This is a genomic window from Haloarcula pelagica, assembly GCF_030127105.1.
Taxonomy (GTDB): domain Archaea; phylum Halobacteriota; class Halobacteria; order Halobacteriales; family Haloarculaceae; genus Haloarcula; species Haloarcula pelagica.
This window is the reverse complement of the sequence record NZ_CP126162.1, coordinates 343,177-399,489: the sequence shown is the minus strand read 5'-3', so window position 1 is coordinate 399,489 and position 56,313 is coordinate 343,177. Positions and strand designations below refer to the sequence as shown.

The window sequence follows — 56,313 nt, the reverse complement described above, 5'->3', positions numbered from 1 at the left end:
GCACCACGCAGATGGCGATGGGCGGGACCCTGGGGAACTGGGAGCTGATCCCCGAACGGGCGGTGACCCTGGGGATGTACGAACTGCTCCTCTCCGATCGTGTCCACCTCACGTTCATGCGCAACTGGCACGCGGGCACGCTCCGACGGGCGTTGCTCGGCCCGGTAACCGAGCAGTGTCCGGGATCGCTGCTCCAGCTCCACCCCGACTTGCGGGTGACGATGACGGAACTGGCCGCCCGACGGCCCGACCCCGACATCACCCAGGCGACCGGTGCCGAGGAGGGCTGAGCGTCTCAGTCGAGACCGGGAACGGCGGTTCCGGTGACCGTCTCGGAGACGCCGACGACGACCAGCGCGGTCCCGGCGAACGAGAAGCCAGACAGCAGGACGAACGCGATGTCGTAGGTCAGCAGTGTCACGAGCCCGCCGACGAGCAGCGGGCCGATCACGCCACCGACGCCCATCGCCGTCGACCGGACCCCCATCAGTTCGGACTCCCGGTCGACCGCCGCCACGTCCCCGATGAAAGTCTGGCTGCCGATGACCGCGGCCGAGAAGGAGACGGCGATGATCCCGAAGCCGACGCCGACGACCACGAGCCGGAGGACGCCCGGAGGCGGGACCGTCGCTGCGGCCAGGACCACCGCGAACACGCCGGTCCCCAGGAGACCGAGCGCCAGGATCAGTTTCCGGCCGTACCGCTCGACGGCCGCCCCGAAGACCAGCATCAGCGCGATTCGGCTGAGCGGGTTGAGCCCCAGAAAGAACCCCATCAGCGTCTCTGAGACACCGACCTCGTCCGTGAGATACACCGGGAGCAGGCTCAGCAGGCCGAAGAAGGTCACCCCCTGGAGGCCGACGGCGACGTAGACCCAGTGGAGGCCGCTGGTGGTCAGATGTGAGCGGTCCCCCCGCACCGGGAGCAAGCGGTGGCGGACCTGCTCGCGGACGGTGGTCCACCGGAGCGTCGTCTCCCGGGCCGGGACCGGGTTCGCGACGAACCAGGTCACGGCCGTCGCAGCGAGGGTGACCACGGCCAGCGCGAAGTAGATCTCGAAGTACGTCAGCAACGCCAGCGAGAGCCCGGCGAAGAACTGTCCGAGCGCGAAACCGACCGACCGCCAGCTGTTGAACGTGCCCAGCGCCTGTCCCCGCCGGCTGGCGCCGCCACGTTCGCTCACGATCGTCAACATCAGCGGCGGAAACGCCGCAAAGAAGGTCGCGTACAGCCCCCGCAGGAGGATCGGGTACCAGACGCCCTCGGTCAGCCCCAGGACGACCAGTACCAGTGACCCGGCGATCCCGGCGCCAGCGAGGAGCCGCCGGTGTTCGCCCGTGAGATCGGCGACGACTCCCCACACCGGCGCGAACAGCAAGAGCGCGAGAAAGTGCGACATCGTCACGAGACTGACCTGGAACGCGGTCCCCTGGCGGCCGACGAAGACGGCCAGGGTCGTCGTCGCGAGATTGGTCGGCAGCGACCACAGCAACGCCGAGACACCGATGATCGGTCGCTGGTAGTCCTGGCCGAGCGGTGGTGACGTGTCGCCCATTGGTCGAACTCCGGTCGTCTCACTCGAACAGTCGGCGGTCCGATATTTATAGCTACGGCCGTCGCTGGCAAGCACATAAGTAGCAGGGCGGCGACAGTTCTCGTATGCCGTTCCGCCCAGCAATCGGGTTCGTCGCCGCAGGCAAGCGAGCCCGGACACTGATGGACCACCTGTACACGATCCGCGACCAGGAGTACTTCCTGTGTAACCGCGACGACGGCTGGCCACACGGGTTCTACGACGAGTTCGCCACCGAGACCCCCGACTGGGTCGACGACGTGAGCGACCTCCAGCCCTCGATCACCGCGATCATGAACCCGGGGGACGAGTCCCGCGAGACGGCGGCCGAACGCTGTCGGGAACACGGCGACGACCCGGCACTGTACGCCGATCTGGAGCCGTTCCTCGACGAGGGGGCGTTCGACGCCGTCGTCGTCGCCTCGCCCAACGACAGACACGTCGAGAGCGCCGTGCCGCTGCTGGAGCGGGACATCGACACGTTCTGTGAGAAGCCACTGGCGACGACACTGCCGGCCCACGACGAGCTGATCGGAGCCGCCGAGGCCACCGACGCCCTGTTTTACGTCGGGTTCCAGCGACGGGTCGCGCCGTACTACCGAAAGATAAAGGAGCTACTGACGGCGGGAACCGTCGGCGACCTCGGGATGGTGAGCCACGTCGAGGTACGGGATCCGTTCCAGTCGTCCTCGGGCGGGTTTCGGTTCAGCGAGGCGCGCAGCGGCGGCGCCCTCCTGGAGAAGAACTCCCACGACTTCGACCTGTTCAACTGGTACACCGAAGCCGAGCCGGTTCGGGTGTCGGCGTTCGGCGGGCAGCACGTCTTCACGCGGGACACCGACATCGTCGACCAGGCCACCGTCAACGTCCAGTACGACGACGGGACGGTGGGCTCGCTAGAGCTGTGTCTGTACAACGGTGTCGGCCACGCCGATGTCTACGATGTCCACACGCGCAAGACATCCGAGTATCGCGGGACCGACGGCGTCGTCATCGCGCCCGACAGTCCCGAGGACCTTCTCGTCCAGCGGCGGGGGGAAACCGAGGAGATCACCGTCGGCGCAGCGGGCTCCCACGGCGGCGACATCTACCAGATGCGACGGTTCCTGCGGTGTCTCCAGGGAAAGGCGGCGCCCCCGGCGACGGCGGTCGACGCGAAGAAGGCGGCCGCGGTGTCGCTGGCCGCCGAGCGGTCGATCGACCGGGACGGCGCCGTCGTCGAAATCGACGGAAACTACGACATCGTGTGAGGAGGAACGGCGTCACCAGGTCTGTGAGCACACCCCAAGGTATATGACAATGTGGATGGAAATTCAAGAATATGGGATCGGTAGAGCTGGATAACGTCTCGAAGGTGTTCTCCGGCCCGGAGGGTGACATCGCCGCGGTCGAGGATGTCACGATGACGATACAGGACGGCGAGTTCGTCGTACTGGTCGGGCCGTCTGGCAGCGGGAAGTCGACTCTGCTACGGCTGGTCGCCGGCCTGGAGTCGATCACGGACGGGGAGATCAGACTGGACGGCGAGTCACTGACCGGCGTGAAACCCAAGAACCGGGATGTCGCGATGGTGTTCCAGAACTACGCGCTGTACCCACACCTGACCGCCCGGAAGAACATGTCGTTCGGTCTCAAGATGCAGGGGGACCTGCCGAAGGACGACATCGACAGCCAGGTCGAGAAGGCCGCTCGCATCATGGGGATCACCGACCTGCTGGAGAAGATGCCCAACGAACTGTCGGGCGGGCAGAAACAGCGTGTCGCGCTGGGGCGAGCGATCGTTCGAGAGCCCGCGGTGTTCCTGATGGACGAACCGCTCTCGAACCTCGACGCGAAGCTGCGGACCACGATGCGCACGGAGATCCAGGAGCTCCAGCAGGAACTGGGCGTGACGACGATCTACGTCACCCACGACCAGACCGAGGCGATGACGATGGGCGACCGCATCGCGATCATGAACGACGGAGCGGTCCAGCAGGTCGGGAGGCCGATGGACACCTACCACCGGCCGGCGAACCAGTTCGTCGCCGGCTTCATCGGCTCGCCGTCGATGAACTTCATCCCCTGTGAGGCCGCCTGGGGCACGGACGCACTCACGCTGACCCACCCGGCGTTCGAACTGACCTTCTCGGAGACGCTCGACACGATCGACAGGCGCGAGGAGACCGACGTGATCCTCGGGATCAGACCCGAAGACGCGCGTCTCGCACGGGGGTCGGACGGAGGGGACACCGTCGACGTGGAGATCGAGGTCGTCGAACCGCTGGGCAAGGAGCAACTGTTCTACTACGAACTCGACGGCGAGCGCTACACCGCGAGTGTCAGCGGCCACCAACAGCTCTCGGTCGGGAGCACCGTCACACTCCAGTTCCCCGAGGCGAACAGCTACCTCTTCGACGCCGAGACTGGCGAGACGATCAAACACCAGACCGTGCCCGAGGAGGCCGAACCGACCAGCGAGATGTACCAGTGACTCCGACGAACACGACCGACCGACAGCGACGGATCGGGAGGACAGCCCGATGACCGGCCCGGCCGATTACCAGGTGTACTGGGGGGACTTCCACAAGCACGCGACCGAACCGGTCGCGACGCTGGACCGCATCGACGAGGCGCTGATCGACGCCAGTCACAACGTCGACATCTACCCGGTGCTGTGCTACCCGTTCACGTGGTTCGCGGCCGGCGACATCGGCTTCGAGTACCGCGTCACCGACCGTGACCGGTGGGGGATGCGCGAGGAGACGGTACAGAACAGGCCACAGTTTCTGGAGTGGTGGGACCGGATCCAGCGGGCGGTGGCCGATCACAACGACCCCGGCGAGTTCGTCACCTTCCCGGGCTACGAGTGGAACGGGAACCGGCGCGCGTGGGGCGACCACAACGTGATCCACTTCGCCGAGGGCGGGCCGCTGGACGACGCCTGGAAACTGCCGCGGCTGTTCGACCACCTCAACGACCTGGAGATGCCGGCGCTCGCCATCCCCCATCACACGGCCTACAAGGCCGGCGAGCGGGCGAAAGACTGGGAGTTGCACGACCCGGCGCTGTCGCCGGTGACGGAAGTGTACTCGACTCATGGATCGAGCGAGGGCGTCGGCACGCCGGTCCCGATGGACGCGAACCCCAGCATGGGGCCGCGGGCGTCGGGCGGGAGCTTCCAGGACGCGCTCGAACAGGGCCACCGCGTCGGCGTCATCGCCTCGAACGACGGCGGCGGCCTGCCTGGCTCGTGGGGCGACGGTGTGGCCGGCCTCTGGGCGACAGACCTGACCCGCGAGGCGGTCTGGGACGCACTCACCGCTCGGCGGACCTACGGGACCACCGGCGATCGGATCACGCTGTGGTACGAGCTCGCCGGCGAACCGATGGGCGGCGTCGTCGAGACCGACGAACCGGTGACCGCGACCGTCGAGGTCGACTGCGCCCGGCCGCTCGACCGGGTCGAACTCGTCGCCGAAGGGCGCGTCCGGGAGACGTACACCCACGCGAGTCGCTGGGAGTACCCCGCCGAGGACGAGCGAGCGACCTATTCGGTGCTCGTGGAGATGGGGTGGGGTCCCACGCCGGAGTACGGTGACTGGCACGGGGCCGAAAACGAGTTCGACGGCGACCTGACCGTCACGGACGGCGACCTTGCGGCGGTCCAGCCGCGTTTCAACGGCTGGGGGCAGCGGTACGACCACGACGGCGACAGCTGTTCGTTTTCGGTGACCACCGAACGTGACAGCCCGGTGTACGAGGTCACGCAGGGGTTCGTCTGTACGGTTTCGGGAACGGCGGCGACGACGCTGTCGCTCGCGCTCGACCGCCACGAGGACGTGACCGTCGCGCTCGGGGACCTCCTAGGCGACACACACGTCGTCGCGTTCACAGAGGACTGTTACGACCGCATCGCCGCGGAGTTCGGTCGGGCCCGCGAGGACATCGACAACCCCGACGTGGCCTATCACAACGCGCGGAAGGTGAAGTTCCACCCCGCCGCGCCCGCCTCGGCCTGCCGAGCGACCGTCGAGTTCGCCGACCTCCCCGCCGACCGTGACCACTACTACGTCCGACTCGCCCAGCGGGACGGGCAGTACGCCTGGGCCTCGCCGGTCTGGATCGAGTGAACCTGTCGTCCGTGGAGGGCCGGAGTGTCGGCAATACCGATGTGATATAAAGTGCCGTGCGAAACGTTTACATATGTTGGTCATCGATAATTTCTTATGGGTGAAGAGAGCGATCCCACAGGACTCCCGAGTAGACTCCAGCGGCGCAAGTACCTCCGTGCGTTGGCGGCGGGCGCGGCGCTGCCAGCACTGGCCGGCTGTGGCGGCGACGGCGGCGATGGCGGGTCGGACGGCGGGACAGGCGGTAACGGCGGTGACGGTGGGTCGGGCGGGGACGGTGGCTCGGGCGGCAGCGGTGACGGCGGGAGCGGCGACGGCAGCAGCGGGGACACCCCGGCTGCGCCGGAGTTCGAGCTATCCTTCCTGACCTGGAACATCGGTTACCACGAGAACGCGATCAACGGCTGGATGGACGACTTCACGGCCATCGACCGCTACTCAGGCGTGGAGATGAACTGGGTCGACAGGCCGGGCAGCGACTTCCCGTCGTACCTCCAGACGCGAATTCAGGGGGGGAACCCGCCACACGCGGTCGACACTCAGGCGGGGATCTTCTCCCGGTACGCGAGCGCCGGCGTGTTCGCGCCCCTCGATCCGATCATCGAGGAGGAGGTCGAAGGCGGGATGGACGCGATCCAGGAGAAGTTCGGCGAGCAGATCCTGAACTTCAGTTCCGTCGACGGGACGCTGTACCGGCTTCCGTTCTACCACTCGACGACCTGGACCGGCTACCGGAAGTCCTTCTTCGAGGAGGCCGGCGTCGAGCCGCCCACCGTGGAGAACCCCTACACGACCTTCGACTACTTCGACGTGGCCGAGGAAGTGGTCGCGAACTCCAGCGCCGAGATGGGACTGATGATGCTGACCTTCGGGTTCCACTTCTGGCCGCTGTTCCAGACGGAAGGCGTCGACCTGTTGAACGACGACAACACCGCAGCGGCGCTCAACACCGAGACGACCGTCGAGATCCTCTCGCGGATCCAGGAACTCACCCAGGACGGCATCATCGCCGAGACCTCCTTCACCGGCCGGTGGACGGCCCCGAACCAGACGTTCGCGGCCGGCAACACGGCGATGAACTTCGCGCACTTCAACAACCTCCGGACAATCAAAGCCAACGGCGACTGGATCAACGTCGACACGCTCGGTGTCGGCCCGGGACCGCGCAACTCCGGTGTCTACGCGGCTCACGGCTGGGGGATCACGAGCGAAGAGTACCACCCCACCGAGCAGGTCCGGACCGCCTTCCACTTCATCAACGACGTAGTGTTGAGCGAGAAGTGGCAAAAGGAGAACGCGACCGCCGGCCCGACCCGGCCCGTCGCGAACCTCAACGCCCACCGCGACCTGGCCGACAGCGAGGAGTTCCGGTCGAACAACCCGATCCTCGCCAAACAGTACGACCTCTGGAGCCAGAACCGAAGCAACGCCTGGGCGCCCCCGACGATCCCCGCGTCGGCCGAGATCGAGGTCATCATCGACAAGGACATGGTCTCGGCCTGCGCGCTCGGCGAGAAGTCGCCCGAACAGGCCGCAGCGGACGCCGAGCAAGCGATCAACCAGGCGATCGAGAACTGAGTTCCCAGGTAGAGGACTCCATCACCGAACGATGTCATCCGGGATGCTCACGGAAGTCAGCCGGCGTATCGGCGAGGCGGATCTAGCGACGCTGTTCTCCGAACAGCGGCGTCGATCGATCGTCGCGTGGCTCGTCCTCGTCCCGACGATCGCCGTGCTCCTGCTCTATCGGACGATCCCGCTGTTGTGGACGGTCCTCCTCTCCTTCCAGGAGATGTCCTGGACCGGGGAGACCTCCTTCGCCGGCCTCCAGAACTACCAGCGGTTGCTGACCGACGACGTGTTCGTGACCGCGCTCGTCAACAACGTCCTGTTTCTGTTGACGATCCCGGTCGGCATCGCGCTCGCGCTGGGGATCGCCCTCCTCTTGAACCAGCAGTTCGTCGGCAGCGACGGGTTCCGGTCGCTGTTTTTCGTCCCGTACATCCTGATGATGGTCGGGATCGCCGTCATCTGGAACTACATCTTCAAGACCAGCGGAGGAGTGGCGAACCACGTCCTGCTCCAACTGGGGCTCATCGAATCGAACATCTCCTGGCTCGGCGACGGCACCTGGGCGAAGGTGTCGGTGTTCGTCGTCCACATCTGGAAGAGCATCGGGCTGTATCTGGTCATCATCCTGGCGGGCCTCCAGACGATCCCCCAGCAGGTGTACGAGGTCGCGCGTATCGACGGCGCGAACCGCCGCCAGCGGTTCCGCTACATCACGCTGCCCCTGCTCAAACCGACGATGGGGGTCTGTATCCTCGTCGGGATGATCCTCTCGTTCAAACTGTTCGACCTGATCCGGGTGCTGACCGGCGGCGGCCCCGCCGACGCGACGGAGATCCTCATCACCTACCTGTACAGACAGGCGTTCACGAACGGGAACTTCGGCTACGCCGCCGTGTTGACGGTCGTGTTGTTCCTGCTGATGCTCTCACTGATCGCCGTCGGCCGGTTCGTCCAACGGGAGTCGTACCGATGAGCCGTGACAACGAGGTCCTGAACCGACGGGACATCGGCCTGCTCCGCGAACGGGTGTCGTTCTGGCGGGCCGCCGACCGGACGGAACTGCTGACTCGGACCGGCTACTTCCTGCTGGCGGCGATCATGGGCGTGGCCTTCGTGTTCCCGCTGTACTGGCTGGTCAAGATCTCAGTGATGTGGCCGTCGGCGAACCTCTACGGCGGCGTCCCGACGCTCGGGATCGAGAACCCCTCGCTGGCGAACTTCTCGAAGGTGCTGTTCGAGGTCGACTTCCTGACCTTCCTCTTCAACACCGCCTTCATCGCGGTGACCGTCGTCGGCGCGAACCTGATCCTGAACTCGCTTGCGGCCTACGGCCTGACGCTGGATTTCCGCGGCCGACGACTCGTCCAGGGCTTCCTGGTCGCCAACATGATGATCCCGGCTCAGACGGTCATCATCCCGGCCTTCCTCGTCTCACAGCGACTCGGCCTGCTGAACAACCGCTTCGGTGTCGTCCTGCCGCTGGCGATCATCATCATCAACATCTTCGTCCTGTACACGAGTTTCGACGCCGTCCCGGAGTCGATGATTGAGTCCGCGCGGCTGGACGGCGCCTCCGAACTGTACATCATCTTCGGCATCTACTGGCCGCTGTCGAAGGCGGCGCTGGCCGCGAACGTCATCCTGGCGTTCGTCTTCGCCTGGAACACCTACATCTGGCCGCTGTTGATCCTCAACGAGCAGGAACTGATGACGCTGACGCAGGCGCTTGCCTCCTTCCAGGGCAACAACCAGGGCCGGTACGGGCTGATGTACGCGTTCACTCTCATGGCCGTCGTCCCGATGGTCGTGCTGTTCCTGTTGCTACAAAAACAGTTCATCGAGAGCGCCGTGATGGGGAGCATCAAGGAGTAACCATGCAGGATCGTCCACTCCGCCGACTCGTCGCGTACGTCGTCGAACCGGTCGCCCAGTTGGCGCTGCTCGTCCGCGAGGGACTCAGTCTCCGGACGCTGCTGCTCAACCGCTTTACCGTCGTCGTCCTGGTCATCCTCGCCGCCTCGGCCGGTGCGACGGCCTACATGGCAGAAAACGACGGGAACCGGCTCACGGGGACCGTCGTCACCGCCGACGGGACGCCGGTCGCGAACGCCACCGTCCTCGTCAACGTCGTCGGCATCGAGAACGTCATCAACCGGAACGAGACGGTCACCGACGGGGACGGGCAGTTCGGGATCGAAGAGTACTCCGGCAGCGGGAGCGCGGCCGGCATGGAACTGCGGATCCGCGTCACCACCGAGGACGGCACGCAGTCGCCGACCTACTTCCGGCACGCGTACTTCCCCGATCAGACGATGCACGTCCGCCTGGTCCTCGACCGATAACCATGCCTGCCGATACCTACGCCGTCCCGGATCGGCTGGACGGCCACACGGCGATCGTCACGGGCGGGGGCGGGACGATCGGAACGGGGACGGCGGTCCGGTTCGCCCGGGAAGGCGCGAACGTCGTCGTCGCACAGCGGTCGAAGCCGTCGGCACGGCGAGTCGTCGACCGGATCGAGGAGATCGGTGGTGCGGCGGTGTTCGTCCGGACCGATCTGACCGACGCCGACGACATCGAGACGCTGGTCGAGCGGACCGTCGCGGAGTTCGGGAGCGTCGACATCGTCGTCAACAACGCGGCCGACCTGACCGTCGAGTGGGCCGCGGAGATGGAGCGGGCGACCTTCGAATCCGTCCTCGCGACGAACCTCACCGGTCCGTTCCAGCTCGCCCGTGACGCGTACCCACACATGCGCGAGAGCGGCTACGGGCGGGTGCTCAACGTCGGTGCGATCCAGAGCCGCTCGCCCCTCCCGGGAGCGGCCGCCTACGCCGCCTCCAAGGCGGGGCTGGACGGGCTCACGCGGAGTCTGGCCAGCGAGTGGTCGGCCGCGCCCGGCGCCGACATCACGGTCAACACCGCGATGGTCGGCCCGATCCACCAGGCCGCCGTCGACGCCCACCCCGACCTCCCGATCGAGGAAGCAGTCGACCAGGTCCCACCGGAGGTCGACGACCGCGCCGCGACGCTCGTCGGTCGCTGGGGACGGGCCAGCGACGTAGCTGCGTTGCTCGCCTTCCTCGCGTCCCCCGAGGCCGGGTTCGTCACCGGTGCGGTGATCCCGTGTGACGGCGGTCGGCTGGTGAGCCGGAAAGGAAAGGCCGTCGACCAGGCCGACCGCATCGAGGACGATTGATCGCCGCAGACCGAACCAACACGACCGATGCAACACAGAATATGACAGACGGAGACGACAACAGCGAAGACGGCGCGCCCGGGACAGACAGCGCCGAACGGGAGAGCGGACGGCCACGGCTCCGCGGCGGGAGTCGGGCAGTCGAGCAACGCCGGGACACCAATCGGATGCTCGCTCGCCGGTCCCCGGTCGAACACAGCGATTCGGCGCTCGTCTCCCGGGACTACCAGCCCCGCGTCGGCGGGCCGGAACTGCTCGCGTCGTGGCCGCTGGGTCCACCGCCCGCACAGGCCGCTCCCGACGACGACGCATGGCGGATCACGGAATCAGAGCCCATCACCCTCCAGCGGAACTACCTCCCAGTGGCCTACGTCGCCCCGATCGGCTGTAGCATCGCCTATCTGAACGTCTGTGGGCGAGCGTGGACTGGCTCGGCGGGCGCCGAGTTGACACTGGAACTGACGACCGACCACGTCCAGCGCAGCGGAGAGCCCTACGAGACGAGCGTCGAGATTTCCGGCGAAGACGCTGACTACGTCCTCGCGCCGATGGTCGAGTTCGCGCCCGACACCGGCGACTACGAGCCCGACGGGTGCGTCGTCGCGGGCTACGAACTCCGGGCGAGCGTCTCGGGCGGCATCGGGTTCGTCGACCAGGGGACGGCCGTCCACCTCTGGAGCGAGTGACGATGCGCCGGACCATCGGCCTGCTGTACGACCCACACATCGTCGCCGGCGGCCGCGACGGCTACGACGGCGTGCCGACCGTCGAGGCGGCCATCGACAGGCTGAACGAGGTCCCCGTCGACTGGACGGTCGTGGGCGGGGACCTCCGGCATCTGCTGGGGGCCGCAAACGAGCACAACGACGGCCGGACCGACTGGGGCGGGTGGCACGGCGATCCGGACAACTACTTCTATCGCCGGGACTTCGGGAGAGCGAAGCGGCTGTTCGACGAGCGCCTCGACGGCGACTACGTCGTCGCCCGCGGGAACAACGACCGACCGCTGGACGTGTACCGGGAGTACTTCCCGGCCGAGGCGTTCCCGCAGTGGGGGTGGTTCGTCGAGGACGGCGCACGCTACGTCGTCCTCGATACGAACCCACACCCCGGCCATCACGCGCTGCGGGACCAGCAGAACTTCGTCTCCGCCCCGCAGATCTCGATGCTCGAACGGCTGATGGACACCGATCCGGAGATCCCGACGTTCGTCTTCCTCCACGCACCGGTCGCGAAACACCAGGGGATCGACGACTGGGAGACGGGTCACACCGCCGCGTACAAACTCACGCTCAACTACCCGACTGTCCAGCGGGTGCTCGCCCGGGGGAACACGGTGTTCGTCAACAGCGGTCACTACTGGCCGGACAACGGCCGTAGCGTCGAGGTCGTCGACGGCGTCCGCTACGTCCTCGCGCGCCACCTCGTCCACAACCGCGACCCGGACTACGGCGGTGACGTGCGGTGGCTGCGAGTCGACACCGACCGGAACGTCGCGACGGTCCACTACCACGACGTGGGGACGGGAACGGACGGCCGACTCGCCAGAACGGAGTGGTAAGCACCGTATACTCATACCTATCGACCCATGCCCGACCCGAACGACATCTACGAGACCCACGACGTACCGACCGTGATCAACGCCGTCGGTAACCACACCCGCGTGGGCGGCAGCCTGATCCGGCCGGCCGCCCGCGAAGCAATGGTCAAGGCCGCCGACGAGTTCGTCGAGATCGCCGACCTCCAGGCACGGGCCGCCGAGGTGATCGCCGACGTGACCGGCGCCGAGGCCGGCTACGTCACCAGCGGCGCCGCCTCGGGCCTCGCGCTGGCGACGGCGGCCTGCATCGCCGGCGACGACTTCGGCGTCATGGACCGACTTCCTGACACCAGGGGCGTCCCCAGCGAGGTCCTCGTTCCGGCCGCCCACCGGATCGAGTACGGCTTCGCGTTCCGGGTACCGGGCGCGACACTGCGATCTGTCGGCCTGATCGACAACCACACCGGAACCGAGCAACTCCAGCCGTGGGAACTGGCCGACGCAATCTCCGCCGACACCGCCGCGGTCGCGTACGTCGACCGCCCGCGAAACGACCTCTCGCTGTCGACCGTCGTCGGCGTCGCGTCCAGCCACGACGTGCCGGTGATCGTCGACGCGGCGGCGGAACTCCCGCCCCGGAGTAACCTGACGAAGTACGTCGACCAGGGCGCGACCGCCGTCGTCTTCAGCGGCGGGAAAGCGGTGCGTGGTCCGCAGTCGACGGGGATCGTCGCCGGCCGCGAGTGGCTGGTCCGCTCGGTCGCACTCCAGCACCTCCCCGTCGACACGCCCGCCCCGTTCTGGGACCCGCCCGAGGAACTGCTCTCGACCGAGTCACTTCCCGACGGGACGCCCAACCACGGGCTCGGCCGGGCGATGAAAGTCGGCAAGGAGGAACTGGCGGGGCTGATTCGGGCGCTGGAACTGTACTGCGACGAGGACGAGGCCGCGCTCGTCGCCGGCTGGCACGACCGGGCGACCCGACTGGCGACCGCGCTGTCAGCGGTCGGCGGGCTTGCCGTCACTGTCACCGACGACGACCGGTCGGACTGTCGCTCCCCCCCGACGGTCGTCGTCGAACCCGATCCGGACGGATCGACCAGTGCCACGCAACTCGTTCGACGGCTCCGGGACGAGCGACCGAAGGTGATCGTCGGCGAACGACACGTCGACGAGGGCCGGATCACCCTCGACCCCAGGTGTCTCCGGGACGAGCAGGTACCGGTCGTGGTCGAACGGATCCGTGAGGGTGTCGGCTGACGAGCGAGGCGCGGCCCGCGACACAGCTATTTGCCGCTGGCGGACGAACGCTGCGGACATGAGCGTCCGGATCGGGCTGACAGGGGACGTGATGCTGGGACGACTCGTCGACGAGCGCCAGCGCCAGCGGCCGGTGACGGCGGTCTGGGGCGACCTACTGGGCCGGTTGGCGTCGCTCGACGGACTGTTCGTCAACCTCGAATGCTGCCTCTCGACCCGTGGTCGCCCGTGGCGTCGGACCCCCCACGCGTTCCACTTCCGCGCCGATCCGGCGTGGGCGCTCCCCGCGCTCGAACGCGCCGGTGTCGACTGTTGTGCGCTGGCGAACAACCACGTGTTGGACTTCGAGGAGCCGGCGCTGCTGGACACGCTGGATTGGCTCACCGACAGCGGGATCGCCTACGCCGGCGCGGGCCGGACCCGGCACGCGGCCTTCCGGCCGACGACGGTCGCCGTGGACGGGGTGACCGTCGCGTTCGTCTCGCTGACCGACAACACGCCCGAATACGCCGCGACGGCGACGACGCCGGGGACCGCGCACGTCGAGATCGACACGGCCAGTGACCAGACGCGAGCGGCCGTGGCCGAGACCCTCGCCCGGGCGCAGGCCACCGATCCCGACCTGCTGATCGCCTCGCTGCACTGGGGGCCGAACATGGTCGAGAAGCCACCCCCGGCCCACCGGGCGTTCGCGCGCTGGCTCGTCGACGCCGGCGTCGACATCGTCCACGGCCACAGCGCGCACGTCTTCCAGGGAATCGAGGTGTACGATGGGCGGCCGATCCTCTACGACACCGGCGACTTCGTCGACGACTACGCGGTCGATGGCCGACTCCGCAACGACCGAAGCTTCCTGTTCGAAGTCGGCGTCTCTGACGCGGGGACCCCCCGTGAACTCCGGCTCTCACCGACCGAGATCCGCGACTGCGCCGTCCACGCTGCCGATCCCGTGACGGTCCAGTGGTCCCGTGAGCGGATGGAATCGCTCTCGGCCCCGTTCGGGACGGCCTTCGAGCGGGACGGACCGGGACTCGTTGTCGGTCTCGGTCAGTGAGATGGCGAGCGAGCCCCGTTCAGGCCGGGACAGGCGTCCCTCGGCGGAACTGCCACTCGCCGAAAGAGCGATTAGGGACCGCCGAGAAGCACAGGTATGCACACGGCTCACTGGGAGAGCCTGGGCGGTACGCAACTGCGCTACCGCGACCAGACGTGGGAACTGACCGGCGATATCGAGGCGCGTGAAACCGGCGAGACGCTCGCGGTCGAAGCGAGACAGGTCGACGACGTGCGCCACGAGACCGCGACGCTGTACTTCGATCTCCAGGGGTCCACGGAGTCGCTCAATCCGGGCAACCTCGGGGCGCACTTCGATAGGTTCGAACGGGACGGTGACGACCACTACATCGTGGTCACGAAAGAACAGCGCCGGTATCGGTACAAGCTCCACCGGCTCGAACCGCACTAAGTGCGCTAAGCAGCGCTGAACCGACAGTGTGTCGAGCTTACTCGACAATAACGAATGTACTCTCGTTATTCGATTAGCACCCGCTTATCGGCCGTCGCGACGGGACCGGCCCGGATAACTGACGGTTACCGGTCTGGACTGGCTCGTCAGCGTCCGCTCCGTCGCTCAACTCCGTCCAGTCGGAACCCACCCCCGGGTTCAGGTGTGGATTCTATACGGCACGGCCCCCTATCCGCGTGTCGGGTCCCGACAGCGCGTGCCCGAAAGAACGGAGTGACACCGTATGGATCAATCGTCACAGACAGCGCAGTATCGACAGTTTCCACAGCAGTGGGCCGAGGAGGTCCACGGGAAGCACAACCTCGATTTCATCGACGACTACCACGCGCCGGATTGGGTCGGCCACATCGACGGCGAGGACCTGACCAACAGCGAGTACAAGCAGATGCAGCGACAGCTCGTCGAGGGGATTCCAGCCGCCGAGTTTACCTTCGAACCGGTCGTCGTCGAAGGCAACATGGTCGCCGGCCACTGGGTGATGGCTGGGGATCACACCGGGGAGTTCCTCGGTGTCAAACCGACCGGACGGACGCTGCGAGTCACCGGGACGTACGTCGTCCGCTACGGCGAGGACGGAACCGCAAAGGAGACGTGGGGGACAGTCGATCGATTCGGGATGCTCCAACAACTCGGGATCGCGCCGACGGAGTTTACCGGCCGCGAGCTCCTTCGGACGGCCGTCAACATCGTTCGCGCCGGCGTATAGCCGAGCGGCTACCGTCGCCGGCTCAATGTGGGATCTGACATCTCTTCAGTGGCCGGCGCGAATCGACACCGAGCGCCCTGTCGGTGGTTCGGACCGTATAATTATTTGTACTGGGAGGCGAACTGTCGTGTTGGAGGCCCAACCAATGAGTACGTCCACCAATCCCTTTCAGGAGTTGGAACAGTTGTTCGAACGGATGAACCGACAGTTCGAGGAGTCCTCGCGCTCGTGGGGAGCGGATAGTCCGCTCACCCGCTGGACACGGGGGTTCGAGGAGATGGCCGTCGATCTCATCGAACACGACGAGGAGTTCGTCGTGACCGTCGACCTGCCCGGGTACGAGCGCGACGAGGTGACCATCGAGGTGACGGACCACACCCTCCGGATCGAGGCCGAACACGAGGAGGAAGCGGCGGAGGAAGGAGAGAACTACCTCCGCCAGGAGCGTCACCACGAGTCGATGCACCGATCGATCCGGCTCCCCGACGAGGTCGACAAGGAGAACGTGAGCGCCCGGATGAAAAACGGCGTTCTGAGTGTCACACTCCCCAAACTCGAAGTCGAAGAGGCACGCCGAATCGAGATCGAATAGCTATCACCCCGCGCCCGATCCACGGACCACACCGGGGAATGGGACCGGTTCGGGCACCCGCTTGGGGTCCCTGCCGTCGGCGCCTCAGGAGAGGAACCGCTCGAACCAGTCGGCCGCGAGGCCGGCGACCGCCTCCAGTTCTCCCGGTCCCTCGAAGAGGTGCTGGGCGCCCTCGATCACCGCGAGGTCCTTCTGACACGTGAGGCGGGCGAAGGCCTCGCGGTTGCGTTCCAGGACACCGGTGTCCGCGCCGCCGACGACGAACAGCGTCGGCGCCGTCACCGCCGGGAGCTGCTCGGCCGCGAGATCGACCCGGCCGCCCCGCGAGACGACGGCGTCGATGTCGTCACCCCGACGGGCGGCAGCCCGGAGCGCGGCCGCGGCTCCGGTGCTCGACCCGAAGTATCCGAGCTGCAGCGACGCAGTCAGCTCGCGCTCGCGGAGCCAGTCGGTCGCCGCGAGCAGTCGCTCGGTCAGGAGGTCGACATCGAACCGCGTCTCGCGCGATCGGTCTTCCGCTTCGGTGAGCAGATCGAACAGCAACGTCCCGAGGTCGTGTTCGCCGAGCATCTCTGCCACGTACGTGTTTCGCGGGCTGTGTCGGCTGCTGCCGCTCCCGTGGGCGAACACGACGAGGCCACGCCCCGCCGCGGGCACGACGAGTTCGCCCTCGAGACGGGCGTCCCCGGCCGGGATCGAAACCGTACGGTCGGTCTGGTCGGCCATACACGGAGCTACGGGACGCCACGTATTAAACACTCCACAGGGACGCGCCGGCCCGGCGGTGCCTCGATCGGGGCCGGTTCACTCGATATCGACGCGTCTGGGTCGCTCTCGCTTCCGGAGCGTTACCTGCAGGACGCCGTCGACGTACGCGCCGGCGACGCGTGCCTCGTCGACCCGGTCGGGGAGGCGGATGACGCGCTGGTGTTCCCCCCGGCGGCGCTCTCGCCGTCGGTACGGCCCGGCATCGTCGTCGCCGAAATCCGCGACGATGCGGAGTCTGTCTTTGCGGACGCTGATGTCGATGTCCTGTTTCCGGAGTCCCGGGAGGTCCGCCGAGACGACGAACTCCCCGCCGTGATCCTCGACATCGACCGGGAACGGGACGGGTCGCCCCGCTGCTCGCTGGGTCCGGCCGTCGATACGTTCCGGTGTTGGACTGGGTTGTGCTGGCATACGCCGTCGTTCGAACCCACGCGACGAAGGGGGTTAAAACCGGGCGTCGCAGCGAGGGGCATACCTGGCCCCGCAGGATCGATCGCTACTCCGCCGGCGTCTCCCGTTGGGCTTCGTCTTCGACGGCGTCCTCTTCTGGAGCTTCCTCCTCTGCTTCCTCTTCTGGGGCCTCCTCTGCTTCCTCCTCTACTTCCTCTTCTGGGGCCTCCTCTTCCGGAGGTTCCTCGTCGGCCCCCTCGTGGGCGAGTTCCTCGGCGAGTTCCTGTTTCCGCTGGGCCTTCTCTTCGTCGAGCCCTTTCTTGTCACGGCCTTCTCTGGTATCGGCCATGCCTCCGGATAGGGCCGTCTCGCACATTACCGTTCGTATCGATTGGTTGCCAACTTGCGTCGGGTGGCCGGACGGCGCGACGGTGGGACCGAGCCAGGGACCACCTGTACTTACGGTTCGTGACAACGTAGCACACGATACGGCACTCATGACCGACCAGATCGAACTCACAGAGGTTGCACCGAACGTCTACGAGGTCCCGCGAGCGGGCGAGATGCGTGTCCCGCTGCGGGTGTACGGCTCGGAGTCGCTCATCGAGGAGATGCGAGCCGAGGGCGATCTGACCCTGAGCCAGGGCCGCAACGTCGCGACACTCCCCGGCATCCGGAAGTTCGCCATCGTCCTGCCCGACGGGCACCAGGGGTACGGGTTCCCCATCGGTGGCGTCGCGGCCGTCGACACGGAAACGGGGGTGGTCAGCCCGGGCGGCATCGGGTTTCGACATCAACTGCGGCGTCCGGCTGTTGCGAACCCCGCTGACCGTCGCCGACGTGCGGGGGCGTGAACAGGAACTCGTCGACGCGCTCTACCGGACGATCCCGTGCGGGCTCGGCAAGGGCGGCTACCTCGACACCGACGCCGACGACCTCCGTGGCATCCTCGATCGCGGGCTCGCGTGGATGCACGACAACGGCCACGCGACCGCAGCGGACATCGAGCACTGCGAGGAGGGCGGGCGACTCGACGGTACTCCGGCGGCGGTACCCGAGACGGCGCGGGAGCGCGGGCACAACCAGGTCGGCTCGCTGGGGTCGGGGAACCACTTCCTCGAAGTCCAGCGCGTCGCCGAGGTGTACGACAGCGAGCGGGCCGGAGCCTTCGGGCTCCGGGAGGACCAGGTCGTCGTGATGATCCACTCGGGCTCGCGCGGCCTGGGTCACCAGACCTGCACCGAGTACATCCGCCGCTTCGAGCGGGCCTTCCCCGACATCGCGGACTCGCTGCCGGACCGACAGCTCATCTACGCGCCCCTGTCCGACTCCGTCGCCCAGCGCTACCGGGGCGCGATGTACGCCGCCGCGAACTTCGCGTGGGCGAACCGACAGGCGATGACCCAGGGCGTCCGCGAGGTGTTCGCGGACCTGTTCGACTGTACCGCCGTGGAACTGGTCTACGACGTGTGTCACAACGTCGCCAAGGAGGAGCGCCACCGCGTCGACGGCGGGGACGAGACGGTGCTGGTCCACCGCAAGGGCGCGACGAGGGCCTTCCCGGCCGGTCGTCCCGAAGTCCCGGCCGCGTATCGGGACGTGGGCCAACCCGTCTTCATCCCGGGGAGCATGGGCACCTCGTCGTACGTCCTCTGTGGCGGCGAACGGTCGCTCGACCTGACGTTCGGCTCGACCGCTCACGGGGCCGGTCGAGTCATGTCACGCACCCAGGCCAAAAAAGAGTACACAGCGAACGAACTCCAGCGGACCCTCCGCGAGCAGGGAATCTACGTCCGGGCGCGGTCGGGCGGGACGCTCACCGAGGAGGCACCGGGCGCGTACAAGGACATCGACGAGGTGATCCGCGTCAGCGACGCGCTCGACATCGGGACGAGAGTCGCCCGGACGCGGCCGGTCGCCAACATCAAGGGCTGAGAGAGCACGGCGCCGACACGATGGTCCGGTCCGGGGACCGTCGTTTCAGATCGGTGGAGGGGGATTGTATCTGCCTCCATATCTTCCGTTTTTGTCTTCTTATTTCTTTTTCGAGTGTTATTTATCACTGCTTAAAATTTTTGAGGGCCAGAAAAGTCTTTTCACACTCATATTCCCACATACAGATATATGACAGTCGTTTCTATCGACATATCTGGACGTTTCATGCGGCCGAGTCGCCGGAATTTATATACCGCGCGGGACATCTCCGATCGAGTTCTAACGATGAACGGCCCTCCACACGACTGGTCCCGCCGAGGGGTACTTCGGGCGGTCGGAGCGACGAGCGTCGGTGCCGTCGCCGGCTGTGTGACCGACGAGTCTCGATCGGCCGGATGTACGTCCCGGGCGGAACTGTCCCTGCGCAGAGCGAGGTCTGCGCACATCTCGAACGAGTTCAGCACGCCGCTCGACGGGACTGGACACGCGACCCGGACAGCCGTCGCCGACGCGATCGCGGCCGACGACGGCGAGGCGACCGCCCGTGGATACTACTCCCCCGCGCCGCCGACGGAGTTCGTCGTCACGGGTCCGGAGCCACACTATTACCGGGTCGAGACGGCGACCGGCGAGGCGGTGTCGGTGCGTGCCCCGGCGTACCAGGTGACCATCGATGTCGACGAATCGGCAGTCGAAGACGGGACACCGATCCGGTCGTTCGAGAAGCTCCCGCCACAGGATCGGGCGTCGCTCCGGAGCGCGATCGGGAACCCGACGCTGCTCCACGCACCACACTACACCTCGTTTGCGGTCGTGTTCGCGTACGAGCGGGCGGAACAGCGCCGGCGGTCCGTGTTCGTCCCGGGAGAGAGCGACCGGTATCTGGAGTGGGACGGGGTCCTGCTCCGACTGTCGTTCGAGGCCCGACGGTCGGTCGACGTGACGAGTACCACCGTGTCTGCTGAGCGCGTCGCGACCTCGCGCGACGGGTTCGTCGAGGTCGTCGGGGCCGAGCGCGGCGTCGTTCTGGACTCGCTGACGGATCGGCAGCGGGAGATCGTCGCCGAAGCGACCGAGGGCACCTACGGCGAGTGTGAGCCGTATTCGGGCGCGTACAGCGACCTGCAGGGACGGCTCGCCCCGCTCGCTGCCGACAGGGTGGGACTGGCTCGGTACGATAGGGAGTGGTACTTCGTCGACTACACCGGGTGAGACCCAGGGTTGTCACGACGAGTACGCTGATAAGTCCCGGCGTGTTGTGCCCACGTGATGCAGCGTGAGACTGCACCGCCGTCACCGCCGTCGTTCCCGGTCGTCGGCCACGCGCCGTCGTTCGCCAGGGACCCGTTCGGGTTCGTCAGCGACGCGGTCGAGTCGGTCGGTGACCGGTTCGTCATGGACTTGTGCGGTCGTGACATCTACGTCCTCGCCGGCCCGTCGGACATCGAGACGGCGCTGCTGGATCGGGAGTCGTTCGCGAAACTGGACGACTTTCGGATCGCCTTCGGCGACGCCCTGCTGTCGGTAGAGGGCGAGCAGTGGCAGCGACAGCGGCACGCGATGGAGGAGTTTTTCAGCCCGCGGCGGATCCGCGACCACGCCGAGACGATCCGGACAGTGACCGAGCGCCAGGTCGAGGGCTGGGAAGCGGGCGAACGGCTCGAACTCGATCGGGAGATGCGCCAGCTAGCGCTGCGGAACCTCTTCGAGGTAGTCCTGGGACAGTCGCTGTCCGCCGAGGAGTTCGACGACCTCGCCGAGTCGGCCCACGCACTCAATCTCTGGTTCAAACCGACCTCGTGGGCGCTCCCGCAGTGGGTCCCGACGCCGGCCCGGTACCGGTTCCGGCGGGGGGCCGCGGAGCTTCGGGAGTGGGCCGAGTCGCTGCTCGCCGACGCCGGGTCCGATCCGGCCGAGGACAGCCTCCTCTCGGCACTGGTGAGTCTGCGCGACGATCCCTCGTCGGCGTTCGATCGCGAGGAGATCATAGATCAGGTCGTGGGCATGTTGTTCGCCGGCCACGAGACGACCGCGCTGGCGATGACCTACGCGCTCCACCAGCTCGGTCGCAACCCCGAGCCCGCCGAGCGGGTGGCAGCCGAGATCGACGCGATCGGGGCGGAGCCGTCGCTGGCGGAGATACGGGACCTGGCGTCGCTGGACGCCGTAGTCGACGAGACGCTCCGGCTGTTTCCCCCGGTCCATGGCATCCCGCGAGTGACGACCACAGACGTGACCGTGGGCGAGCACACGATTCCAGCGGACAGCGAGGTCCTGCTCGCGGTCTGGAACATGCACCGTGACGGCCGGTTCTACGACGACCCGGCGCAGTTCCGCCCGGACCGCTGGGCCGACACGACGCCCAGAGAGCGGGGCTACGAGTACGTCCCCTTCGGAGCCGGTCCGCGAATCTGTATCGGCCGCCACTTCGCACGCCTGGAGATGAAGCTCGCGCTGGTGACGGTCCTGGCCCGGTATCGGATCGAGGCGCCCGAGCCGGTGAGCGTCTCGCCACAGATGACAGCACAGCCCAGCGGTCCCGTTCCGGTCGTCCTCAGACGACGCGACGGATCGTAGCCACGGCCTGCCGGCGCCGGGTCGTGCCCTCAGTCCCCGCGCGTGACAGTCTCGCGCCGCGTTCGGACTTCGGAGACGACGATAGCCACGACGCCGATCCAGAGGAGACATTCGAGGAAGAACGACGGTGACCAGAGGTAGTAGAAGAAGAAATCGCCGGGCGGGATCGCCAGCGGATCCGGCGGGGTCACGAGCGGCCAGGCCAGAAACAGCGCGTCGCCGGGTCGGCCGTTGATCACGATGTGGAGGGCGTCGAGGAACAGGTGCGAGGCCCACCCGACGGCGACCGCCGTCCCTCGCAGTCCGGTGGCGGCGACGGCGACAGCGAGGGGAGCGAGCAGCGCGGTGTGGCCGACAGAGTGAAAGAGGTCGACGACGCCGACAGTCGCCAGGGGTTTGTCGACGAGGTCGGGCAGCGCCGCACCGGCGACCAGCCACAGCGGCGCCAGCCGTGACCACCGGCCGAGGAGGGCGGCTGCGGCGAGATGCGTCACGAACAGCACACGCTATCGGACGGTGCACGCGCACTTGAGTGTGCCCGTGGTAGCGGCCGGCATCACCGACGACGGCCGAGGGAGAGCAGGCCGGTCCCGTCGAGAGCGGGCCAGCCGTCTCGGTCGAGCGCCCGCGTCGCGGCCAGGAACGCGCCGACGCCGATCACGACGCCGACGACGGTGTCGCTCAGGTAGTGGGTTCCGAGATAGATCCGGGAGAACGCGACGAGCGCGGCGAGGCCGGCGACGACACCGCCCGGGAGCCGTGTCGACTCCCGAGCGACGAGCGCGTAGACCGTCACCGCGGCCGCGTGGCCGGAGGGAAACGAGTGTGGTGCGACGCCGGTTCCGTCGGTGAGACAGACCGGCTGGGGCGGGAACGGGCGCTGGACGAGCGCCATCAGAGACACGACCACGACCCCCGAGCAGAGCATCGCTATCGCCCCGACTCGCAGTTCTCGGCGCCAGCCCGCGACGTGACAGAGCCCGAGGAAGACGACGACCGCCGACGCCGATCCGAGCCCGGTGACGGAGGTCATGAGCTTCGTCACCACCGGATGACGGATCGCGAGCACCAGGTCGACCATCGCCGCGTCGAGCGCGAGGATCCGTGTGAGCAGCGTCGAGAGCGCGCTACTCATCGGCTCCACTGGACGACTCGTCGGGGATGGCTTCGGAACACGACGCGGTCACGGCTGCGGTGGACACCTCGGTCATCGGCCGCGGCTTAGGACTGCCCGCCTAAACCGGTTTGGCGCCGGAGGCGGGCGCTGTCGACGGCCGCGGGGCAGCCACACCCGTCCGGGTCCCGGCACGGCCGTATATGTGTATCGAGCCCGAACTGCCGGTATGGGACTCGCGACAGACCTCTTGAACGGAATCGTCTCACTGGTTATCAGCGTCGCCATCACCGTCGCGATGGCCGACGACGACGGCGGCCCGTACGAGCTGAGCGAGGTGGCACTGGCAGTCGCGATCACGGGCTTTCTCTCCGGGTTCTTCACAAGCTACTTCGCGAAGTGACCGCCGAGCGGGACGCCGTCGGGTCGCCGAACCGGCCCGATCGTCCGGTGCTCAGGGGGTCGCCGACTCCGCTTTCGGGAGTTCGACGGTGAAGACGCTCCCTTCGGGCTCGTTGTCGTCGATCCGGAGGTCGCCACCGTAGGTGTCGAGCAGCGTCTGGACGAGATACAGGCCGATCCCGGTACCGGTGCTGTCGAGCCCGGTTTCGCCCTCGTCGGTGATCGTGTCTTTCCGCGTCTCGTCGATCCCAGTGCCGTTGTCGGCGACTTCGACCACGACAGAGTCCGATCGTTCGGTCGCGGCGACATCGATCTCGACGGTCTCCTTGTCGTTGTGCTGGACCGCGTTCGTCAGGAGGTTCCGAAACACCGACGGGAGCATCTCGTTCGCCCGGACGTGGATGCCCGGAATCGACTCCTCGATCGACACTTCGACGTTGCTGTGGGCCCGCTGGACGTTGTCGAGTTGCCCCCGGAGCGTTCGCCTGAGCGGGATTGGGTCGGCGGTCGCATCGTCCTGTAACATCACTTCAGCCAGTTCCCGAGCGGATCGCGTCAGTTCGACCGCCGACTCCGTGTTCGCGAGGATACGGTCGAGCGTCTCCTGCGTGCCCTCGTCGACGCGGGGCTTGAGGGCGTCGGCGTAGCCAAACACCGCCTGGAGGTCGTTGCGGATGTCGTGGCGGACCATCTGGTCCAGCATTTCGAGGTCGTTGCGCTGGTCTTTGAGCGTCGCTTTGCGGTCGAGACTCTCTAGGACCGTCGTCGCGTTCTGCCCGAGCGTCTCGGCGAGATACCGCTGATCGTCGGTGATCGTGCGCTGTTCGAGCGCTGCACACGACAGAATCCCGTACGATCCAAGCGGGACGAAGATCGCCGATCCGAGCGGTCTGTTGGGCGCGATCTCGTCCCGTTGAAGAGTGTCCAGGATCTCGATTTCCTCCTGTTCGTAGAGCTCCCAGAGCCAGTCGCCGCGATCGTGTGTCACGGGGTCGTCGGGGAGGTGGGGTGCCAGTGTATCGGAGTGGGCCGCCAGTTCGAGACCGTCGTGACTCTCGGTCGGGACCCAGACGGTCGGGGCCTCGAACCCGAGCAGTTCGTTCGCCGCGTCGACGGTTCGCTCGGCGGCTTCGCGTCTGGAGTCGGCGTCGATGAGGTCCCGCGTGGCGTCGTGGAGCGCCTCGATCGCTCGCTGGTAGCTCTTTCGCTCTCTGATGTCTTCGAGGATCGCCAGATACTCCGTCCCCTCGCTTGTCTCGACAGTGGTCAGCGAGAGGCTGACATCGATCCGGTCGCCGTCGTTCGCTCGACAGACCGTCTCCGTCGAGTGGATCGTCCCCTGCTCGTCGACCGAATCGAGTATCCGCTCGAACTGTGGGCGGCGCTGCTCCGGGACGAACGGCGCGGGTTCACCGACGACCGCGTCCGCGGTCCAGCCGAACACCTGTGTCGCGCTCTCGTTCCACAGCGTCACGCGGTGGTCGCTGTCGAGCATGACGATCGGGTTCGGCGCCGACTCGACGACGGCCGCGAGCGTGTTCTTCGTCGCTTCGAGTTCCTGCTCGCGGTCCTTCCGCTCGGTGATGTCGCGGCTGACACCCATCAGTCCGACCACCTCGCCCGTCTCGTCCCGGTAGGGGAACTTGTTGTCGATGAAGACGTGTTTCTCGCCGTCGACGTACCGGACCACCTCCATCGTCGACGGCGTGCCGGCCGCCATCACCGCGCTGTCGTCCCGCCTGATGGCGGCGGCGCTTGGCGCCTCGAACAGCTCTTCGTCGGTCTTCCCGACGACCGCCTCCGGCTCTAACCCGAACACGTCCGCACCGACCTCGTTGATGAACCGGTACTCGCCCGTCGCCTCCTTGATGAAGATTGCCTCGGACGTGTTCTGGACGATCGCGTCGAGCCGTTGCTCTGCCTCTTCCAGTTGCACCTCCCGAGAGCGCCGTTCGGTGATGTCACGCGCCGAGACGATCAGCGACTCCACCTCGCCGGTGTCGTCGACGACCGGTCTGACGGTGCCGGTGACGACCACCTCGCCGTCGTCCTGTCCCGGATGGACCGCGTCGAACTCGACGTACTCCCCTTCGGCAGCCCGGTCGAGCCATTCGGTCACGTCCTCGACGAGGTCCTCGTCGTGGTTCCACCACGGCGTCTCGGGGAACGGTTCGCCCTCGACCGCCTCGCGGTCGGCGTCGACCCGCGCCAGCGCCGCCTCGTTGACGTGGTCGGTCGTCCCGTCGGGCTCGACGATCCCGACCAGCAACTGCGGGTCGTTCAACACCGCCTCGAACCGGCGCTGGTTCCGTTCGAGTCGCTGTTTCGTCCGATCCGTCTCCGTGTAACCGTGCTCGGCGTTCCCGTCCCCGGATGGTGCCGGTTCCACGTCGCTCTCGTCGGGAACGGCGGCCGAGGTTGGCGTGAAGACGACGGAGACGCCGTCGGGACCGGGGTGGACCCGAGCGGTGTACTCCGTCGCGGTCTCCTCGCGGTGCCACTGGAAGGTCTGAGGCTGCCCGGTCTCGGCGGCCGTTCTGACCGCCTCGACACCCGCGGGCGTGAGGAACAGCTCTCCGAGGGGCGTCCCCCGGAGATCGGTCTCGTCGACAGCCGCGACCGCCGACGCCCTGTTCACGTACGAACACCGTAGATCGGCGTCGAATCCGATCACCGGGTCCACCACTCGATCGAGCGTACGACGCGCTGGGTCCTCCGCACGCTCTGTCTCACCCATGCGCGGGATGTTTCTATGAAGCACAATGAATCCTCATGTTCCGTGACTGCCACGTGATAGAATAGGAGCCGATTCGATGCTGTTTCCCTCGTGTAACTCCCCCTATCATTACATTTTCGACATATCCCGCGTGCACCAGCGGCGCTCGCGGCCGACGGGCGGAGCGATCCCGGCCGACCATTTATTCTCGTCCGGTTCCATCACCGGATATGAGTACGGCGACGGAGTCCGGACTGGTCGATCTCGACACGCTGGAGCCGCTGCACTACCTGGGAATCGCCCTCGCGCTCGTCAGCGGACTCATCCACCTCCAACTCGGTGTCTCCTTCGCGCCGAGTCCGCTGGGGCTGTCCTTCCTGTTCGCCGGAGTGGTGTTCGTCCTCGCCAGCGTCGCGGTGGTCGCGAACGTCCGCCGCGGGCTCGTCTACCGGCTGGGGCTCCCGTTTACCGCCGGCCAGATCGTCCTCTGGTACTACGTGAACTTCGTCGCGGGGCCGAAGGCGTTCCCGGCGGACGTGGGGACGCTCGGTGCGATCGACAAGATCGCGCAGGTCCTCTTGCTGGGCGTGTTGGTCCTGCTCATCCGGCGCGAGTGAGGTGCCCGCGGCCCAAGCCGTGACTGCCCGGTTCTTCCTGTGCTACGGTGCGTACAGCAGGTCGTACTGGTGAGCGACGTACGTGAGCTTCCCGTCGGCGAGTTGCTGTCGGCGGCTCGAGAGCCAGTCTCCGGTTCCGTCGACGGAGCGCCCGTCGAGAGCGTCGGCGACGAAATCGAGGAGACAGCTCAGGAAGTACCGCTCGTCGGCCGGGTAGCCGTCGTCGCGGGGGCGAACGATCCAGTCCGAACCCCCGACGGCGAGTAACTCCCCCGTCGCCGTTCGGAACCGGTCCAGCAGGTGGCGACCGGTCCGTGGGTCCCGGCCCGGCCGCTCGGCGATACTGTCGTGATACGCCCGCTCGATCCGGTCGTCGGCGGGGTGGTCGGGCTGGAACAGCGTCCCGCCGTCGAAAGTGATCGGGAGATAGGCCAGCCCGTCGTCCCCGACGGCGCGGTCGAGCGCGTCCAGCAGGGTTCCGTGGTCGACAAGGTCGGCGAACGCCTGGGCGACCACGAGGTCGGCGTCCCCGTCCGCGACGGCGGTCGCGTCGCCGGCGACGAACCGCACGTCGACGGCTTCGTCGGCTCCGACCGAGAACCCCTCGTCGGTCCCTGTGACCGGATAGCCGCGCTCGTCGAGGTCCAGGGCGCGGGTCTCGCAGGCGTAGTCGACGAGGTCGGCGTCCTGCTCGATACCGACGTAGGAGGACGGCTCGACGCCCCACTCCAGCAGGCGCGGGACCGTCACGCCGGTCCCGGCAGCGAACTCCACGACCGACGGTGAAGGCGGGAGCCGGTCGAGCAGTTCGTCCCGGACCAGCCGGTCGAGCGCGCGCTCGTCGACGGTCCGCTTGGCTTCGAGATAGCGGGCCTGTGCGTGGTCCATCGTCACAGCGACCGTTCGTAGCTGGCCCAGGCCACGTCGTCCTCCCACATCCGGACCGTGAGCCGTTCCGGTGTCGTGGTGTCGAGGCGGGCGGCGACCTCGTCGGCGAACACGCGTGCGAACCGCTCGACGCTCGGGTTGCCTTCGAAGGCAGGGATATCGTTCAGCAGTTCGTCCCGGTACCGGTCGGCGAGGCCGTCGAGGACCGCCTCAACGTCGTCGATGTCGAGGAGGTAGCCGTACTGACCCAGTTCCGGGCCGGCGAAGCGCACGTCGGCCTCGTAGTGGTGGCTGTGGACTTCCCCCTCCGGCCCGGGGTCCGGCACCGTCAGGAAGTGCTGGGCCACGAAATCGCGGGAGACGGACAGTTCGTACATAGCCGTCGGGTAGGGAGGGACCGGCTTAATTCCCCTGTTCGCCGTAGGTGAAGACGGTACTCAACACGTCCCGTTCGGCGGCCAGCATCTCGTAGGCGATCGGTGCGTCCGCGAACGGGATCCGGTGGGAGATCAACCGATCGAGGTCGTGGTGTCGCACGGTCTCGACGGCCCGATCCATCCGGCGGGCTTTGCTCCAGCGGCCCCGCAGCTCCGGCGAGAGCGTGCTCACCTGGCTCGACAGCAGGTCGACGCGGCCGCGGTGGAAGTGACCGCCGAGGTCCAGTTCCGCCGGTTTCGTTCCGTACCAGGAGCCGACGACGACGCGGCCGTCGTACCCCACCTGTTCGATGGCCGCGTCGAGCGCCACGGGGTTGCCCGACGCCTCGACCGCGAGATCGAACCCCGCAGGACCCGGTCCCGCGGGACCGGTCGTCTCCTCGATCCCCTCCGGCGTGGCGGTCTCGGTCGCACCCAGCGCCGACGCGAGGTCGCGGCGCGCCTCCACGGGGTCGACGACGGTCAGGGAGGAAAGCGGGAACGACGACAGGACCGCAGTCGTCGCGAGCCCGATGGGGCCGGCACCGAAGACGACGGCGCGCTCGCCGACGCGTGGAGCACCGTCGAGGACGAAGTTCACGGCCGTCTCGGCCGTCGGGAACAGCGTCGCGGTCGCCGGCTCCATCCCCGCCGGGACCTCGTAGAGGGCGTCGGGCGGGGCACAGAAGTGGCTCTCGTGGGGGTTAAACGCGAAGACGGTCCGTCCCCGCCACGACGGGTCGATCTCGGCTCCGGTTTCGACGACACGTCCGACGGCAGCGTAGCCGTACGTGATCGGGTACTCGAAAGTACCTTCGAAGGTATCTATCGTCTCGTCGACGGCCATCTCCTCGGGGACCTCGCCGTTGTACACAAGGAGTTCGGTGCCGGGACTCACCCCAGAGACGGTCGTCTCGACCAGTACCTCGTCGGCGTCGGGGGCCGGTCGGCGCCGCTCGCGGACGCTGACGGAGCCGGGGCGGTCGAAGTAGAGTGTCCGGGCGGTGTCAGTCATCGGCGTTTGCGTCGGCCGCGGTCGTCACCCACTCGCCCGTCGCCCGGCCGCTTTCGAGCGCTTCCTTTGCCCCCTGACCGGCCACCTGTGCCGTCCCACCGGTCCCGACGCCGACGCGCATCTCGACGCCGGTCGCCTCCCGGACGGCCGCGAGCACGTCGTCGTAGGTGTCCATCGGGAGGGCCGGACAGACCGAGATAGCGTTGTCGCCGCCGACGAAGGCCGTGACGCCGCCGTGGGGACGGAGTTCGTCCCCGAGTGCGAGCGCCGCCCGGCGGATCCGGCGCTCGGTGTCGAAGGCGTGTTCGTCGTCCGTGTAGCGGCCGGTCGCGTCGACGACATCGAAGTGTGCGACGGTGATCGGACCGGTCGGCGTGCCCCCCCTGGCGACCGCCAGTTGCTCGGTCCGGTCGGCGTCCTGTGCGCTCCCGGTGTCCTGCAAGGCGTCGCTCGCGGCGCCGAGCGCGTCGATCGGCGTCTCCCCCGTCCCGATCCCGACGCTCGCCGTCACGGGGTAGCGGTTCCGCACACGTTCCTGGAACCGCCGGTGTTCATCGGGCGTGACGTGGTTGGTCACGGCGAGCAGGTTGTCGTACCTGCCCGGGAACACGTAGCCCTCGCGGCTGCCGACGAAGTCGGCGAGGTCGGCATAGAGGCGGGACTGCAACGCCTGCAACGCGGGCTCGGGGCGTGGCTCCGGTGTCACGGTCCACGGCCCGTAGTCGTCCAACTGCACGAGCGAGAACTGTACGACGGGGTCTGGACGCTCTGTCACATGGTACTGTTGGCTCCCAGCCGTTTCATTCTTCGGTTGCCAGGACGGTGACCGCGAGGAAGTCCCGGGCGAACACGGCCAGGGACGGGACGAGGACGAACGGCGCGGCGGCGGCGACGACCCCGGTCGGGACGACGGGGACGAGCGCGAGTGTGAGAAAGCCCATCTGGAGCCCCGACAGCGGCCGGCGGAGCCGGCTCGGCGGGAGCGAGCCGACCGTCCCGCCGCGAGCGCGATACAGCCGACAGCCCGCGCGGTAGCAGTACCGGGCGGCCGACAGCGAGAGGTACCAGACCGGCAGCCAGCCCCAGGCGACGGCGACGAGCGGGGCCACGAGGAAGCCGGTGGTGTCGACCGCCATGTCGAGTCGGGCGCCCAGGCGCGACTCGGTGCCCAGCGAGCGTGCGACCGCCCCGTCCACGCTGTCGAGGACGACCGCGACGCCGTACCCGACCGCAGGGAGCCAGACGTACGGCCCTCGCGGGTCGAGGAGGAGGAAGCCGGCGACACCGCCGATCAGGACGCCGCGAGCGACGGTGACGGCGTTTGCGACTCCGAACGACTCCATCGCCATCCCGTCGGCGGTCCGTGTTTCGTCGCGGTGGCGCCAGAGGAAGGCGGCGAGGAAGGCGACGACGACGGCCGTCGGCCCGAGCCACAGCCGCGCCGTCTCGGGCATCGTCGCGCCGGCGACCCACCGGTAACCCGATCCGACGGCGGCCAGCGCGACGGCGCCGAGTGCGAGCCCCTCGATAGCCCGCCGCCGTTCGCCGATCGCAGTTCCGCCGTCGTGACTCATTCCGATGTCGCCTCCCTCGCCCGCTCGTCGCCGGCCAGCAGCGTCGTCCCAGCACCGGCGAGCGCCGTCTCGAAGTCGGTCCCGACGACCGGGACGACGCCCCGCTCGACCGCCTGGGCGACCGCCGCTCGCAGCGGTGCGCAGTCGAGCCGATCCGCAAGCGCACGGGCGCGGTCGTCGACGAGGTCGGTCGGGTCGTCGAGCACCGCCATGACCCGGGTCCCGGATCGGTGGTGGGCCGACAGCGCCGTCGAATCCGGCGGCTCGGTCACTCCCACGAGGGATTCGTCGTCGGCGGTGTCGGACGGCGACGCCAGGACGGGGCCGACGGCACGGACCCGTCCGTCGTCACACAGCCTCGTCGCGGCTGCCAGCCGGTCGGCCGTCGGCTTCCGGACCAGCACGGAGTCGAGCGGGTCGCCGAGCGCAGTGGTGAGGCGGTCGATACTGCGGTCGACCGCTCGCTGGGCGGGGACGAGGCCGGCGAGATGGAGCGAGTCCCAGTCGGCCGTCCCGGGCGCGGTCAGTGCCGACCCGGCGGCCGCCGCACCCGACGGCTCGACGACGAGCAGTCGAGAGCCGCTGTCCAGTAGCGCGGCGGGGTCGGCCGCCGTCCGGTCGCGGACGAGTGCGCCGACGGGCGGCAGTCGGAGGCTGGCCCGCCCGGTCGGCGTGTCTGAGAGCCGAAACGTGGGTGGCGCCGGCCGGTCGCGGTCGACGCCACCGCCGTCGAGGTGGACCGCGTCCCCCGTCTCGGCGACGCGCTCGATGGCCTCACAGACGGCGACGACGTGGGCGCCGCGCCGGGCGGTACTCCGGTCGGCCTCGCCGCGGCGGATCGAGCCGGCGAGGTCGGCCGGACCGTCGGCGTACGTGCCGGACGGCGCCGGGGTCGTCGGCGGGACGGGTGTGTACTCCCGGCCGACGCGACCGAACTGGACCCGGTCGTCGCCGTCGGCCTGCGCGCCGGTGTCGTCGACGTACAGCGAGCCGTCGTCGCCGTGGAGTTCGAGGCCGTAGAACTCCCGCGCCCGGTGTGGCGCGTAGAGGCTCGCCGTCAACTGGACCCGCGGCCCGTCGCGGTGTTCGAGGACGGCCTCGACGTGGGTCGGCGCGTCCGGTCGCTGCCGCTCGCGGTCGGGCCATGGCCGGGACGTGTCGGCACTGACGATTGTCTCGAACGGGCCGAACCAGGCGACCAACAGGGTCAGCGGGTAGACCGCGCCGTCGTACAGCGGACCGACCGCGAGAAACGACGCTGGCCGGTCGTGCCACTCGGTGACGCGGCCGACGTGCGCCGTCGCGTCGGCGACCCGGACCCGACCCGCCCGACCGTCCGCGAGCAACTGTGCGGCCCGCCGTTGGCCCGGGTTCCCCGGATTCGTCGGCGCACACCCCAGCCCGAGGCCTCGCTCGGCCGCGAGCGCGACGAGCGCGTCGGCCGTCGCGGCGTCGAGCGCGAGGGCTTCTCCGTGAAGACGTGACGGCCCGCGTCGAGCGCCTGCCGCGTCACCGGCGCGTGTGCGGCGTGGCTGGTGAGGTTGACGACCAGCGGTGCCGCCTCCGCGGCCAGCGCCGTCTCGATGTCGGCGTAGGCTCGCCCCCCCACAGTCGCCGCGGCTTTCCGTGCGCGGTCCTCGTCGCGGTCACAGACGGCGGCGACGGCGAGTTCGGGTCGGTCGGTCAACTCGGGCAGGTAGTTCCCGGCGACCGATCCCGCGCCCACGACGAGACATTCCATACCTACTGCAGGGCCGTCGAGCAAAAAAGCGCAGTCCCTACAGTTTTAGGCCGGCTCGCTCCGAGACCGTAGTATGGCACGGGTGGCGGTCCTGCACAACACGCTCGACTTCAACGGCGGCGCGGACGCCGTCTGCCTCCACGTCTGTGAGGCGCTCCAGGCCGCTCACGACGTGACGCTGTTCACGATCTCGGAAACGTCGCTGTCGGCGTTGAACGAGCTGTTCGGGACCGACGCGGCCGTAACCGTCGAGACGCTGCCCGGCACCGGTCCGCTGGCACGGCTCCTCGCGCGGGTGGACGACTGGCGCGGCCCCCAACTGGCGTTCCGGAGCGTCCTGCTCGATCGGTGGTTCCGCCGGCGGGCCGCAGCGTTCGACCTCGCGGTCAGCACCGCAAACGAGTTCGCGCTCCCCGTCCCGTCGGTGCAGTACGTCCACTTCCCCCAGTTCAACGGTCACGTGGCCGGCCCCGACGGCGTCCACGGCGGCGGGGTGGCCGATCGGGTCTGGACACGGATGGCAGGCCTCGACGACCGGCGGCTCCCGGCGGACGCGACGCTGCTCGCGAACTCGACGTACACGGCAGACCACGTCGTCGCCAGGTACGGCCGCGGCGCGAGCGTCGTCCATCCACCGGTCGATCCGATCCCCGGCGAGCCCTGGGCCGACCGCGAGCGTGGCGTGGTGACCGTCGGCCGCATCGCGCCGGACAACCGCACGCTAGACGCGATCCGGGCCGTCGACGGCGTCAGGGAACGCGGGTACGACCTCCACCTCCACCTGGTCGGGTCGGCCGCCGAAGCCTACCGGTCATACGTCGACCGCGTCGAGGCCGCCGTCGCGGCCCGCGAGCACGTCACCCTGGAGCGATCCGTCCCGCGGACTCGACTGGAGGCGCTGCTGGGGAGCCACCGCTACGGGCTGAACCCGAAGCGCGGCGAACACTTCGGGATGGCGCTGGCGGAGTACGTCGCGGCGGGTATGGTACCGTTCGCCCACGACTCGGGCGGGCAACGCGACGTGGTCGACGGCGCCGAGGACCGCCTGTTCGGGACCGTCACAGAGGCCACAGAGCGACTCGTCGCGGCGATCGAAGCGGACGCCCGACCCCGGCTTCCCCCGGATCGGTTCGCCGTGGACCGGTTCCACGAGCGAATCCGCACCGCAGTCGACGACCGCCTGGCCGGTCGCTGAGCCGTCGCCGGGACTCGGGTCGGTCGACAGCGAGGACGTGTGATCCGCGCCGCGCTCGAACGCCCGCGGACGGCCCGCGGATGTGTCCCGAGTGTGGGGCCTCGGGATCGTCCAGCACGTATTCGGTCGGCCTAAAGTTCGAGAGGTTTTTATACCAATTAGGCTAGCCTAAACCCATGGAACGAGAGCCGGACGGATCGACCACTCCGACGCGCAGAGAGTACGTGAAATACGGCGGTGCACTCATCGGTGGGGGCCTGGTGGCGGGCTGTTCGAGTGGCAGTGGCTCGCCGGACGGCTCAGCGTCGACCGACGACGAGACGGCGGCTGCGACGGCGTCGGCCGCGTCGACGGAACAGGGCTACGCCGTAACGATGTCGCCGGTCGGGACCGTCGAGTTCGGATCGGTCCCCACGGACGTAGCGGTGTACAGTCTCCTCTACGCCGACGCAGCGGTCGCATACGGGCACAGCGGGGCCGTGAACTCGCTGGGGTTCGACGCCGAGACCGGGGGAAACACCCTCGATGCGTACTACGAGCGGCTCGACGGCGTCTCGTTCGACTCGACTGAACTGACCCAGCTCAACGCCGGTTCGGGGGACGTTCAGGTCGACAAGGAACTGCTGTACGAACTCGACTCCGACCTGCATCTGCTGGACCCGGCGCTGCTCGACTCCTTCGACGGGTGGGACCGATCGGACATCGAGGACATCACCGACGGCGTCGCGCCGTTCTTCGGAAACACGTTCAGCCGAACGCACGGCGCCCCGCCGGAGGGCTGGCGCGGGTCTTACGAGTACTACACGCTCTGGGAGATCGTGGAGAAGGTGGCCGAAGTGTTTCGCGCGACGGACCGCTACGAGCGACTCGCCGCCGTCCGGGAAGAGCTAGTGGGCGAGATCCAGTCGTCGCTCCCGCCCGAGTCCGAGCGACCGACGGTCGCCTCGGGTATCTTCGTCGAGGGGAGCTTCTACCCGTCGAAACTCAACTCGCCGGGCTTCGGGAACGCACACACCCGGCCGCTGGGGGCGACCGACGCTTTCGCGGGGACCGACGCGGGCTTCGGGACGACCTACGACTACGAGACCCTGCTCGAGGTCGATCCCGACGTGTTCCTCCATCAGTACGGCATCGCCGCCTACTACGACGTGGCCGACATCCGCGAGACGGTCGCGGCCGACCCCGTCGGCGGCGACCTGACCGCGGTCACGACCGACCGGTTCTATCCATCGGGGACGCCAGTCCAGGGACCGCTGATGAACCTCTTCCAGCTCGAGATGACCGCCAAGCAACTGTACCCCGACCGGTTCGGCGAGTGGCCGGGCTACACCCAGGGAGAGCCGTATCCGGAGATTCCGGAGGCCGAGCGGCTGTTCGACCGCCAGCGGGTCGCCGACATCGTCGCCGGGGCGTTCTAGGAATGGCGACGGAAGCGGCGTCCGGTCCGGACGCGAGCGGCCGGCGCGAACAGCTGTCGGGCTGGTTCGACGGCTCCCTGATCGGCCTCTGTCTGGGCAGCCTCGCCGTCGTCGTCGCCGGCGGGCTCGTTCAGGTGAGCTTCGGCGCGTTCTCGATGACGGTTCTCGACGCCTGGCAGGCCGTCTTCAACCCGAACGTGCTCTTCGACGCGGACGCCTGGGCGGCGTTCCTGCTGGGCAGCGAAGTGCCGGAGATGAGCAGGCGGAGCCTGGTCGTCTGGAACATCCGGCTCCCCCGCGTGTTCGTCGGCGTACTGGTCGGGATGAACCTCGCGGTCTCGGGGGCGATATTCCAGGCGGTCACCCGGAACGAACTCGCGAGCCCGTACATCCTCGGCGTCTCCTCGGGTGCTGGGCTGTCGATCCTGCTGACGCTCGTGGTCTTCTCCGGGTTGAGCGCGTTCCTGCCGCTGATCGCCTCGGCCGGTGGCGCCGTCGCCTTCCTCGTCGTCTACGCGATCGCCTGGAAGAACGGGACCAGTCCGGTCCGACTGGTGCTCGCCGGCGTGATCGTCGGGACCGTCTTCGGGAGCCTCCAGACGGCCGTTTTCTTCTTCGCCGACGACATCGGCGTCGTCCAGTCGGCCATCGCCTGGACGACCGGATCACTGACGGGGACCGGCTGGGAGCAAGTGCGGATGGCGCTTCCCTGGAGCGCCGTAGCCATGCTGCTGGCGCTGGTCAGTGCCCGTCAGTTGAACCTGCTGTTGCTCGGGGAGAGCACGGCCGAATCGCTCGGCATGAGCGTCGAGCGGGTGCGGTTTGCCCTCTCTGGGGTCGCCGTTCTGGCGGCCGCGGCCAGCATCGCCGTGGCGGGGATCGTCGGCTTCGTCGGTCTCATCGTCCCGCACGTGGTCCGCAACATCGTCGGCAGCGACTACCGGAAACTCGTCGTCGGCTGTGTGTTCGTCGGACCGGCGCTGCTGGTCGGCGCCGACGTGGGCGCACGGCTGGCGCTGAACCCCGTCCAGATTCCCGTCGGGATCGTGACTGGGCTGGTCGGCGGCCCGTACTTCCTCTATCTGATGCGCAAGCAACAACGGATGGGTGAGATCTGATGCCACCGAGACAACAACGAACGAACCGGGTAGAACCGACCGACGCGACGGCGACAGCCAGTGGCGACAGTGCCACTGATGGGAGAGTCGACGGGGAGGAGCTCGTCCTCTCGTACCCGGGCAGCGACAGCCCGGTGATCGACGGCGAGTCGGTCACGGCCACGCCCGGCGCGGTGACGGCGCTGGTCGGCCCGAACGGCTCGGGGAAGAGTACGCTGTTGAAGGGGCTGGCCGACCAGCTGTCGCCCGACGCTGGAACCGTCCGAATCGACGGCCAGGCGCTCCAGTCGTTCGACAAGAAGGAGTTCGCACGGACGCTGGGGCTGCTCTCCCAGGAGAGCACTTCGCCCGACAGCATCACCGTCGAGGAACTGGTGTATCACGGTCGCTATCCACACCGTGGGTTCTTCGAGGGCACCACCGAGGCCGACCAGCGCGCGGTCGAACGGGCGATCGACCTCGCCGGCTGCGGCCACCTGCGTGATCGGGAGGTCGGGCAGTTGAGCGGCGGCCAGAAACAGCTCGCCTGGATCGCGATGGTACTGGCTCAGGACACCGACGTGCTGCTACTGGACGAGCCGACGACGTTTCTGGACCTCCATCACCAACTTGAGGTCATGGAGATCATCGAGACGCTGCGCGAGGAGAGCGAGATTACGGTGGTGGTCGTCCTGCACGACATCGAGCAGGCGGCCCGGCTCGCCGACGAGATGGTCGCGCTCGGCGACGGCGAGATCCAAGCCCGCGGGACACCGGCGGAAGTCGTCACCGAGGACCTGCTCGCGGAGGTGTTCGAGATCGAGGCCGAAGTCGAGCAGACACCGCGCGGCCCACGGATCGAACCGCTCCGAGCGCGCCACGACGACGAGTCCGACCACTGACACACGGTCGTCGGATACCGATGGACTTTACTGATTTTAGGTTGGCCTAAAAACTATGACAGAGAATGAACCCGACCGAACGGGTCCGACGCGGCGAGAGTACGTCAAATACGGCGGCGCAATCGTCGGCGGCGGCTTGCTGGCCGGCTGTACCGGTACCAGCGGCTCCGAGTCGACGCCCACCGGAGAGCAGGTGACCGACACCACTACCCCGACGACGACCGGCACCGACGACGACAGCTACTCGGTGACGATGGACCCCGTCGGGGCCGTCGAGTTCGATAGCGTCCCCCAGTCTGTCGCACCCTTCACCGCAGACTACATCGACATGCTGGTCGCACTGGGGGAGGCCGACGCCGCCGAATCGATCTGGTATCGCGGCCGGTACAAGACGCTGCACTACGATCAACTGGACGGCGTCTCGATCGATCTCGACGGGCTCACGCAGTTGTGGAACGACGGGATTTCGAAGGAGCTGTTCTACGAGATCGACGCGGACCTGCATCTGATCGACCCCCACGCGCTGACCGACTGGTTCCAGGCCTGGGACCGGACGGATCTCGGCGAGATCAGGGACAACGTCGCCCCGTTCCTGGGGAACGTCATCTTCCGCCGGACGGACTCCTGGCACGACTATCGGTACTACTCACTGTACGAAGCCTTCGAGAAGGTCGCGGCCGTCTTTCAAGCGCAGGCACGTTTCGAGGCGATCAACGCGATCCACGAGGACCTCGTGGCGACGGTCCAGTCCCGGCTGCCCGCACCGGACGACCGCCCCGACGCGGCGCTGGTGTTCGGCGGGCAGGAACCGGAGGAGTTCACGCCATACCGGCTCGCGGGCAACGGCGCCAACAAGGAACACTTCCACACGCTGGGACTCTCCGACGCCTTCGCCGGGACGGACATCGACGGGCTGTCGACCAGCGATACGGGGACCATCGACTACGAGGCGCTCCTGGAAGTCGATCCGGATTCACTGCTTGTGCGGTACCACAAGCAGGGGCTGACCCGCGCGGAGTTCGAGGACGCCGTCGTCTCGCACCTGCGCGACCACGAACTCGGGAGCCAGTTGACGGCCGTCGAGAACGACCGCGTGTTCCGTGGCGGCCCGATCTACAGCGGTCCACTGCACAACCTGTTCATGATCGAGCGCTACGCGAAGGGGTACTTCCCGGAACGGTTCAGCGAAGCCGAACTGTTCGACCGGGACCATCTCGCGCGGGTCATCACCGACGGGGTCGAAGGATAACCGACGCGGCGAAGAAGGCCTCGCGTGGACGTGTACTCGGTGCGGCACGGGGTTCGACCGAGCGGGTGGTCGGTCAGAGGACCGCGGGTAACACGAGAATCATGAGGCCGTTGATGACGCCGTGGGTGAGCATACACGCCACGACGTTCCGTGACCAGACGTACACGGCCACGAGGACGAGTGTGAAAACCGTCTGCGGAATCGCCCCGACGAGGCCCCAGGCGGGGACGTGGACGGCGAGGAAGATTACTCCGCTGACAGCGGCGCCGATCCAGACCGTACCGGTCACCTCGGTCAGGCGTTCGATAGGGTAGCCACGCCAGAGGATCTCCTCTGTGACGACGGCCGTCCCGACGATGGCTAGCTGCACCGGGACCGAGAGCTGGCCGAGGACCGACAGCGTCTCCGGTTGCTCCAGCTGTAACGTCACGACAGCGACGCCGGTCGTGATCAGCCCGAGGACGACACCGGCGAAGCCAGCGCCGAGTCCGACGGCTGCCTCCCCGCGTGTCGGGAACCGGAGCCCGATCGAACGCAATCGACGCCTCTCGCCGTACAGGACGATCACGAAGACCAGACCGACCAGGACCCAGCTCGACAGCGAGTTCGCCAGAAACGACCGCGTCGCCGTCGCGTCGGCCCACCGTGGCAGGTCGAGCAGTCCGAGCAACGGCGCCCCGAACAGGGAGACGAGCAGCCCCACGACGACGGCGACGCTGTCCCGACGCGAGCCCGCTCGGTCATCACGAGTCGACGAGGACATACTGCGAACGTGAGTCTGGACTTACATATATGGAGTGGACCGATCCCACACACCGAGAGCCGTGACGGCTGGCCCGGTCGGCTCGACGGGGCACGCCCCCCGCGACAGGGCGACGTTTCCGGCGTCGACTTCGCTAGTCGCATAATTTACTTTGTTTAGGACGAAGAATTCGTTTCCGATTTGGACAAGCTTAACAGGCAATAAGACAACTCTCTCAACGATGAGTAAGACAAATCGCGACTGGTGGCCGGACCAGTTGAACGTCGACGTTCTCGACCAGAACGCCGAACATGTCGATCCGATGGGCGAGGAGTTCGACTACGCAGCGGAGTTCCAGAAACTCGATCTCGACGAGGTGAAAGCCGACATCGAGGACGTGATGACGACCTCCCAGGACTGGTGGCCGGCCGACTACGATCACTACGGACCGCTGTTCATCCGGATGGCCTGGCACAGCGCCGGGACCTACCGGACCAACGACGGCCGCGGCGGCGCGGCCGAGGGGATGCAGCGGCTCCCGCCGCTGAACAGTTGGCCCGACAACGCGAACCTCGACAAGGCCCGGCGGCTGCTCTGGCCCGTCAAGCAGAAGTACGGCCAGAAACTCTCGTGGGCCGACCTGATCATCCTGGCGGGGAACGTCGCCATCGAGTCGATGGGCGCCAAGACGCTCGGGTTCGCCGGCGGGCGCGAGGACGCCTACAAGCCCGACGAAGCCGTCGACTGGGGCCCCGAAGACGAGATGGAGACGAACGAGCGCTTCGAGGAACCCGGCGAGATCCAGGAGGGACTCGGCGCGTCCGTGATGGGACTCATCTACGTGAACCCGGAGGGTCCCGACGGCAACCCCGACCCCGAACTGTCCGCGAAGAACATCCGCCAGACCTTCTCACGGATGGCGATGAACGACAAGGAGACGGCCGCGCTCATCGCCGGCGGTCACACCTTCGGGAAGGTCCACGGCGCGGACGACCCCGAGGAGAACGTGGGCCCCGAACCCGAAGCCGCCCCGATCGAGAAACAGGGGCTGGGCTGGGAACACGAGGGCGCGAAGCAGGGAGCGATGATCACGAGCGGTATCGAAGGTCCCTGGACCAGTTCACCGATCGAGTGGGACATGGGCTACGTCAACAACCTGCTCGAATACGAGTGGGCGGCACAGAAGGGTCCCGGCGGCGCCTGGCAGTGGACGCCGGTCGACGACGACATCGAGAGCGCGCCGGACGCGCACGACCCCGACGAGGAGGTCACGCCGATGATGCTCACCACCGACATCGCGCTGAAGCGTGACCCCGACTACCGGGAGGTCATGGAGGAGTTCCAGGACAACCCGATGGAGTTCGGGATCAACTTCGCGCGGGCCTGGTACAAACTCACCCACCGCGACATGGGCCCGCCCGAACGGTTCCTCGGGCCGGAGGTCCCCGACGAGGAGATGCTGTGGCAGGACCCGCTGCCCGACGCCGACTACGGGACGATCGATGCGGACGCCGCCGAGGACCTGAAGGCCGAACTGCTCGACTCCGAACTCTCGACCGCGCAGCTCGTCAAGACCGCCTGGGCCGCCGCGTCGACCTACCGCGACAGCGACAAGCGCGGCGGCGCCAACGGCGCCCGTCTCCGGCTCGAACCCCAGCGGAGCTGGGAGGTCAACGAGCCCGAGCAACTGGAGACGGTGCTCGACACGCTCGAAGACATCCAGCAGGCGTTCAACGAGTCCCGTTCGGACGGGACCCGCGTCTCGCTGGCCGACCTGATCGTGCTGGGCGGGAACGCGGCCGTCGAGCAGGCGGCGGCCGAGGCCGGCTACGACATCGAGGTGCCGTTCGAACCGGGCCGCGTCGACGCCACGGCCGAGCAGACCGACGTGGACTCGTTCGAGGCGCTCAAGCCGAAAGTCGACGGGTTCCGCAACTACGTCCCCGACGAGGTCGACCAGCCGGCAGAGGAACTGCTCGTCGACAGGGCGGAGCTGCTGAACCTCACCGCCGCCGAGATGACGGTGCTTGTCGGCGGCATGCGGGCGCTGGGTGCGACCTATCAGGACACGGACCTGGGCGTGTTCACCGACGAACCCGGGACGCTGACGAACGACTTCTTCACCACCCTGCTCACCATGGACACGGAGTGGGAACCGGTGTCGGAGTCCGGCGAGCTGTTCGAAGGGTACGACCGCGAGACGGGCGACCACGTGCGGGACGCGAGCCGCGTCGACCTCGTCTTCGGGTCGAACTCCCGGCTGCGCTCCATCGCCGAGGTGTACGGCGCCGACGACGCCGAGGAGAAGTTCGTCGAGGACTTCGTCGACGCCTGGCACAAGGTGATGACGCTGGATCGGTTCGACCTCGACTGATCGGCGACGCGATGGTCCGGGAGGCCCGCTTCGGGGCCGGTGCTCTCCGGGACTGATCGACGACGGGTAGAACGGCTACTCGCCCTCGGCACTGGAATGCGGACGAGTGCGGAGCTGCCGGACTGACGTAGTTGGGTATGCTGACCGGGCAGCGTCGGCTGGCACCACTTCGGGAGTTTCGCCCACGCGGTGACCGCGCCACCGGGAAAGAAAGGGATCACCCACCGATCCACTCGGCTGTTGTACCCCGATGGGCACCCAGATCGGACTCGGCGGCCGTTGTCGGCCGTCCGAGGGACATGACACCCTCGCAGTCCACCTGCCGCACGTGTCCCCAGCCGGGCGGGTCCCGGATGCCGAGGGGGTGGAGGAGCGTGTGTTCGACGTAGGGAGCGGGAACCGGGACCCGATCCGGACGTACCGAAAGAACGGCCATAAGCTTTCTGTACTTCCAGCGGACCGGCGTGGCGTATGGTGGTTCCGCGGCCGAGCAACAGCCCGTCAGCACAGCGGGCGTGAGCCGTCGTCACCGCTCCCCGAGAGCCGCCATCGCGTCCCACGAGGGGTCGGACGCCGGCTGCTCGACCCGGTCACCGTCGAGGACCAGTCCGGGTTCGTCCCCGGCGGCGTCGCGGACGGTACCGACGACCGACGCCGGTGTCCCAGTGGCGTCCAGGGCCTCGACTGCTTGGCGAGCCTGTTCCGGCGGGGCGGTCACCAGGAGCGTCCCCGCGCTCGTGACCAGCCAGGGGTCGACCCCCGCGGCGCGACAGACGGCTTCGACGCCCGGTCGGACGGGTGCGGCCCCGCGCTCGACATCGAAGACGACGCCCGCGCCGGTCGCCATCTCCGTGAGGCCCCCGACCACCCCGCCCTCGGTGGCGTCGTGTAGCGCCGTGGGAGTACAGGCATCGGTGATCGTGCGGGCGTCGGCGACGGCGAGGATGTCGTCGACGCGCTCCTGGGCCGTCGCGACCGTCTCCGCGGGCAGATCGAGCGCCTCGGGGAACAGGGTCGCGAACAGGCCGGCGACCTCCGCGGCCGGTCCCGTCGAGAGCACGATGTCGTCGCCCGGGCGGGCGCCGTCGGGCCGGATCACGTCCTCGTGTGCGCCGACGCCTAGCGCCGTCCCGCCGCCGACCCAGGAGTAGTCGACCCCCTCGTATCTGGCCGTGTGGCCGCCGACGATACTCACACCCAACTCGCGTGCGTGCTGGTGGATGCCGTCCCAGGTCGCGGCCAGTTGCGCGTCGGTCATCTCCGTCGGGAGCGTCAGCGTGATGGCGAAATGGGTCGGAGCCAGCCCGGAGACCGCGACATCGGTGAGGACGATGTCGAGCGCCAGACGGCCGGAGCGCTCGAAACCCAGGGCCGGCAGGATCGAGACGGGGTCGGTCGCGACAGCGACGGCCCGGTCGCCGATCGAGAGCACACCGAAGTCGACACCGTGGCGCGGCCCGAGCGCGACATCGTCCCGGTCGGCCCCCAGTTTCGGTGCGATAACCTCCTCGAAGACCCGACTGTCGATTTTCCCGCGATCAGTCATCGGCCTCCTCTCCGCGTGACGGCGACAAGTGTCCTGTGTCTCGTCCGCCCCGGCGATCGTGTCGAAGTTCTGTCCGTTCCTCGAACCACTGGCTTATATCACCCAGTGTCCCCAGTATCCGATGATGACTGTCACTGCGATGTTGTCGGTCGCGCCGCTGGACGACGCGGACGCGGACTTCGACGCCGAGATCGCCAACGCCATCGACGCGCTGGAGGCGTTCGATGTCGAGTACGAGACGAATCCGATGGAGACGACGATCCAGGCCGAGGAACTGAGCGAAGTGTTCGCCGCGGCACAGGCCGCCACGGAGGCGGTCGACGCCTCGCGGACGATCACGAACCTCAAGATCGACCACTTCCGGGAGGAGTCGCTCGATGTCGAGGAGAAAGTCGAGCGGGTCGAGACACACCTGGGCCGGACGGCACGGAGTCAGCGATGACACGGCGCCGTTCGTTCCTGAAGGCCGTCGGCGGCGCAGCGGCGCTGGGGACCGCCGGCTGTATGGGGGCCTCGTCCTCCTCGTCGAGTTCGTACGACACCGTCCGGGTGGCGACGTACAACTCCTTCATCGACGCACCGAGCACCAGCGCCGGCGACTGGGTCAAAGAGGAGTTCGAGTCCCGCCACGACCTCACGCTTGAGTGGGTCGTCCCCGACGGCGGCCTCCAGCACTTCTTCCAGCGCCAACAACAGGGCGCGGACCTGGGCGCCGACGCCTTCGTCGGGGTCACGGCACCGGATCTGGTCAACGCCGACCAGGAACTCGACGACCCGCTCTTTACCTCCTACGACACGAGCGCTGTCGAGAACAGCGACAACGTCGTCGACGCCTACCAGTTCGACCCGCAGGACCGCGTCATCCCGACGGGGGCCTCCTACGTCAGTTTCGTCTACGACGAAGGGGTCGTCTCGCCCCCCGAGACCCTCGACGCGCTGACCACCGAGGAGTACGCCGACACCCTGCTGCTGGCGAACCCACAGAGCACGACGACCGGCCTCCTCTTTCTGCTGTGGACGATCAACACGGTCGGAGCGGACAGCTACCTCGACTACTGGGCCGACCTCATGGACAACAACGTCACTATCCTCGGTTCGTGGGGCGACGCCTACGCCGCGTACTCCGAAGAAGAAAAGCCGATGGTCGTCTCCTACTCCACCGACCAGGTGTACGCCGCCGCCGAGAATCAGGACATGGCCCGCCACCAGATCGCCTTCCCCAACGACCAGGGGTACGCCTACGTCGACGGGACCGCGAAGTTCGCGGCGACGGACCGCGACGAACTGGTCGACACGTTCACTTCGTTCATGCTCGACCCCGCCGTCCAGCAGGAGGTCGCAGTCAAGAACGTCGGCCTGCCGACCGTCTCGAACGCCTCGCTCCCCGAGGAGTTCGCACAGTACGCCCACGTCCCCGAGGAGCCGGTCCAGTTCGGCTACGACGCGCTGGCCGAGAACCTCGACACCTGGCGGGAGGACTGGAGCCGACAGGTCGCCGCGAAGTGACCAAACAGACCAGACAGACAGTGTGACAGCCGCCGTCGGTCCGTACCCGACGTGCCATCACAGTTCCGTGTGACTGCCAGCCCGAGCAATCATCGCAGAGAGTGACTCGTCGACCGCCCCACCGATCTGACTGAGCGTATAGACTCGAATCGCGGATTCGAGCGCGCCTGAACCGCTTTTGTCGGCCTCCTAGTCCTCTCGAAAGTAATCTCAGACCATTTCGTGTCGTTTGCAGGCTCTTTACCGAGTATATCGATCCGAAAAGTCCGGATATGGGTTTCGAGCTGATAGAGACGTGTCAGGGCCACGGGCATCCGCGGACAGAGTTGCACCTGCCACCGAACCGGCAAGGTTTTATTTACTACTTCTGTAGTAACAATTGCACCGACAGACGAACCGTCTGTCAGCGTGTGTGTACTCCGTTCCACGGGCCACCGTGGAACTTCGACGGGATCTGTCGGACCGCGGCGTCTCACATCTCCGAGCGCTTGATGAGCGCGTACAGGACCAGGCCACTGAGGATGACACTCAGGTACACCTCCAGAGCGACCAGGATCCGGGCACCCCAGCCGACCGGCCCGATGTTCCCGTAGCCGATGGTCAGGAACGTGATGTAACTGAACGAGACGAGTTTGTAGAACGCGGCTTGGCCCTCCGGCGTGGTCAGCGCCGCGGTGACAGAGGCCGGCTGTGCCGCACTCGTCGCGAACACCTTCCCGCCGAAGGCGTACAGCAGCGAGAACAGCGCCGGGACGACGGCGAACACTCCGAAGATCCGGAAGATGCGCATTCCGTAGCCACAGGAGATACCCAGGAACGCGTTCTCGACGGCTCTGATTCCGTTCTTCGCCCGTGCGGTGGCGCCCGCACCGCCGTCGAGCGCGATGTTGACGTGTTTTTTCCTGGCATACTGCTGGCGCTTGACGCGGAACTCCCCCGCGGCTTTCATGTCGCCGGCGGCAGAGGCGCTGTTTTTCGCCCGGAGGTACGTCGCCTCGATCGCTTCGGGAGTCATAGCGATGGCGTAGGCTCGGTCGACGGGGTCGCTGAAGGTGTGGATGTCCCAGCCGTTGCGGTCGAGGTAGTCGGTGTGGGCCTCGAAGTCGAACTCGTTGCCGTCGAACTCGTCGAAGACCGTCTCACAGAACCGGAAGTAATCGAACAGTTCGCGGTGGTCCCGCTCCCGTTCGGCCGAGAGGTCGATGTCCCCGAGACTCACCCGGGTGAAGTCGTATCTGACCCACCCCTCTGTGGGCTGGGTGATCGAACCGCCCTCGATCGAGGCGCCGGTGAAGTCGACGTAGGAGTCGTCGCCGACGGCGCGCAACAGGAACCGCGCGTCGTCCGCGAACTCGGTGTTCGAGAAGTCCATCGCGGCCGCGAACTCGGTGTCGTCGAACGAGACCGACCTGAACTTCGCCCCGCTGAAATCGGCCGGAGCGCCGAACCTGGCCCGGTCGAAGGAGACGTTCTGTTCGAGCTGGTTCGCGTGGCCCTCGAACTCGGCGCCGCGGAAGTGTGCGCTGCCGTCGAAGGAACTGTCCGTGAAGATCGCCTCCTGGTGGAACCGCGTCTCGTCGAAGTCCGCCAGTCCCGAGAACCGGGCCTGCCTGAAGTCGGCGTCGCCGAGGAACCGCGTCTCCTGAAACGTCACGTCCGCCCCGAACGTGGCCTGTGTGAAGTTGCTGTACCGGAACTGGGCCTCCTCGAACCGGGCGTCGCCGTCGAAGGTGGCACCTTCGAACGAGGCGTCGTCCTCCATCGTCCGAGCGCCGCCGTTGAACACGGCACCGCGGAACTGCGCCGTCCCGCCCCAGTGGGTCCCGCTGAAGTCGGCGTCCTCGTTGCACTCCATCTCGTCGAAGGTGGCGTCGGCCTCGAAGGTGACGTTCTCGAACTCGGTGTCGTGGTCGAACAGGACCTCGGTGAAGTTCACCGGGGCCTGGAACGTCGCGCCGTCGAACCGGTTGGCCTCGAAGTGGGCCTGCTCGAAGGTCGCTTCGGCCTCGAAGACGGCCCCCGCGAAGGTCACGTTGTCGTCGAGTTCGTTGGATTCGCCCTCGAACTGCGAACCCCGGAACGACGCCGTGGCCTCGAACTGCGCGCCGGCGAAGCTCGTATCGTCGTAGAAGTCGGTCTCGACGAGTTCGACCCGGTCCTCGAAGACGGCGTCGTCGAACTCCGCGTCCTGTTCGAACCGCGTCTCGTCTGCCTGGACGGTCCCCGTGAACGTCGAGCCGTCGAACTCCACGTCGTACTCGAAACGCGCGTGGTAGAGAAACAGGTCGCCGATCGTACAGTCGTGGAACCGCAACGGCATGTCGATATCGGCCTTTTCGGCACTGATCCCGCCGTCGAAGGTACAGTTCTCGAAGACCGCGGGGTGGTTGTCGGCGCCCTGGATGACCTCGTAGTCCAGGGTCAGCGTCGGAAACGTACACCCCTCGAATGTCTTCTCGTCCGCGGTCCCGTCCCGGAGCACCGTCTCCAGCGCGGCCTCGACCTCGTCGGCCCCGATGCCCTCGGCCTCGCGTTCCGCAGGCGAGCGCGTGAGGACGGCGCGGGCCTGTGACACGTCGGAGGGTGTCTGTGGTATTTCGGAGTCTGACATTGCCCTATAGTTCAGGACGACCGTCAAAAGTGTTTATCCGGCAGCCGATAGATTTTGCAGGCTGTCGACGGAATCTGTTCGCCGCAGGCGCGGCCGGTCACTCCAAGGCGTCGCGGCGTTCGGCTTCGGACAGCGAGACGTGGTCGGGCGCGTGGCGGCTACAGTGTTCACACTCGTAGGAGACGCCGCCGTCGTCGTAGGTCCGGACCGGGAGTTTGAACAGGAACAGCGCGTCCCGCTGTTTCCGGGCGATGACGGCGTCGGCGTTGCTGCCGCAGTTGGGACACCAGTCCTTGTCGGCGGCCGGCTCCTGCCAGGTGAGTTTGTGCCGGCCGAAGACGGCGTCGCCGTGGGCCTCGGACTTCGAGGTCTGGATGACGGCATCGGGCGGGAGCGGATCGGCGTCGACCGTGTTGTCGAACCCGCTCTCGGCTGCCAGCGACTGGGAGAGGTACGGGCCGGTGCTGACGGTGTTGTCGCGGCCGACGAAAAACACCGTCACGTCCGCGTTCCGGCCCTCGACGCGGACCTCGTTGTCCCACCCGACGACGTACACCGTCAGGTCGTGGGCGGCCTCCGTGACCCGGACCTCGTTTTTCGCGCCGACGACTGCGACGCCGTCCCGTGGGTCGGTCACCTTCCGGGAGTGGTTCCAGCCGTTGACCGTGACCTCGTACTGTTCGGGTGATTTCGTCGGTGCGGCGGAGTCGTCGTGGAAGACCTGTTCGACGCCGCCGACGGTGACCCGCTCGGCCCCGCCGTACTGGACGAACGCGTCTTCGATCTCCGTGACGACCACGTCGTCGGCGACATCGTCGACGTAGCCGTCGTCCAGGTCGCCGCTGACCGCGGTGTCGACATCGCCCCCGTCCAGCGACGGCGAGCCGTCGACTGCCACGTCGGTAAAGACGTACTCCGCGTCGAGGAAGGCCAGTTCACCAGCGACGGCCTCGCCACTGACGTACACGTCTTCGGCCCCCCGAAGTCCCATCGTCTCCTCGCGGTGTTGGAGGCGCACGTCGCCCGAGAACTCGTCTGTCGGGGCGGTCCAGTCGTCTCCCATGCTTGCCCTACCTACCGAACGAGCACACTTCAAACAGTGGGAAGGGGGTCGAACGCCGAGGTAAGCGGAAGTTATTTACCGCTGCAAATACGTGGACGCAATATGGATCGACGATCGTTCCTCCGCAGCGGGTCGGCGCTGATCGGAGGGACCGCCCTGAGCGCGCTCGCCGGCTGTTCCGGCGGGAGCAGTTCCCCTCCACCCCGCAGAGCACAGGTGTTCGAAGGTGTCTCGCTGAGCGGGACGCAGTTGCAGATCCAGTTCGTCTCGAACCCCAGAGTCGAGTCGCGTGTCGAAACCGTCGACGGCTCGCTGGCGCTCGGACAGCTCTCCCCAGTCGGCGTCGCCAGCGCTCAGAAAGGCGCACGCGGTGCGACACGTGGCTCCGGCGCCTACAGCAACGCGCCCCGCGGCCGACACGGGTGGGCCGTCTGGCACGGCGGCGACTACGACGACTGGCGGGAGGAACACGACGACGAACTGCGGATGTACCCGGCGGCGATCAGTGCGGCCGGCGTCGCCTACCTCGGCAGCGACCAGCGCTACGAGAACGACCCGCCCGATGCGGGACCGGTCCCCTGGGACACACAGTGGTCCAGCGCACAGAACGGGGCGTCACACACGGTCGCGCTCTCGGAGGCGGCCCCGTCCAGCAGCCCACAGGAGGGGTGGTATCGCGTCGGAACGAAACTCGTCGGCGAGGAGTCGAACGCCGACTTCGGGTGGCAAGGTGCGGACTTCGAGATCGACAACAACGGCTCCTGGCAGATCGACAAGTCCTGGCACGTCCGTCCCCGCGTGTGAGTCCACCACCGGATGTCCCAGTCCGCGTCCGATGCGACCGGCGGGAGCGGCATGGATAGTCCCGACTCCGCCCGATGGGGGTCGGTGACCGACCGCCGGTTCAAACTGGGACTGACCGTCGTCGTCGCGTTCTGTTCGATCGCGTACGAACTCGTGTACTCGCAGTTCCTGACGGTCTTCTACGGCGGGACGGTCGTCCGGTACTCGATCACGATCGGTCTGTACATGTTCTCGCTCGGTGTCGGCGCCTTGCTGTCGGGCCAGCTCGACGACCCCGAGTCGAACCTGCTACGGACCGAGGTGTATCTCTCGCTCGCGGGCCCGGTCGGCGCCGGGTTCATCGTCGCCCTGAACTCGTTCCCGAACGTGGCGTTCCCGGGGAAATACACCGTCACGCTCGTGCTCGCGCACCTGCCGATCGTCGTCGTCGGCGTCCTCTCGGGGTTCGAGCTCCCGCTGCTGGACGATCTGGTCGAGGACCGGGAAGACTCGCTGTTCTCGGCCATGGGGAGTCTCTACCCCCGCCGGGTCGTCCGCCGTGTGATGGGCGTGTTCTTCAGCGTCTCGGACTCCGATGGACGGTCGCTCTCTGAGGTACTCGGCGCGGACTACATCGGGAGTCTCCTCGGCACCGTCGTCTACGCGCTCGTGTTGTACCCGCGGCTGGGACTCGTGGTGACGGTGCTCGTCCTGGGGCTGCTCAACGCGCTGGCGGCGCTCGCGTTCGCGGCCTGGACGCTGACCGGGGTCTCCGAGAGCCTCTCGCGGCCGACGGTCGGGAACTGGCGTGCGGTGCTCGTCGTGGGCCTGCTGTTGACGGGGACCTACGGCGGACTGGTCGCGAACGGCGAGCGCGTCGATCGGACGGTCACCGGGGCGTACATGGGCGATCGGATCGCCGACGAGTACCGCCCGGGCGCGGTCGAGATCGACGTACAGACCTACCGCACGACGGCCTACCAGCGGCTCACGCTGTACGAGCGCCGTGTCGAGGCACACGCCGGCCCCGAGCGGTGTCTCCGTCTGGACAGCGCGTTACAGTTGTGTGATAGCTGGGTCGACTCCTACCACAGCGGGCTCGTCGACATCCCGATGTCGATGTACGAGAACCAGTCGTCCGTCGATGTCCTGCTCGTCGGCGGGGGCGACTACGTCGCGGTGAACCACCTCCGGGAGTACAACGTCTCCGTCGACCAGGTCGACATCGACGGGGAGTTCTTAGAGTACACGAAAAACCGGAGCTACTTCGAGCAGTTCCACGACAACGCCTACAGGTACGACCGGCTGAACACCACCGTCGGTGACGCCTACACGTACCTGCGGGGGACGGACAAGCGGTACGACCTGATACTGCTCGACGTGCCGGGCGCCCGTAGCGACGACGCGCTCCCGCTGTACTCCCAGGAGTTTTACACCCTCCTGGGCCGACATCTCACCGACCGCGGGGTCGTCGTCTCCTGGGTGTACTCCCGGTACAACTACCCCCAGCACAACAAGGCCTACCACAACACCGTCGCCGCCGCCGGCTTCGACCGTCACCTTTCCTACTCCGTGGTCGACGACCTGGACGGCGACGGGGAGTACGAACGCGGCGAGCGGTTCTACGTCCTCTCTCACGGGCCGACGCCGGAGCCGTCCCTGGAACGGGCTCGCGGGGAGTACGTCAGGCGGACTGGCGACCGACTGGGACCGTTCGAGTGGGAGCGGCTGGCGACGTATCGCGGCGTCAAACCGAACAGCGTCTTCGATCCGAACTACGACATCATCGTCGGCTACACATGACCAGAGAGACACTGACGTTCGTCCACAGTTCGACCCCGCCGACCGACGAGGTCACCGTGTTCGACGAACTCACGCAGCCCTTCCTGGGCACCGAGTTCCGGTTCCGTGTCATCGGGAGTTCACACTACGTGAGCGCGCCCGAGTACGACTTCTACGAGCTCTCGTCGTGTGACCCCGTCGAGAGTACCGGAGCGACGATCCCGCTGAAAGACGGGGGCGAGCGGCGACGGCTCGACCACGAGACGGACGGTATTCGGTGCGAGACGGTGCTCGAACACCGGCCGCTCGCGTCGTTCCCGGCCGGAGAGTCGTTCGACCTGTCGTACTGGTTCGGCCAGGACGCCGTCACGGCGATCGCGCTCGACAAGGACGGGTACGAGACGTACCACACGTATCCCGAGTACGACCTCACGCTGTACAGTCGAACGCGGTTCACGCGACTGCCGGACCAGGACCCGATCGGCACCGGCCGGAGCGAGATCGTCGGCGAGTCCGAGTGAGGACCGCGGAGCGGTCACTCGCCGCCGACAGGGACGATCGTGACGGGGACGGTCGACTCGTCGACGACGGCGAAGGCCGTGTTCCCCTGCGTGATGTTCTCGACGACGCCTTTCGAGAGGTGGCCCATGACGATGTGGGTGATGTCGACATCGGCCGCGATATCGAGCAGTTCCCTGGCCGTCCGGGTCGCGCTACGGCTCCCCTGGTGGGTGATGTACTCCACCGAGATGGTCGAGACGACGGCCGCATCGCTGGTCCGCTCCCGGATCTCCTCGCGGATCCGTCGGGCTTTCGGGTTGGCGGTCTGTTGTTCGACGAGGTGGACGATGTAGAGGTCCCGATCCAATCCCGTGCCCAGCTCTGTCGCCGTATCCAGGACCCGATCGCGCGCGGCGTCGTCGGCGATTGCCACGAGGATGGTCATGCGTTACTGTTCGTACTGGGGCGACATATCTCTGCTGTCCCCGGCGGAAACAGAGCGGCCCGTCCCTCCCTACAGCCGCGTTCGGACGGCACTGCCACAGCCCCAGCCGCGCCGCCGGCCACTGGTGCGTGCTAGCGCCCACAAACATGTCTGAAATTGTATAATGAACATTTGATTACGTTGTCGATCGTGCGTTATCATGCGTAATTCAGCACGCTAAACTGTAATCGTCGTTCAGCCACAACATATCAGAAATTGAAAAGGTATTTATGCACGGGGGGCGTTGAGTGTAATACGATGAATTGGAAGCACCGCCGCAACCGAAACAAGGCAGCACAGAAACAGACAGAGACCCGCAGCGGAACGAAGTGGTCGTTCATCGCGGCTGCGACCGTCGTCGCGTGACGACAGACGGTCACCACACGAATTTTTGACGGCGAATGCACCGTCAGTGAGTGACGACACCGTCGGCGGATCGGTCGTCGACGAGATCACCGTCCAGCGGTCCGGGGGACACGGTAGCGACGCGTTCCTGCTGTCCGGTCCGTTGCCGAGTCGGTGGCGTCCCCGCACCGCGCTCCCAGTGACGGACACCCTCGACGAGCGTCGCGAACTCCTCACTAGTGTCCCCCGAGATGGGTGCGACGCCGACGACTATGACGACGTTTCCCTCGTGGGTCACCCTGGCGACATAGACGGTGACGTTGACGGGGTCGGACGTGGGTGAGACAGCCACCGAGCCACCAAGCCGCGTCAGCTGCGTGTCCTGGCCCAGCATCCGGACGGGCCGGTCGCTGCGGACCGTGAGGTCGGTGACGTTCGTCACGTTCGACGGCAGGTACGCCTCTCCCTGGTCGACGAGGAACCCGGACTGATTCAAGACGCCAGGGTCGGAGGCGTACACCAGTGGATTGAACGCGACGGGTCCGAGTTCCAGCGACGACATGGAGAAGACAGTCACCACGGAGGCGTTTGCCACGTCGACCGTCGTGTCGCCACTGGCCGATGTCGCCGCCGGAGGCTGATCGGTCGCCGCCGAGACGCCGCTGACGTACGTACTCGCCCAGACCCTGAGGCTCACGTTGCGGGCGATTCCGGGGACCGGACGGTAACTCACGTTGAACGAGGTCGTGTTCACGGGCGTATACCCCGCTTCGGAGCGGGCGGGTTCCTCGACTGTCGCCGGTCGGGCGTCGTAGAACAACAGCGGGCTGTCGTCGGTGACGAACAGCCAGGCGCCGCCGATCACCGCTGCGACCACCAGCACGAAACCGACGACGACGGCGATAGCGAGGCGTTTCCAGTTCATATCGTGGTATTACTCCCCATACATATGTCCGTTTACACGGGTTAGGGGTACTTCGGGGGATCTGCGGAGCGGCTGACGGTGACCGCCCCGTCGACCGGGCGTGACGGGAAAGAATTATATAGAAGATTCAGCATACCACGTTCACGAAGTTTCGATCTGACTATGTCCGCCGATACGCACGACGACGACATCACCGACGCGTTGCTCTCCGGGTCGGCCTACGAGCGTGTGCGCTACGAGCGATACGCTTACTTCCGACAGACAGTTCCTCGCACACTGGCGCTCCAGAGTGCGCTGCTGGGACTACTGGCCCTGATCCTCCCGATGTACGGGCTCTATCCCGCCGGGACGGCTCAGTACCTCCCGGCAGTCGATCCCGCGGTCGCGTCTCCGAAGGTCCTGCTGATGGGCCTGTTCGGCGGTGCCTTCCAGTTGCTGAGCGCCGTGTTGCTCGTCGGGGCCGTCCTGTACCGAGTGTCTCGAACACCCCTGACCGAGGAGCAAGCCCACGCGGTCCTCAACGTCGAGGACTTCGCGCGCTACGTCGCGCTCGGGACCGGCGGGGTCGGGATTCTGGTGTCGGTGCTGCTCTTTGCGCTCGGCCTCGGCGGTGCCGGTGCGATCGAGGCCTACGTGGCGACGATGGGCCGGAACCCGTTTGCGCCGTCGGGCTTTGGCATCTCGGTCAGTACCGTCTCGCTGCTGGCGTTCGGTGCGAGTGTGCTCGTGTTCTACGCCGGGCGGTTCCTGGCGGTCAAGATCGCGCTGTCGCGTCTCCGGCAGTCCGACCAGTGACCGGGCGTCGATCTATCGAGCCGTGCCCTCGTCGGCCGGTCACCGCAGTCGGTCGACGAGCGTACAGATACCGACGGCGAGCAGGACCGCGAGGGCGACGGCGGAACCGGGGATCGTGCCGGTCAGGAAACTGACCGCGAGCAGTGCCGTCCCGGCGACCGTGATGGCCACGTAGCAACGGCGGGAGTCGCGGCGCCCTGTTGGGTCAAGATACGCTTCGACGGCGGCGGCCTGGGGGCCGGGTGAGACCAGTCCGCGGTCCTGGTCGAAGCGCACGATTCCGGCCTCTTCCATCCGTGGGAGATGGCTCTGGTAGAGGGAGACGTACACCCGTTTTCGCTGTGCCGAGGACAGTTCCTCGCGGGAGACACCGTTCTCGATCGCCGCGACGTGTTCGGCGAGGTCGCCGAGAGAGACGGCGCCGCCCTCGGTTTCGAGGAGGTACACGATCGCGAGGCGCCGCCGGCTGTTCCGGAGGATGTCGAACGCAGTCTCCGGTGCGATCCCGGGGTCGGCTTCTGCCGGCGAGTCGGGAGGCTGGCTGGACGCTTCCTCGTCGGCCCCGCCATCAACTGTGGTATTGGGGCGAGTCCCGTCGGCTTCGTCGGTCGAGCTGGTTATTCGTGACATCCTGATCGAGCCACACGTGGCGCAGTTGGACGTGGTAAGCTACGCTATCCGTTTGAGAGCGGGGTACTTATAGTTTGATTGCTATTTCAACAATTGATTCTCGAACGTCACGACCGGGCCTGTCCCGGACGGCTCGTGAGCGATGACAACCGGCACGGTCCGACCGTTCCGTCGGTCCCGTCCGCTCGTGGCTACGGGTGTTGTAGCCGTTACTGCGGCTGTCTGTACCGGATAGTCGATCTGCCGAAGCCACTGTACAACGGTCGGTAACGAGACTGTAACAAAAGGTTACCCACGGAACCGTTAGGTAGTGGCCTCCCGAGAGGGGCGGACCGCGACGGTACCCCACCTAACAGACAGAGCGTTCCAATGGCAGAACAAACATCAGAGCTCTCACGCGATCGGATCTTCGACATCCTCAGTAGCCCCAGACGCCGGTACGTCCTCCACTACCTCCGGACCGAGCAGAGCCCGATCCAGATGACCGATCTCGCCGAAGAGGTCGCAGCGTGGGAAAACGAGACGACGGTCGAAGAGCTGTCCTCGCAGGACAGAAAACGGGTGTACGTCTCGCTGTATCAGACCCACATCCCGAAGCTCGCTGAGGCGGGTCTGGTGACCTACGACAGCGATTCGGGCGATGTCTCGCTCGCGAACAAGTCCTCGGAACTCGACCCGTACATCATGGACGAGGAGACGGAGCGGCCCTGGTATCTGTACTACCTGCTACTGGCAGCGGCAAACGTCGTCCTCGTGCTCGGGGTCGTCGCCGGGGTGCCGGTGCTGTCGGCACTGGGCGGAACGGGTGTCGGGATCGTCGTCGCGAGTAGCTTCCTGCTGTTGACGGCAGTGCACTACCTCTCACGACGACGGCGCGGGCCGACGACCCCACCAGGATTCGGTGAACCGTGACTGGACGTGTCGGCCCCGAGAAACGTTCACTCTTCGTCGGCGTCGTCGGGGAGCAACTGCTCCGGCGACCGTTTGTACACCGGTGTGGCCGCGAACTCGGCGATACGCTCCAATTCGTCCTCTGAGAGATGTTCTGGCATCGTCTGACAGTCCACGGACGGACGGTTAGTAATACAGTTCATAGGTCGAGTAGCGGGGATATACCCCATCTGGTAGGCCGATCCTGGGGATCGACGCGGTGTCTCCACCGGGTGGTAGTGGGAGACTGGCCCGGCCGGCGGAGGGGCCGCTGATGTGGCCCTGGGAACACCTCGCGATCGGGTACATCTGCTATGCACTCTGGCGACGCGGGGCCGGGCGGTCGCGGCCGACGGTCGAGGAGGTGGCCGTCCTCGCAATCGGGACCCAGTTCCCCGACCTCGTCGACAAGCCGCTCGGGTGGGGGACGACGCTACTCCCCTCGGGAACGTCGCTGGCACACTCGCTGTTGATCACGATTCCGGTCGTCGTCGGTGCCGACCTCCTGGCGCGGCGCGTGGGACGGGATCATCTGGGGATCGTCTTCGGCATCGGCTACCTGTTGCATCTCCCGGCTGACGCCTGTTACGCGGTGTTGCTCGGCGGGACCGCGACAGCCGAGTTCCTGCTGTGGCCGGTGATCCCCAGGGCCCCCGAGCCGACGACGGCGTTGCTCGCCCGGACCGGAGCCCTCTGGGCGGAGTTCAGTGTCGCGCTCGCCGGGCCCGCCGGTGCGGGGTATCTACTCGTGGAAGGCCTCCTGCTGGGGACTGCGGTGCTGCTGTGGTCTCTGGACGGCGCGCCCGGCATCCCGCGTCGAGTTCGATAGTCGAGCCGAGCCCTGTTGACAGCCCTCATGCGAAGAGATGACAGGGAGAATATTTATCCGAGAGGAGCGTAACAATCGGTTAAGCATCACTGATGTCAAAACGTAACGAACCAGTGGGAACGGTACACGGTGGAGTGACCTATCACCCGGATTCGGACACCTATCGAGCGTCGTTCTCGGACGGAGAACCGGCGACGACGGCGGTCGTACGGACCCTGGCGAGGGTCCGGCACTGTGACGTGACGGATATTTCGCCGCTGTACGAGTCCGTCGATACCGACGCGCTCGACCGACTCATCTCCACTGCAGACGAGGCAGCCGTTCGGGTCGAGTTCCTGATCGACGGGTTCGAAGTGACCGTCGTCGGCGACAAC

General features: G+C 67.1%; 55 protein-coding genes and 2 pseudogenes (2 of these 57 cut by a window edge). 36 read left to right on the top strand and 21 right to left on the bottom strand.

Features of this window, described 5'->3' with window-relative positions; all coding sequences use genetic code 11:
* Positions 1-290, top strand: partial view of a sugar phosphate isomerase family gene (locus P1L40_RS20650; RefSeq protein ID WP_284011270.1) — the 3' portion only. 568 nt of this gene lie to the left of the window's left edge; only the last 290 of its 858 coding nucleotides appear in the window; the start codon falls outside the window, past its left edge; its stop codon occupies positions 288-290.
* Between the two features lie 5 nt (positions 291-295).
* On the opposite strand, the gene P1L40_RS20645 is transcribed toward P1L40_RS20650, so the two are convergent.
* Positions 296-1,555 (bottom strand): MFS transporter, encoded by a 1,260-nt coding sequence (locus P1L40_RS20645; protein ID WP_284011269.1) that lies wholly within the window; start codon positions 1,553-1,555, stop codon positions 296-298.
* Between the two features lie 104 nt (positions 1,556-1,659).
* On the opposite strand from P1L40_RS20645, the gene P1L40_RS20640 reads away from it, so the two are divergent.
* The 15 genes from P1L40_RS20640 (at position 1,660) to P1L40_RS20570 (ending at position 16,079) form a co-directional block, all read left to right on the top strand.
* Positions 1,660-2,823, top strand: coding sequence for a Gfo/Idh/MocA family protein (locus P1L40_RS20640; RefSeq protein ID WP_284011268.1), 1,164 nt, complete (start codon positions 1,660-1,662; stop codon positions 2,821-2,823).
* 71 nt (positions 2,824-2,894) lie between these two features.
* Positions 2,895-4,046, top strand: a complete 1,152-nt coding sequence (locus tag P1L40_RS20635; protein WP_284011267.1) for an ABC transporter ATP-binding protein — start codon at positions 2,895-2,897, stop codon at positions 4,044-4,046.
* A gap of 49 nt (positions 4,047-4,095) precedes the next feature.
* On the top strand, positions 4,096-5,685 hold the full coding sequence (locus P1L40_RS20630) for a DUF3604 domain-containing protein (protein ID WP_284011266.1): 1,590 nt from the start codon (positions 4,096-4,098) through the stop codon (positions 5,683-5,685).
* Positions 5,686-5,781: 96 nt separating this feature from the next.
* Positions 5,782-7,263: an extracellular solute-binding protein gene (locus P1L40_RS20625; RefSeq protein WP_284011265.1), complete on the top strand. Its 1,482-nt coding sequence runs from the start codon at positions 5,782-5,784 to the stop codon at positions 7,261-7,263.
* 31 nt (positions 7,264-7,294) lie between these two features.
* A complete protein-coding gene (locus tag P1L40_RS20620; RefSeq protein WP_284011264.1) occupies positions 7,295-8,230 on the top strand; it encodes a carbohydrate ABC transporter permease in 936 nt (311 codons plus the stop codon).
* Complete coding sequence (locus P1L40_RS20615) at positions 8,227-9,129, top strand: carbohydrate ABC transporter permease (protein ID WP_284011263.1); 903 nt, start codon at positions 8,227-8,229, stop codon at positions 9,127-9,129. The genes P1L40_RS20620 and P1L40_RS20615 overlap by 4 nt, the downstream gene beginning before the upstream one ends.
* Before the next feature lie 2 nt (positions 9,130-9,131).
* Positions 9,132-9,599, top strand: a complete 468-nt coding sequence (locus P1L40_RS20610; protein ID WP_284011262.1) for a transthyretin-like family protein — start codon at positions 9,132-9,134, stop codon at positions 9,597-9,599.
* A 2-nt stretch (positions 9,600-9,601) separates the two neighbouring features.
* Positions 9,602-10,456 carry an SDR family NAD(P)-dependent oxidoreductase gene (locus P1L40_RS20605; protein WP_284011261.1) on the top strand — a complete coding sequence of 285 codons (855 nt, stop codon included), beginning with the start codon at positions 9,602-9,604 and terminating at the stop codon, positions 10,454-10,456.
* Between the two features lie 41 nt (positions 10,457-10,497).
* On the top strand, positions 10,498-11,142 hold the full coding sequence (locus P1L40_RS20600; protein WP_284011260.1) for a hypothetical protein: 645 nt from the start codon (positions 10,498-10,500) through the stop codon (positions 11,140-11,142).
* Positions 11,143-11,144: 2 nt separating this feature from the next.
* Entirely contained in the window at positions 11,145-12,017 is an 873-nt protein-coding gene (locus P1L40_RS20595; RefSeq protein ID WP_284011259.1) for a metallophosphoesterase family protein, read from the top strand.
* 27 nt (positions 12,018-12,044) lie between these two features.
* Positions 12,045-13,256: an L-seryl-tRNA selenium transferase gene (locus P1L40_RS20590; RefSeq protein WP_284011258.1), complete on the top strand. Its 1,212-nt coding sequence runs from the start codon at positions 12,045-12,047 to the stop codon at positions 13,254-13,256.
* Between the two features lie 58 nt (positions 13,257-13,314).
* Positions 13,315-14,310 carry a CapA family protein gene (locus P1L40_RS20585; RefSeq protein WP_284011257.1) on the top strand — a complete coding sequence of 332 codons (996 nt, stop codon included), beginning with the start codon at positions 13,315-13,317 and terminating at the stop codon, positions 14,308-14,310.
* Between the two features lie 96 nt (positions 14,311-14,406).
* Positions 14,407-14,721 carry a hypothetical protein gene (locus tag P1L40_RS20580; RefSeq protein WP_284011256.1) on the top strand — a complete coding sequence of 105 codons (315 nt, stop codon included), beginning with the start codon at positions 14,407-14,409 and terminating at the stop codon, positions 14,719-14,721.
* Positions 14,722-15,004: 283 nt separating this feature from the next.
* Positions 15,005-15,487 carry an ester cyclase gene (locus P1L40_RS20575; RefSeq protein ID WP_284011255.1) on the top strand — a complete coding sequence of 161 codons (483 nt, stop codon included), beginning with the start codon at positions 15,005-15,007 and terminating at the stop codon, positions 15,485-15,487.
* A 145-nt stretch (positions 15,488-15,632) separates the two neighbouring features.
* Positions 15,633-16,079: an Hsp20/alpha crystallin family protein gene (locus tag P1L40_RS20570; RefSeq protein WP_284011254.1), complete on the top strand. Its 447-nt coding sequence runs from the start codon at positions 15,633-15,635 to the stop codon at positions 16,077-16,079.
* Between the two features lie 84 nt (positions 16,080-16,163).
* Here P1L40_RS20570 and P1L40_RS20565 read toward each other — a convergent pair whose 3' ends face one another.
* From P1L40_RS20565 to P1L40_RS20555, 3 genes are all read right to left on the bottom strand, one after another.
* Positions 16,164-16,805: a dienelactone hydrolase family protein gene (locus P1L40_RS20565; protein ID WP_284011253.1), complete on the bottom strand. Its 642-nt coding sequence runs from the start codon at positions 16,803-16,805 to the stop codon at positions 16,164-16,166.
* Positions 16,806-16,883: 78 nt separating this feature from the next.
* Entirely contained in the window at positions 16,884-17,258 is a 375-nt protein-coding gene (locus P1L40_RS20560) for an Hsp20/alpha crystallin family protein (RefSeq protein ID WP_284011252.1), read from the bottom strand.
* 85 nt (positions 17,259-17,343) lie between these two features.
* Positions 17,344-17,586: a hypothetical protein gene (locus P1L40_RS20555; RefSeq protein ID WP_284011251.1), complete on the bottom strand. Its 243-nt coding sequence runs from the start codon at positions 17,584-17,586 to the stop codon at positions 17,344-17,346.
* 148 nt (positions 17,587-17,734) lie between these two features.
* Between P1L40_RS20555 and P1L40_RS20550 the strand changes: the two are divergent.
* The 3 genes and pseudogenes from P1L40_RS20550 (at position 17,735) to P1L40_RS20540 (ending at position 21,749) form a co-directional block, all read left to right on the top strand.
* Positions 17,735-19,172: pseudogene (locus P1L40_RS20550) on the top strand (RtcB family protein).
* Positions 19,173-19,457: 285 nt separating this feature from the next.
* Positions 19,458-20,384 carry a hypothetical protein gene (locus P1L40_RS20545; RefSeq protein WP_284011250.1) on the top strand — a complete coding sequence of 309 codons (927 nt, stop codon included), beginning with the start codon at positions 19,458-19,460 and terminating at the stop codon, positions 20,382-20,384.
* Between the two features lie 57 nt (positions 20,385-20,441).
* Positions 20,442-21,749 carry a cytochrome P450 gene (locus tag P1L40_RS20540; RefSeq protein WP_284011249.1) on the top strand — a complete coding sequence of 436 codons (1,308 nt, stop codon included), beginning with the start codon at positions 20,442-20,444 and terminating at the stop codon, positions 21,747-21,749.
* A gap of 29 nt (positions 21,750-21,778) precedes the next feature.
* Here P1L40_RS20540 and P1L40_RS20535 read toward each other — a convergent pair whose 3' ends face one another.
* Positions 21,779-22,252 (bottom strand): metal-dependent hydrolase, encoded by a 474-nt coding sequence (locus tag P1L40_RS20535; protein ID WP_284011248.1) that lies wholly within the window; start codon positions 22,250-22,252, stop codon positions 21,779-21,781.
* Positions 22,253-22,305: 53 nt separating this feature from the next.
* A complete protein-coding gene (locus P1L40_RS20530; protein ID WP_284011247.1) occupies positions 22,306-22,884 on the bottom strand; it encodes a phosphatase PAP2 family protein in 579 nt (192 codons plus the stop codon).
* A gap of 208 nt (positions 22,885-23,092) precedes the next feature.
* Here P1L40_RS20530 and P1L40_RS20525 point away from each other — a divergent pair, with 208 nt between their 5' ends.
* Positions 23,093-23,266, top strand: coding sequence for a hypothetical protein (locus P1L40_RS20525; RefSeq protein WP_284011246.1), 174 nt, complete (start codon positions 23,093-23,095; stop codon positions 23,264-23,266).
* A 51-nt stretch (positions 23,267-23,317) separates the two neighbouring features.
* Here P1L40_RS20525 and P1L40_RS20520 read toward each other — a convergent pair whose 3' ends face one another.
* On the bottom strand, positions 23,318-26,002 hold the full coding sequence (locus P1L40_RS20520) for a PAS domain-containing protein (RefSeq protein WP_284011245.1): 2,685 nt from the start codon (positions 26,000-26,002) through the stop codon (positions 23,318-23,320).
* A 209-nt stretch (positions 26,003-26,211) separates the two neighbouring features.
* On the opposite strand from P1L40_RS20520, the gene P1L40_RS20515 reads away from it, so the two are divergent.
* On the top strand, positions 26,212-26,598 hold the full coding sequence (locus tag P1L40_RS20515) for a hypothetical protein (RefSeq protein ID WP_284011244.1): 387 nt from the start codon (positions 26,212-26,214) through the stop codon (positions 26,596-26,598).
* Between the two features lie 42 nt (positions 26,599-26,640).
* Here P1L40_RS20515 and P1L40_RS20510 read toward each other — a convergent pair whose 3' ends face one another.
* The 7 genes and pseudogenes from P1L40_RS20510 to P1L40_RS20480 all read right to left on the bottom strand — a co-directional run.
* A complete protein-coding gene (locus P1L40_RS20510; RefSeq protein WP_284011243.1) occupies positions 26,641-27,486 on the bottom strand; it encodes a class I SAM-dependent methyltransferase in 846 nt (281 codons plus the stop codon).
* A 2-nt stretch (positions 27,487-27,488) separates the two neighbouring features.
* Positions 27,489-27,863, bottom strand: coding sequence for a 6-pyruvoyl trahydropterin synthase family protein (locus P1L40_RS20505; RefSeq protein WP_284011242.1), 375 nt, complete (start codon positions 27,861-27,863; stop codon positions 27,489-27,491).
* A gap of 25 nt (positions 27,864-27,888) precedes the next feature.
* Positions 27,889-28,917 carry a zinc-dependent alcohol dehydrogenase gene (locus P1L40_RS20500; protein ID WP_284011241.1) on the bottom strand — a complete coding sequence of 343 codons (1,029 nt, stop codon included), beginning with the start codon at positions 28,915-28,917 and terminating at the stop codon, positions 27,889-27,891.
* Complete coding sequence (locus P1L40_RS20495; protein ID WP_284011240.1) at positions 28,910-29,692, bottom strand: GTP cyclohydrolase IIa; 783 nt, start codon at positions 29,690-29,692, stop codon at positions 28,910-28,912. Before P1L40_RS20495 ends, P1L40_RS20500 begins: the two co-directional genes overlap by 8 nt.
* 25 nt (positions 29,693-29,717) lie before the next feature.
* Complete coding sequence (locus P1L40_RS20490) at positions 29,718-30,491, bottom strand: CDP-alcohol phosphatidyltransferase family protein (RefSeq protein ID WP_284011239.1); 774 nt, start codon at positions 30,489-30,491, stop codon at positions 29,718-29,720.
* Positions 30,488-31,837: a Gfo/Idh/MocA family protein gene (locus P1L40_RS20485; protein WP_284011238.1), complete on the bottom strand. Its 1,350-nt coding sequence runs from the start codon at positions 31,835-31,837 to the stop codon at positions 30,488-30,490. Before P1L40_RS20485 ends, P1L40_RS20490 begins: the two co-directional genes overlap by 4 nt.
* A gap of 116 nt (positions 31,838-31,953) precedes the next feature.
* A pseudogene (locus tag P1L40_RS20480) lies at positions 31,954-32,232 on the bottom strand (Gfo/Idh/MocA family protein); the annotation flags it as partial.
* A 73-nt stretch (positions 32,233-32,305) separates the two neighbouring features.
* On the opposite strand from P1L40_RS20480, the gene P1L40_RS20475 reads away from it, so the two are divergent.
* The 5 genes from P1L40_RS20475 (at position 32,306) to P1L40_RS20455 (ending at position 38,093) form a co-directional block, all read left to right on the top strand.
* Positions 32,306-33,427, top strand: a complete 1,122-nt coding sequence (locus P1L40_RS20475; RefSeq protein WP_284011237.1) for a glycosyltransferase family 4 protein — start codon at positions 32,306-32,308, stop codon at positions 33,425-33,427.
* 176 nt (positions 33,428-33,603) lie between these two features.
* Positions 33,604-34,845: an ABC transporter substrate-binding protein gene (locus P1L40_RS20470; RefSeq protein ID WP_284011236.1), complete on the top strand. Its 1,242-nt coding sequence runs from the start codon at positions 33,604-33,606 to the stop codon at positions 34,843-34,845.
* Positions 34,846-34,847: 2 nt separating this feature from the next.
* The gene (locus P1L40_RS20465; RefSeq protein ID WP_284011235.1) at positions 34,848-35,963 is read left to right on the top strand and encodes a FecCD family ABC transporter permease; all 1,116 of its coding nucleotides are present in this window, start codon (positions 34,848-34,850) and stop codon (positions 35,961-35,963) included.
* Positions 35,963-36,844 carry an ABC transporter ATP-binding protein gene (locus P1L40_RS20460; RefSeq protein WP_284011234.1) on the top strand — a complete coding sequence of 294 codons (882 nt, stop codon included), beginning with the start codon at positions 35,963-35,965 and terminating at the stop codon, positions 36,842-36,844. The genes P1L40_RS20465 and P1L40_RS20460 overlap by 1 nt, the downstream gene beginning before the upstream one ends.
* Positions 36,845-36,899: 55 nt before the next feature.
* Entirely contained in the window at positions 36,900-38,093 is a 1,194-nt protein-coding gene (locus tag P1L40_RS20455; protein WP_284011233.1) for an ABC transporter substrate-binding protein, read from the top strand.
* A 73-nt stretch (positions 38,094-38,166) separates the two neighbouring features.
* Here the strand turns inward: P1L40_RS20455 and P1L40_RS20450 are convergent, their stop codons facing one another.
* The gene (locus P1L40_RS20450) at positions 38,167-38,856 is read right to left on the bottom strand and encodes a CPBP family intramembrane glutamic endopeptidase (RefSeq protein WP_284011232.1); all 690 of its coding nucleotides are present in this window, start codon (positions 38,854-38,856) and stop codon (positions 38,167-38,169) included.
* Between the two features lie 220 nt (positions 38,857-39,076).
* On the opposite strand from P1L40_RS20450, the gene katG reads away from it, so the two are divergent.
* Positions 39,077-41,209: a catalase/peroxidase HPI gene (gene katG, locus P1L40_RS20445; RefSeq protein WP_284011231.1), complete on the top strand. Its 2,133-nt coding sequence runs from the start codon at positions 39,077-39,079 to the stop codon at positions 41,207-41,209.
* Positions 41,210-41,735: 526 nt separating this feature from the next.
* Here katG and P1L40_RS20440 read toward each other — a convergent pair.
* Positions 41,736-42,755 carry an AIR synthase family protein gene (locus tag P1L40_RS20440; RefSeq protein ID WP_284011230.1) on the bottom strand — a complete coding sequence of 340 codons (1,020 nt, stop codon included), beginning with the start codon at positions 42,753-42,755 and terminating at the stop codon, positions 41,736-41,738.
* Between the two features lie 124 nt (positions 42,756-42,879).
* Between P1L40_RS20440 and P1L40_RS20435 the strand changes: the two genes are divergently transcribed.
* Together P1L40_RS20435 and P1L40_RS20430 are read left to right on the top strand one after the other, a co-directional pair.
* Positions 42,880-43,197 carry a thiamine-binding protein gene (locus tag P1L40_RS20435; RefSeq protein ID WP_284011554.1) on the top strand — a complete coding sequence of 106 codons (318 nt, stop codon included), beginning with the start codon at positions 42,880-42,882 and terminating at the stop codon, positions 43,195-43,197.
* Positions 43,194-44,261, top strand: coding sequence for a thiamine ABC transporter substrate-binding protein (locus P1L40_RS20430; RefSeq protein WP_284011229.1), 1,068 nt, complete (start codon positions 43,194-43,196; stop codon positions 44,259-44,261). The genes P1L40_RS20435 and P1L40_RS20430 overlap by 4 nt, the downstream gene beginning before the upstream one ends.
* Before the next feature lie 472 nt (positions 44,262-44,733).
* Here P1L40_RS20430 and P1L40_RS20425 read toward each other — a convergent pair whose 3' ends face one another.
* A complete protein-coding gene (locus P1L40_RS20425) occupies positions 44,734-46,872 on the bottom strand; it encodes a pentapeptide repeat-containing protein (RefSeq protein WP_284011228.1) in 2,139 nt (712 codons plus the stop codon).
* Positions 46,873-46,969: 97 nt separating this feature from the next.
* On the bottom strand, positions 46,970-47,935 hold the full coding sequence (locus tag P1L40_RS20420) for a hypothetical protein (protein ID WP_284011227.1): 966 nt from the start codon (positions 47,933-47,935) through the stop codon (positions 46,970-46,972).
* A 102-nt stretch (positions 47,936-48,037) separates the two neighbouring features.
* On the opposite strand from P1L40_RS20420, the gene P1L40_RS20415 reads away from it, so the two are divergent.
* The 3 genes from P1L40_RS20415 to P1L40_RS20405 are packed head-to-tail and all read left to right on the top strand — an operon-like array spanning position 48,038 to position 51,021.
* Positions 48,038-48,739 carry a hypothetical protein gene (locus P1L40_RS20415; protein WP_284011226.1) on the top strand — a complete coding sequence of 234 codons (702 nt, stop codon included), beginning with the start codon at positions 48,038-48,040 and terminating at the stop codon, positions 48,737-48,739.
* A gap of 51 nt (positions 48,740-48,790) precedes the next feature.
* Positions 48,791-50,521, top strand: coding sequence for a spermidine synthase (locus P1L40_RS20410; protein ID WP_284011225.1), 1,731 nt, complete (start codon positions 48,791-48,793; stop codon positions 50,519-50,521).
* On the top strand, positions 50,518-51,021 hold the full coding sequence (locus tag P1L40_RS20405) for a hypothetical protein (protein ID WP_284011224.1): 504 nt from the start codon (positions 50,518-50,520) through the stop codon (positions 51,019-51,021). The genes P1L40_RS20410 and P1L40_RS20405 overlap by 4 nt, the downstream gene beginning before the upstream one ends.
* Positions 51,022-51,035: 14 nt before the next feature.
* Here P1L40_RS20405 and P1L40_RS20400 read toward each other — a convergent pair whose 3' ends face one another.
* Positions 51,036-51,446, bottom strand: coding sequence for a universal stress protein (locus P1L40_RS20400; protein WP_284011223.1), 411 nt, complete (start codon positions 51,444-51,446; stop codon positions 51,036-51,038).
* 448 nt (positions 51,447-51,894) lie between these two features.
* Positions 51,895-52,755: a DUF6517 family protein gene (locus P1L40_RS20395; protein WP_284011222.1), complete on the bottom strand. Its 861-nt coding sequence runs from the start codon at positions 52,753-52,755 to the stop codon at positions 51,895-51,897.
* Between the two features lie 162 nt (positions 52,756-52,917).
* On the opposite strand from P1L40_RS20395, the gene P1L40_RS20390 reads away from it, so the two are divergent.
* A complete protein-coding gene (locus P1L40_RS20390; protein WP_284011221.1) occupies positions 52,918-53,550 on the top strand; it encodes a hypothetical protein in 633 nt (210 codons plus the stop codon).
* 39 nt (positions 53,551-53,589) lie between these two features.
* Here P1L40_RS20390 and P1L40_RS20385 read toward each other — a convergent pair whose 3' ends face one another.
* Positions 53,590-54,180: a DUF7344 domain-containing protein gene (locus tag P1L40_RS20385; protein WP_284011220.1), complete on the bottom strand. Its 591-nt coding sequence runs from the start codon at positions 54,178-54,180 to the stop codon at positions 53,590-53,592.
* Between the two features lie 369 nt (positions 54,181-54,549).
* Here P1L40_RS20385 and P1L40_RS20380 point away from each other — a divergent pair, with 369 nt between their 5' ends.
* The 3 genes from P1L40_RS20380 to P1L40_RS20370 all read left to right on the top strand — a co-directional run.
* A complete protein-coding gene (locus P1L40_RS20380; RefSeq protein WP_284011219.1) occupies positions 54,550-55,092 on the top strand; it encodes a DUF7344 domain-containing protein in 543 nt (180 codons plus the stop codon).
* Positions 55,093-55,384: 292 nt separating this feature from the next.
* Positions 55,385-55,939, top strand: coding sequence for a metal-dependent hydrolase (locus P1L40_RS20375; RefSeq protein ID WP_284011218.1), 555 nt, complete (start codon positions 55,385-55,387; stop codon positions 55,937-55,939).
* A gap of 113 nt (positions 55,940-56,052) precedes the next feature.
* Positions 56,053-56,313: the 5' portion of a HalOD1 output domain-containing protein gene (locus P1L40_RS20370; RefSeq protein WP_284011217.1), read on the top strand. It continues 27 nt past the right edge of the window; 261 of the gene's 288 nt are visible here — the first part of the coding sequence; it begins with the start codon at positions 56,053-56,055; its stop codon lies off the right edge, out of view.

Coding starts and splice junctions, on each gene's coding strand:
- P1L40_RS20645 (WP_284011269.1), bottom strand. CDS start 1,555: ATGGGCGACACGTCACCACCGCTCGGCCAGGACTACCAGCGACCGATC.
- P1L40_RS20640 (WP_284011268.1), top strand. CDS start 1,660: ATGCCGTTCCGCCCAGCAATCGGGTTCGTCGCCGCAGGCAAGCGAGCC.
- P1L40_RS20635 (WP_284011267.1), top strand. CDS start 2,895: ATGGGATCGGTAGAGCTGGATAACGTCTCGAAGGTGTTCTCCGGCCCG.
- P1L40_RS20630 (WP_284011266.1), top strand. CDS start 4,096: ATGACCGGCCCGGCCGATTACCAGGTGTACTGGGGGGACTTCCACAAG.
- P1L40_RS20625 (WP_284011265.1), top strand. CDS start 5,782: ATGGGTGAAGAGAGCGATCCCACAGGACTCCCGAGTAGACTCCAGCGG.
- P1L40_RS20620 (WP_284011264.1), top strand. CDS start 7,295: ATGTCATCCGGGATGCTCACGGAAGTCAGCCGGCGTATCGGCGAGGCG.
- P1L40_RS20615 (WP_284011263.1), top strand. CDS start 8,227: ATGAGCCGTGACAACGAGGTCCTGAACCGACGGGACATCGGCCTGCTC.
- P1L40_RS20610 (WP_284011262.1), top strand. CDS start 9,132: ATGCAGGATCGTCCACTCCGCCGACTCGTCGCGTACGTCGTCGAACCG.
- P1L40_RS20605 (WP_284011261.1), top strand. CDS start 9,602: ATGCCTGCCGATACCTACGCCGTCCCGGATCGGCTGGACGGCCACACG.
- P1L40_RS20600 (WP_284011260.1), top strand. CDS start 10,498: ATGACAGACGGAGACGACAACAGCGAAGACGGCGCGCCCGGGACAGAC.
- P1L40_RS20595 (WP_284011259.1), top strand. CDS start 11,145: ATGCGCCGGACCATCGGCCTGCTGTACGACCCACACATCGTCGCCGGC.
- P1L40_RS20590 (WP_284011258.1), top strand. CDS start 12,045: ATGCCCGACCCGAACGACATCTACGAGACCCACGACGTACCGACCGTG.
- P1L40_RS20585 (WP_284011257.1), top strand. CDS start 13,315: ATGAGCGTCCGGATCGGGCTGACAGGGGACGTGATGCTGGGACGACTC.
- P1L40_RS20580 (WP_284011256.1), top strand. CDS start 14,407: ATGCACACGGCTCACTGGGAGAGCCTGGGCGGTACGCAACTGCGCTAC.
- P1L40_RS20575 (WP_284011255.1), top strand. CDS start 15,005: ATGGATCAATCGTCACAGACAGCGCAGTATCGACAGTTTCCACAGCAG.
- P1L40_RS20570 (WP_284011254.1), top strand. CDS start 15,633: ATGAGTACGTCCACCAATCCCTTTCAGGAGTTGGAACAGTTGTTCGAA.
- P1L40_RS20565 (WP_284011253.1), bottom strand. CDS start 16,805: ATGGCCGACCAGACCGACCGTACGGTTTCGATCCCGGCCGGGGACGCC.
- P1L40_RS20560 (WP_284011252.1), bottom strand. CDS start 17,258: ATGCCAGCACAACCCAGTCCAACACCGGAACGTATCGACGGCCGGACC.
- P1L40_RS20555 (WP_284011251.1), bottom strand. CDS start 17,586: ATGGCCGATACCAGAGAAGGCCGTGACAAGAAAGGGCTCGACGAAGAG.
- P1L40_RS20545 (WP_284011250.1), top strand. CDS start 19,458: ATGAACGGCCCTCCACACGACTGGTCCCGCCGAGGGGTACTTCGGGCG.
- P1L40_RS20540 (WP_284011249.1), top strand. CDS start 20,442: ATGCAGCGTGAGACTGCACCGCCGTCACCGCCGTCGTTCCCGGTCGTC.
- P1L40_RS20530 (WP_284011247.1), bottom strand. CDS start 22,884: ATGAGTAGCGCGCTCTCGACGCTGCTCACACGGATCCTCGCGCTCGAC.
- P1L40_RS20525 (WP_284011246.1), top strand. CDS start 23,093: ATGGGACTCGCGACAGACCTCTTGAACGGAATCGTCTCACTGGTTATC.
- P1L40_RS20520 (WP_284011245.1), bottom strand. CDS start 26,002: ATGGGTGAGACAGAGCGTGCGGAGGACCCAGCGCGTCGTACGCTCGAT.
- P1L40_RS20515 (WP_284011244.1), top strand. CDS start 26,212: ATGAGTACGGCGACGGAGTCCGGACTGGTCGATCTCGACACGCTGGAG.
- P1L40_RS20510 (WP_284011243.1), bottom strand. CDS start 27,486: ATGGACCACGCACAGGCCCGCTATCTCGAAGCCAAGCGGACCGTCGAC.
- P1L40_RS20505 (WP_284011242.1), bottom strand. CDS start 27,863: ATGTACGAACTGTCCGTCTCCCGCGATTTCGTGGCCCAGCACTTCCTG.
- P1L40_RS20500 (WP_284011241.1), bottom strand. CDS start 28,917: ATGACTGACACCGCCCGGACACTCTACTTCGACCGCCCCGGCTCCGTC.
- P1L40_RS20490 (WP_284011239.1), bottom strand. CDS start 30,491: ATGAGTCACGACGGCGGAACTGCGATCGGCGAACGGCGGCGGGCTATC.
- P1L40_RS20475 (WP_284011237.1), top strand. CDS start 32,306: ATGGCACGGGTGGCGGTCCTGCACAACACGCTCGACTTCAACGGCGGC.
- P1L40_RS20470 (WP_284011236.1), top strand. CDS start 33,604: ATGGAACGAGAGCCGGACGGATCGACCACTCCGACGCGCAGAGAGTAC.
- P1L40_RS20465 (WP_284011235.1), top strand. CDS start 34,848: ATGGCGACGGAAGCGGCGTCCGGTCCGGACGCGAGCGGCCGGCGCGAA.
- P1L40_RS20460 (WP_284011234.1), top strand. CDS start 35,963: ATGCCACCGAGACAACAACGAACGAACCGGGTAGAACCGACCGACGCG.
- P1L40_RS20455 (WP_284011233.1), top strand. CDS start 36,900: ATGACAGAGAATGAACCCGACCGAACGGGTCCGACGCGGCGAGAGTAC.
- P1L40_RS20450 (WP_284011232.1), bottom strand. CDS start 38,856: ATGTCCTCGTCGACTCGTGATGACCGAGCGGGCTCGCGTCGGGACAGC.
- katG (WP_284011231.1), top strand. CDS start 39,077: ATGAGTAAGACAAATCGCGACTGGTGGCCGGACCAGTTGAACGTCGAC.
- P1L40_RS20440 (WP_284011230.1), bottom strand. CDS start 42,755: ATGACTGATCGCGGGAAAATCGACAGTCGGGTCTTCGAGGAGGTTATC.
- P1L40_RS20435 (WP_284011554.1), top strand. CDS start 42,880: ATGACTGTCACTGCGATGTTGTCGGTCGCGCCGCTGGACGACGCGGAC.
- P1L40_RS20430 (WP_284011229.1), top strand. CDS start 43,194: ATGACACGGCGCCGTTCGTTCCTGAAGGCCGTCGGCGGCGCAGCGGCG.
- P1L40_RS20425 (WP_284011228.1), bottom strand. CDS start 46,872: ATGTCAGACTCCGAAATACCACAGACACCCTCCGACGTGTCACAGGCC.
- P1L40_RS20420 (WP_284011227.1), bottom strand. CDS start 47,935: ATGGGAGACGACTGGACCGCCCCGACAGACGAGTTCTCGGGCGACGTG.
- P1L40_RS20415 (WP_284011226.1), top strand. CDS start 48,038: ATGGATCGACGATCGTTCCTCCGCAGCGGGTCGGCGCTGATCGGAGGG.
- P1L40_RS20410 (WP_284011225.1), top strand. CDS start 48,791: ATGGATAGTCCCGACTCCGCCCGATGGGGGTCGGTGACCGACCGCCGG.
- P1L40_RS20405 (WP_284011224.1), top strand. CDS start 50,518: ATGACCAGAGAGACACTGACGTTCGTCCACAGTTCGACCCCGCCGACC.
- P1L40_RS20400 (WP_284011223.1), bottom strand. CDS start 51,446: ATGACCATCCTCGTGGCAATCGCCGACGACGCCGCGCGCGATCGGGTC.
- P1L40_RS20395 (WP_284011222.1), bottom strand. CDS start 52,755: ATGAACTGGAAACGCCTCGCTATCGCCGTCGTCGTCGGTTTCGTGCTG.
- P1L40_RS20390 (WP_284011221.1), top strand. CDS start 52,918: ATGTCCGCCGATACGCACGACGACGACATCACCGACGCGTTGCTCTCC.
- P1L40_RS20385 (WP_284011220.1), bottom strand. CDS start 54,180: ATGTCACGAATAACCAGCTCGACCGACGAAGCCGACGGGACTCGCCCC.
- P1L40_RS20380 (WP_284011219.1), top strand. CDS start 54,550: ATGGCAGAACAAACATCAGAGCTCTCACGCGATCGGATCTTCGACATC.
- P1L40_RS20375 (WP_284011218.1), top strand. CDS start 55,385: ATGTGGCCCTGGGAACACCTCGCGATCGGGTACATCTGCTATGCACTC.